Source organism: Streptomyces sp. NPDC006733 (assembly GCF_040636125.1).
GTDB lineage: Bacteria > Actinomycetota > Actinomycetes > Streptomycetales > Streptomycetaceae > Actinacidiphila.
Genome location: NZ_JBEYJD010000044.1, coordinates 1 through 57,671 on the forward strand (window position 1 = coordinate 1; position 57,671 = coordinate 57,671).

47 protein-coding genes and 2 pseudogenes are annotated in these 57,671 nt (G+C 70.7%); 24 read left to right on the forward strand and 25 right to left on the reverse strand.

Annotated features, from left to right (window positions below; all coding sequences use genetic code 11):
* Window positions 1-128 precede the first annotated feature (128 nt).
* Window positions 129-1,055: a hypothetical protein gene (locus ABZ721_RS31620; protein WP_358792194.1), complete on the forward strand. Its 927-nt coding sequence runs from the start codon at window positions 129-131 to the stop codon at window positions 1,053-1,055.
* Between the two features lie 344 nt (window positions 1,056-1,399).
* On the opposite strand, the gene ABZ721_RS31625 is transcribed toward ABZ721_RS31620, so the two are convergent.
* Window positions 1,400-1,768, reverse strand: a complete 369-nt coding sequence (locus ABZ721_RS31625; RefSeq protein WP_358792195.1) for a DUF4440 domain-containing protein — start codon at window positions 1,766-1,768, stop codon at window positions 1,400-1,402.
* Between the two features lie 487 nt (window positions 1,769-2,255).
* Between ABZ721_RS31625 and ABZ721_RS31630 the strand changes: the two genes are divergently transcribed.
* Window positions 2,256-3,827 (forward strand): alpha/beta hydrolase, encoded by a 1,572-nt coding sequence (locus tag ABZ721_RS31630; protein ID WP_358792196.1) that lies wholly within the window; start codon window positions 2,256-2,258, stop codon window positions 3,825-3,827.
* A gap of 1,121 nt (window positions 3,828-4,948) precedes the next feature.
* On the opposite strand, the gene ABZ721_RS31635 is transcribed toward ABZ721_RS31630, so the two are convergent.
* Window positions 4,949-5,653 carry a GAF domain-containing protein gene (locus tag ABZ721_RS31635; RefSeq protein ID WP_358792197.1) on the reverse strand — a complete coding sequence of 235 codons (705 nt, stop codon included), beginning with the start codon at window positions 5,651-5,653 and terminating at the stop codon, window positions 4,949-4,951.
* Between the two features lie 702 nt (window positions 5,654-6,355).
* Window positions 6,356-6,787, reverse strand: coding sequence for an Hsp20/alpha crystallin family protein (locus ABZ721_RS31640; protein ID WP_358792198.1), 432 nt, complete (start codon window positions 6,785-6,787; stop codon window positions 6,356-6,358).
* 354 nt (window positions 6,788-7,141) lie between these two features.
* On the opposite strand from ABZ721_RS31640, the gene ABZ721_RS31645 reads away from it, so the two are divergent.
* The 7 genes from ABZ721_RS31645 (at window position 7,142) to ABZ721_RS31675 (ending at window position 15,003) form a co-directional block, all read left to right on the forward strand.
* Entirely contained in the window at window positions 7,142-7,453 is a 312-nt protein-coding gene (locus tag ABZ721_RS31645; RefSeq protein ID WP_358792199.1) for a hypothetical protein, read from the forward strand.
* 132 nt (window positions 7,454-7,585) lie between these two features.
* A complete protein-coding gene (locus ABZ721_RS31650; RefSeq protein WP_358792200.1) occupies window positions 7,586-8,641 on the forward strand; it encodes a hypothetical protein in 1,056 nt (351 codons plus the stop codon).
* Window positions 8,642-10,653: 2,012 nt separating this feature from the next.
* Entirely contained in the window at window positions 10,654-11,847 is a 1,194-nt protein-coding gene (locus ABZ721_RS31655) for a PQQ-binding-like beta-propeller repeat protein (RefSeq protein WP_358792201.1), read from the forward strand.
* Window positions 11,848-12,806: 959 nt separating this feature from the next.
* A complete protein-coding gene (locus ABZ721_RS31660) occupies window positions 12,807-13,247 on the forward strand; it encodes a hypothetical protein (RefSeq protein WP_358792202.1) in 441 nt (146 codons plus the stop codon).
* The gene (locus tag ABZ721_RS31665; protein ID WP_358792203.1) at window positions 13,244-13,498 is read left to right on the forward strand and encodes a hypothetical protein; all 255 of its coding nucleotides are present in this window, start codon (window positions 13,244-13,246) and stop codon (window positions 13,496-13,498) included. Before ABZ721_RS31660 ends, ABZ721_RS31665 begins: the two co-directional genes overlap by 4 nt.
* Window positions 13,499-13,608: 110 nt before the next feature.
* A complete protein-coding gene (locus ABZ721_RS31670) occupies window positions 13,609-14,028 on the forward strand; it encodes a hypothetical protein (RefSeq protein WP_358792204.1) in 420 nt (139 codons plus the stop codon).
* 99 nt (window positions 14,029-14,127) lie between these two features.
* Complete coding sequence (locus ABZ721_RS31675) at window positions 14,128-15,003, forward strand: DUF3592 domain-containing protein (protein ID WP_358792205.1); 876 nt, start codon at window positions 14,128-14,130, stop codon at window positions 15,001-15,003.
* On the opposite strand, the gene ABZ721_RS31680 is transcribed toward ABZ721_RS31675, so the two are convergent.
* From ABZ721_RS31680 to ABZ721_RS31695, 4 genes are read right to left on the reverse strand one after another with little or no spacing between them, the layout of a single operon-like run.
* Window positions 14,996-16,258, reverse strand: a complete 1,263-nt coding sequence (locus tag ABZ721_RS31680) for a CHAT domain-containing protein (RefSeq protein WP_358792206.1) — start codon at window positions 16,256-16,258, stop codon at window positions 14,996-14,998. The genes ABZ721_RS31675 and ABZ721_RS31680 overlap by 8 nt on opposite strands.
* An 11-nt stretch (window positions 16,259-16,269) precedes the next feature.
* A complete protein-coding gene (locus tag ABZ721_RS31685; RefSeq protein ID WP_358792207.1) occupies window positions 16,270-17,883 on the reverse strand; it encodes a hypothetical protein in 1,614 nt (537 codons plus the stop codon).
* A 3-nt stretch (window positions 17,884-17,886) separates the two neighbouring features.
* On the reverse strand, window positions 17,887-19,209 hold the full coding sequence (locus ABZ721_RS31690; protein ID WP_358792208.1) for a hypothetical protein: 1,323 nt from the start codon (window positions 19,207-19,209) through the stop codon (window positions 17,887-17,889).
* Window positions 19,209-20,585: a hypothetical protein gene (locus tag ABZ721_RS31695; RefSeq protein ID WP_358792209.1), complete on the reverse strand. Its 1,377-nt coding sequence runs from the start codon at window positions 20,583-20,585 to the stop codon at window positions 19,209-19,211. The genes ABZ721_RS31690 and ABZ721_RS31695 overlap by 1 nt, the downstream gene beginning before the upstream one ends.
* A 640-nt stretch (window positions 20,586-21,225) precedes the next feature.
* On the opposite strand from ABZ721_RS31695, the gene ABZ721_RS31700 reads away from it, so the two are divergent.
* Window positions 21,226-21,837 (forward strand): TetR/AcrR family transcriptional regulator, encoded by a 612-nt coding sequence (locus ABZ721_RS31700; protein ID WP_358792210.1) that lies wholly within the window; start codon window positions 21,226-21,228, stop codon window positions 21,835-21,837.
* Window positions 21,830-22,180: a nuclear transport factor 2 family protein gene (locus ABZ721_RS31705; RefSeq protein WP_358792211.1), complete on the forward strand. Its 351-nt coding sequence runs from the start codon at window positions 21,830-21,832 to the stop codon at window positions 22,178-22,180. The genes ABZ721_RS31700 and ABZ721_RS31705 overlap by 8 nt, the downstream gene beginning before the upstream one ends.
* Before the next feature lie 449 nt (window positions 22,181-22,629).
* Here the strand turns inward: ABZ721_RS31705 and ABZ721_RS31710 are convergent, their stop codons facing one another.
* Both ABZ721_RS31710 and ABZ721_RS31715 read right to left on the reverse strand, forming a co-directional pair.
* Window positions 22,630-23,241: a hypothetical protein gene (locus ABZ721_RS31710; RefSeq protein WP_358792212.1), complete on the reverse strand. Its 612-nt coding sequence runs from the start codon at window positions 23,239-23,241 to the stop codon at window positions 22,630-22,632.
* 919 nt (window positions 23,242-24,160) lie between these two features.
* Window positions 24,161-24,727 (reverse strand): dihydrofolate reductase family protein, encoded by a 567-nt coding sequence (locus ABZ721_RS31715; RefSeq protein ID WP_358792213.1) that lies wholly within the window; start codon window positions 24,725-24,727, stop codon window positions 24,161-24,163.
* A 390-nt stretch (window positions 24,728-25,117) separates the two neighbouring features.
* Between ABZ721_RS31715 and lanKC the strand changes: the two genes are divergently transcribed.
* Both lanKC and ABZ721_RS31725 read left to right on the forward strand, forming a co-directional pair.
* On the forward strand, window positions 25,118-27,715 hold the full coding sequence (gene lanKC, locus ABZ721_RS31720) for a class III lanthionine synthetase LanKC (protein ID WP_358792214.1): 2,598 nt from the start codon (window positions 25,118-25,120) through the stop codon (window positions 27,713-27,715).
* Window positions 27,716-27,727: 12 nt separating this feature from the next.
* The gene (locus ABZ721_RS31725; RefSeq protein WP_358792215.1) at window positions 27,728-27,853 is read left to right on the forward strand and encodes a hypothetical protein; all 126 of its coding nucleotides are present in this window, start codon (window positions 27,728-27,730) and stop codon (window positions 27,851-27,853) included.
* Between the two features lie 75 nt (window positions 27,854-27,928).
* On the opposite strand, the gene ABZ721_RS31730 is transcribed toward ABZ721_RS31725, so the two are convergent.
* From ABZ721_RS31730 to ABZ721_RS31740, 3 genes and pseudogenes are all read right to left on the reverse strand, one after another.
* The gene (locus ABZ721_RS31730; protein ID WP_358792216.1) at window positions 27,929-28,243 is read right to left on the reverse strand and encodes a hypothetical protein; all 315 of its coding nucleotides are present in this window, start codon (window positions 28,241-28,243) and stop codon (window positions 27,929-27,931) included.
* Between the two features lie 9 nt (window positions 28,244-28,252).
* Window positions 28,253-28,582 (reverse strand): annotated as a pseudogene (locus ABZ721_RS31735) (transposase); the annotation flags it as partial.
* A gap of 182 nt (window positions 28,583-28,764) precedes the next feature.
* Window positions 28,765-29,178, reverse strand: coding sequence for a VOC family protein (locus ABZ721_RS31740; RefSeq protein ID WP_358792217.1), 414 nt, complete (start codon window positions 29,176-29,178; stop codon window positions 28,765-28,767).
* Window positions 29,179-29,935: 757 nt separating this feature from the next.
* Here ABZ721_RS31740 and ABZ721_RS31745 point away from each other — a divergent pair.
* A pseudogene (locus ABZ721_RS31745) lies at window positions 29,936-30,724 on the forward strand (glycoside hydrolase family 44 protein); the annotation flags it as partial.
* 784 nt (window positions 30,725-31,508) lie between these two features.
* Window positions 31,509-32,135, forward strand: coding sequence for a cellulose binding domain-containing protein (locus tag ABZ721_RS31750; RefSeq protein WP_358792253.1), 627 nt, complete (start codon window positions 31,509-31,511; stop codon window positions 32,133-32,135).
* 238 nt (window positions 32,136-32,373) lie between these two features.
* On the opposite strand, the gene ABZ721_RS31755 is transcribed toward ABZ721_RS31750, so the two are convergent.
* Window positions 32,374-33,663, reverse strand: a complete 1,290-nt coding sequence (locus ABZ721_RS31755) for an FAD-dependent monooxygenase (protein ID WP_358792218.1) — start codon at window positions 33,661-33,663, stop codon at window positions 32,374-32,376.
* A gap of 268 nt (window positions 33,664-33,931) precedes the next feature.
* On the opposite strand from ABZ721_RS31755, the gene ABZ721_RS31760 reads away from it, so the two are divergent.
* Both ABZ721_RS31760 and ABZ721_RS31765 read left to right on the forward strand, forming a co-directional pair.
* Complete coding sequence (locus ABZ721_RS31760; RefSeq protein WP_358792219.1) at window positions 33,932-34,135, forward strand: hypothetical protein; 204 nt, start codon at window positions 33,932-33,934, stop codon at window positions 34,133-34,135.
* The gene (locus ABZ721_RS31765; RefSeq protein WP_358792220.1) at window positions 34,132-34,512 is read left to right on the forward strand and encodes a hypothetical protein; all 381 of its coding nucleotides are present in this window, start codon (window positions 34,132-34,134) and stop codon (window positions 34,510-34,512) included. Before ABZ721_RS31760 ends, ABZ721_RS31765 begins: the two co-directional genes overlap by 4 nt.
* Before the next feature lie 123 nt (window positions 34,513-34,635).
* Here the strand turns inward: ABZ721_RS31765 and ABZ721_RS31770 are convergent, their stop codons facing one another.
* Both ABZ721_RS31770 and ABZ721_RS31775 read right to left on the reverse strand, forming a co-directional pair.
* The gene (locus tag ABZ721_RS31770) at window positions 34,636-35,574 is read right to left on the reverse strand and encodes a MerR family transcriptional regulator (protein WP_358792221.1); all 939 of its coding nucleotides are present in this window, start codon (window positions 35,572-35,574) and stop codon (window positions 34,636-34,638) included.
* A 445-nt stretch (window positions 35,575-36,019) separates the two neighbouring features.
* On the reverse strand, window positions 36,020-36,589 hold the full coding sequence (locus ABZ721_RS31775; RefSeq protein ID WP_358792222.1) for a TetR family transcriptional regulator: 570 nt from the start codon (window positions 36,587-36,589) through the stop codon (window positions 36,020-36,022).
* A gap of 117 nt (window positions 36,590-36,706) precedes the next feature.
* Here ABZ721_RS31775 and ABZ721_RS31780 point away from each other — a divergent pair, with 117 nt between their 5' ends.
* The gene (locus tag ABZ721_RS31780) at window positions 36,707-37,399 is read left to right on the forward strand and encodes an SDR family oxidoreductase (RefSeq protein ID WP_358792223.1); all 693 of its coding nucleotides are present in this window, start codon (window positions 36,707-36,709) and stop codon (window positions 37,397-37,399) included.
* A 472-nt stretch (window positions 37,400-37,871) separates the two neighbouring features.
* Here ABZ721_RS31780 and ABZ721_RS31785 read toward each other — a convergent pair whose 3' ends face one another.
* The 3 genes from ABZ721_RS31785 to ABZ721_RS31795 form a co-directional block, all read right to left on the reverse strand.
* Window positions 37,872-38,723 (reverse strand): DUF4190 domain-containing protein, encoded by an 852-nt coding sequence (locus ABZ721_RS31785; protein WP_358792254.1) that lies wholly within the window; start codon window positions 38,721-38,723, stop codon window positions 37,872-37,874.
* Window positions 38,724-39,116: 393 nt separating this feature from the next.
* Window positions 39,117-39,677, reverse strand: coding sequence for a dihydrofolate reductase family protein (locus ABZ721_RS31790; RefSeq protein WP_358792224.1), 561 nt, complete (start codon window positions 39,675-39,677; stop codon window positions 39,117-39,119).
* A gap of 508 nt (window positions 39,678-40,185) precedes the next feature.
* Entirely contained in the window at window positions 40,186-40,659 is a 474-nt protein-coding gene (locus ABZ721_RS31795; protein WP_358792225.1) for a MarR family winged helix-turn-helix transcriptional regulator, read from the reverse strand.
* A gap of 84 nt (window positions 40,660-40,743) precedes the next feature.
* Between ABZ721_RS31795 and ABZ721_RS31800 the strand changes: the two genes are divergently transcribed.
* The gene (locus tag ABZ721_RS31800) at window positions 40,744-41,949 is read left to right on the forward strand and encodes an NAD(P)H-dependent oxidoreductase (RefSeq protein ID WP_358792226.1); all 1,206 of its coding nucleotides are present in this window, start codon (window positions 40,744-40,746) and stop codon (window positions 41,947-41,949) included.
* A 227-nt stretch (window positions 41,950-42,176) separates the two neighbouring features.
* Entirely contained in the window at window positions 42,177-42,791 is a 615-nt protein-coding gene (locus ABZ721_RS31805) for an isochorismatase family cysteine hydrolase (protein ID WP_358792227.1), read from the forward strand.
* Window positions 42,792-43,246: 455 nt separating this feature from the next.
* On the opposite strand, the gene ABZ721_RS31810 is transcribed toward ABZ721_RS31805, so the two are convergent.
* The 3 genes from ABZ721_RS31810 to ABZ721_RS31820 all read right to left on the reverse strand — a co-directional run bounded on the left by ABZ721_RS31810 (window position 43,247) and on the right by ABZ721_RS31820 (window position 47,148).
* Entirely contained in the window at window positions 43,247-44,074 is an 828-nt protein-coding gene (locus ABZ721_RS31810) for a MarR family transcriptional regulator (protein ID WP_358792228.1), read from the reverse strand.
* Window positions 44,075-44,382: 308 nt separating this feature from the next.
* Window positions 44,383-45,576: a glycoside hydrolase family 75 protein gene (locus ABZ721_RS31815; RefSeq protein WP_358792229.1), complete on the reverse strand. Its 1,194-nt coding sequence runs from the start codon at window positions 45,574-45,576 to the stop codon at window positions 44,383-44,385.
* Between the two features lie 213 nt (window positions 45,577-45,789).
* Window positions 45,790-47,148, reverse strand: coding sequence for a CBM35 domain-containing protein (locus ABZ721_RS31820; protein WP_358792230.1), 1,359 nt, complete (start codon window positions 47,146-47,148; stop codon window positions 45,790-45,792).
* Window positions 47,149-48,133: 985 nt separating this feature from the next.
* Between ABZ721_RS31820 and ABZ721_RS31825 the strand changes: the two genes are divergently transcribed.
* Window positions 48,134-50,572, forward strand: a complete 2,439-nt coding sequence (locus ABZ721_RS31825; protein WP_358792231.1) for a CBM35 domain-containing protein — start codon at window positions 48,134-48,136, stop codon at window positions 50,570-50,572.
* A 1,066-nt stretch (window positions 50,573-51,638) separates the two neighbouring features.
* On the opposite strand, the gene ABZ721_RS31830 is transcribed toward ABZ721_RS31825, so the two are convergent.
* From ABZ721_RS31830 to ABZ721_RS31845, 4 genes are all read right to left on the reverse strand, one after another.
* Entirely contained in the window at window positions 51,639-52,673 is a 1,035-nt protein-coding gene (locus tag ABZ721_RS31830; protein WP_358792232.1) for an alpha/beta hydrolase, read from the reverse strand.
* 99 nt (window positions 52,674-52,772) lie between these two features.
* Window positions 52,773-53,315: a hypothetical protein gene (locus tag ABZ721_RS31835; RefSeq protein ID WP_358792233.1), complete on the reverse strand. Its 543-nt coding sequence runs from the start codon at window positions 53,313-53,315 to the stop codon at window positions 52,773-52,775.
* Window positions 53,316-53,388: 73 nt separating this feature from the next.
* A complete protein-coding gene (locus ABZ721_RS31840; RefSeq protein WP_358792234.1) occupies window positions 53,389-53,952 on the reverse strand; it encodes a helix-turn-helix transcriptional regulator in 564 nt (187 codons plus the stop codon).
* A complete protein-coding gene (locus tag ABZ721_RS31845) occupies window positions 53,949-54,626 on the reverse strand; it encodes a DUF6368 family protein (protein WP_358792235.1) in 678 nt (225 codons plus the stop codon). Before ABZ721_RS31845 ends, ABZ721_RS31840 begins: the two co-directional genes overlap by 4 nt.
* Window positions 54,627-54,898: 272 nt before the next feature.
* Here ABZ721_RS31845 and ABZ721_RS31850 point away from each other — a divergent pair, with 272 nt between their 5' ends.
* From ABZ721_RS31850 to ABZ721_RS31860, 3 genes are all read left to right on the forward strand, one after another.
* Window positions 54,899-55,732 carry a hypothetical protein gene (locus ABZ721_RS31850; RefSeq protein ID WP_358792236.1) on the forward strand — a complete coding sequence of 278 codons (834 nt, stop codon included), beginning with the start codon at window positions 54,899-54,901 and terminating at the stop codon, window positions 55,730-55,732.
* A 270-nt stretch (window positions 55,733-56,002) separates the two neighbouring features.
* Window positions 56,003-56,506 (forward strand): hypothetical protein, encoded by a 504-nt coding sequence (locus ABZ721_RS31855; protein WP_358792237.1) that lies wholly within the window; start codon window positions 56,003-56,005, stop codon window positions 56,504-56,506.
* A gap of 324 nt (window positions 56,507-56,830) precedes the next feature.
* Window positions 56,831-57,664 carry a hypothetical protein gene (locus tag ABZ721_RS31860; RefSeq protein WP_358792238.1) on the forward strand — a complete coding sequence of 278 codons (834 nt, stop codon included), beginning with the start codon at window positions 56,831-56,833 and terminating at the stop codon, window positions 57,662-57,664.
* The last annotated feature ends 7 nt before the right edge of the window (window positions 57,665-57,671 follow it).

Sequence of the window (57,671 nt, forward strand, 5' to 3'; positions counted from 1 at the left end):
TTCTCGGACGGTCGCACGGCATGCGGCGCGGAAAAACGTTCGAGGAAAATTTATCCTTTTCAGGTGTCGTGCCAGCCTGATTTCGCGCCTCGGATTGACCCTTGCTTCACCCGAACTAGAGGAACACCGTGAACAGGAAACAGACCACCGCTCTCCTCGCCCTCCCGACCCTCTTCGCCGGCGCGGCACTCTTCTTCGGCACCCCTGCCGGGGCTTCTGCCCTGGCCTGCACCGCAGGCACTGCGGGCATTGCGGGCGCCAACGGCACCGCCGCCCACCCCGCAGGCTTCCCCGGCACTGCGGGCGGTGCTGCGACCGGAACGGGCAACTGTGCGGGCGGTGCCGGCGGCCCCGGCGGCAACGGCTTCGCCACCGGGGTCGGCGGTGCTGGCGGCAACGGCGGAATCGGCGTCGGCAGCGGATCCGGCGGCGCAGGTGCCACCGGTGGCACGGGAGGCTCCAGCGGCGCGGCGGGCGGTAACGGTGGCACCGGTGCCACCGGCGGCCTCAACGGCGCAGGTGGCGCCGGCGGTGCGGGTGGTGCGGGCACCAACGCCAGTGCGGGCGGCGTCGGAGGTACCGGCGGGAACTCCGGCGCCAGCGCCGGAGCCGGCGGCCAAGGCGGCCTGGGCGGCGTCGGTGGATCGACGGGCGGCGCGGGCGGCAACGCCGGCAACGGAGGCATCGGCCACGGCGGCGGCACGGGCGGCAACGGGGGCGCTGGTGGCAGCAACACCTTCGGCAACGGAGGGAAGGGCGGTAATGCCGGAACGGGCGGCAACGGCAGCTCCGGCGGGGCCTACCCTGGTGGTGCCGCGGGCATCGGTGGGGCCGGTGGGGTGAGTTCGGGAGGGATGGCCAACTCAGGTGGTAACGGCGGCACGGGCGGCAACGGCGGTGTGAAGTCGGGTGCCAGCGTTGATGGCACCTGCGGTATCGGCGGCGCCGGCGGCAACGCCACGGGCGGCACGCTCTTCCACGGTGGGACCGGTGGAGCTGGCGGAACGTTCGGCGCGGGCAGCCCCTGCGCGAGCGGAGCCAACGGAACACCGTGACCTTGCCCTGCCAGGTGCCCGCCCCGTCACCCCGCCAGGCCACATGGCGCGGTCTCCTAATGTGACGGTTGCACCCTGACACCGCCACTGAGAGTCGACCGACTGACTCCCAGTGGCGGTGTGCACCAACACTGGCATCCGCACGGCGACGTCGCCCGGCCCAGTGGCCGGTCAGGTCGCGACATGGGGCCGGGTGCAGCGTCGGGCTGTGGCGACAAAGCGGGGTCTCCTCACCTGAGCCGCGACCACGTTGATGACCCGCCGCATCGTCCGGGACCGCACGAGTCTGGGCCTCACCCCACCGAAGCCACCGACAGGCTGCCCCAGGGAACGGGCTCGGTTGCTCATGTCATCGCGGCACGGCTGGTGACACAGTCGACGATCTGCTCCATGCGCACGCGGCCCGCCGACGCCGGCGAAATCGCGCGCCCCGCGTGCCTCCAGTCCCTGCCGGAGGCCTTGTTGCGCGCGGTGTAGCGGGCCAGCACCAGGACGCGTTGGCCGTCCGCAACGCAGGTGTCGTCGTGGGTGGCCCAGTTGTCCCAGCCCTGGGCGAGCCTGGTGAACATCCCCTCGATCGTGCCGCCCGGGGTGCGATAGGTGCCGGCCGGCGGAAAGCACGCCGACTCGGCCCATTCCAGGTCTTCGGCCACCGCCGAGCGCCACAGGTCCATCACGCCGGTTGCAGAGCCCACGGACTGCACGCGCATCATCTCCGCAAGGGTGCGGCTTTCCGGCGCCGACCATCAGAACATGCCGCTGGGGTTGGCGAACTGCTTGGGAACGTCCCGGATGACCTCCCAGTGCTCAACGACCTGGCTGCCCTCCGGGCGGAAGTGGTCCGCCCGCGCCCGACCGGTGTTGTCCGGGTTGGCCGGCCCAGGTCGAGGTGGGAGCGGACGGCACCAGGTCTCCCTCAGCGATCGCGCGCCTGATGGCCAGCTTCCGGTTCGAGCCCCCCGCGCAGTCGGCGCACGAAACCACTGAACGCCTCCGGCCCATCCTGGGCATCCGGATCGTGCTGGACGTGGCAGGACCTGAAGTGGTCCCGGAGGAGGAGAACGGTCCGGGACGCAGGTCCCGGACCGGGCGTGGCCAGGACCGGGGTCCTCGTGCCCTCGAGTGATGTGCCGTACCAGGGCGGGTTCCTAGCCTCGGGGCATGCGATCACACGAAGCAGACGATACTCAAGCAGACCCCGTGGCCACTGTCAGCCCCGCCACACGCCGCGCCTGGGCCGTGAGCCTCGCCCTCGCTGCCTGCCTCACGGCTTCCCCAGTCCTGGCCACGGCCGCCGAGGCCCCCGCCCAGGACAGCTCCGAAGCCGGGCTGAACAGGTATTACCACCAGCACCTCGGTTGGGGCAGTTGCATCAAGGGCGCCGACGACATCATGGGCCGTGATCTGGACCGGGCGGGCGTGCAGTGCGCTGCCGTGACCGTTCCTTTGGACTACGCCGATCCCCGGGGGCGCACGATCACCGTGGCGATGTCCCGGCTCAAGGCCACCGACACCCGGCATCGCATCGGCGCGATCCTCCTCAACAACGGCGGTCCGGGCGGTCCCGCGCTCCAATCCCCGCCGCAGGCCCGTGCGTCGATGAAGGAGGTCGGAGCGCGCTACGACATCGTCGGCTTCGACCCGCGCTTCATCGGGCGCAGCACCGCGCTGGACTGCGGCTTGCCCGTCGGCATGACCTGGCTGTCCGCCGGCACCGGGCGGGCGGGCTTCGACCGCCAGGTCGCCCTGCAAAAGAGCCTCGCCGACACGTGCCGGGCCAAGTACGCCGAGGTGCTCCCGCACATCACCACCCGCAACACAGCCCGCGACATGGACGTCATCCGCGGCACGCTCGGCGAGCGGAAGATATCCTTCCTGGGCTACTCGTACGGCACCTACCTGGGCACGGTCTACACGCAGATGTTCCCCGGCCACCACGACCGGATGGTGCTGGACGGGGCGATCAACCCCAGCGACTACCGCCCCCGGCTGCTGAAAGGCACCGAGCGCGAGAACGAGAAGGCGCTGTCCGACTGGGCCGCCTGGGCCGCGGAGCACCACGCCACCTACGGCCTCGGCCGCAGCCGTGCCGAGGTGCTCGCCACCGTCGACCGCATCGTTGCGGCGGCCGCGCGCGGTCCGCTGACCCTCGGCGCCGGCGCCGGGGCCTTCCGGATCGACGACAGCCAGGTGCCGCTCCTCCTCTTCTCGGGCATCGCGGACGACACCGCAGCGGCGCGGGCGTCGTTCGGAGAGTTGGTCTCCGCACTGGCCACAGCCGCGCAGGGCCGACCGGCGACCGTGCCGCCGCTGCTAGTGCCGGAGCTCCGGTACGTGTTGCGCGGTGAGGGCGAGCCCACCGGCGCGCAGTCCGCCGTCCTCTGCGGGGACGTGGCCGCCGCGCGTGATCCCGAGCTCTACTGGCGGGACATCGAGCGAAACCGCATCGCGCACCCGTTGTTCGGCGCTCTGACCAACAACATCAACCCGTGCGCCTTCTGGGACTCGCCGCGCGAAAAGCCCACCCAGGTGCGGCGCGACGTCCCCGCACTGATCGTCGCCGCCACCGGGGACCCGCGAACGACGTACAAGGGAAGCGTCGAGCTGCACAAGCAGCTGCCGAGCTCCAGGCTGCTCACCCTCGAGGGCGCCAACCGGCACGCCCTCTTCGGGAGGTACGCCAACGCGTGCGTGGACGACCAGGTCAACCGGTACCTGGCCACCGGCAAATTGCCGGTGAGGGACCGGACCTGCGCCAAGCAGGCAGGGTAGCGGCTCGCGGTTCACGGCCCGATTGCGCGAACCAGCAGCATTCGGCGGCTGTTCGTCGCGGTCTGGAGTCAGCGAGGGACGGCGCGGACATCGTCGTAGCGGGTGACCGGCCAGCCCTGCGGGCCGTCGGGAAACGCCAGCGGCGCCACGGGCAGCTCCCCTCGCATGCGGCTGAGTCAGTCAGCGGCTCGAACGAGGGGGCTGATCAAGGGGTAGGAGTCCTGGTGTGCGGGTGGCGGCCGAGCGATGCGGCCCACCGGCGTTGCCCGACCGCCGTCTCTCGCCGCTGTCACTGCAGGTCAGGGCCAGGAGGATTCAGATGTCGGTGAGGACCGGCGCGTCGAACAGCAGGGGTGGGGTGGGACCTGATCCGGCAGCGCGCTGAACGTTCCGTCGGGTCCCTGCCGGGACAGCCGATGGGCCAGGCCGGCCCCCCGCACGACGCAGTCCTCCTGCGGGGGCCGGCCCGTGGCGGCCAGGGCGAGCAGCGAGTAGCACGTCCTGGTGGTGTCACTGGCGTCGTCGGGCGTAGACCGGAACCAGGTCACGGCGTACACCCCGGAAGATCGAATGGCGATAAACGAACTATTTCACCGAAATTTTGGCCGTCAGTGCGCCGTCAGTGGCAGCTGCCGCGACACCGGATGCACCGCAGGAAAGCTACTGGGTCCCGGTTCCATCAGGCACCTGAGTGCAGCAGCCTGACGGGCCTATCGCCGAAGCCCTGTCCGGGGCGACCGGGCTGGATGAGCGGCAGCATCAACGGCGCCATGGCATGGGAACGGAACCGTGCCCGGCCCATGCAGCACTCCAGGCAACGCCCGCGATTGCCCGAGACCGGTGACGGTCCTTTTTGCCCGCAAAGATAGGCGGGGTCCGGTTCCCGCCGGGTGCATCTCGGCTCGCCGCACTCCGCGCGGCAAGCCGACAACCCTACGAAACCGCCGTAATCCACAGCGCCGCGCCCCTGCTACGGGGCCGGGGGCTCCGCAGCCAGGGGCCCACCGCCGGCGGCACGAGGGCGCTGTTTCGGGTGACTGCCAAATCGGTCAGGTCGAGCAGCCAAGCGACACCAATGCTTCACGACATGCCTTCCGGTCGGGTGGGGGCTGACGCCGTGGTCAGCGGGCAGGGGGCAGGGCGCGGTGGGCCACGACATAGGCGGCCACCCACTCCAGGGGCCGGTGATGACGGCGCGCCCAGGTATGCAGCACGCGCACCGCATCAGCCACGGCAATCTGGTCCACGCTGGCCAGAACGCCTGCGGCCTGCTGGAGCATGACTCGGCGCTGCAGATCCCCTCGCAGGTGGGTATTAGTGTCGATGTGCTCACGCAGGGTACGGCGGGCCGCCAGGCCCAGCGCCGCAGCATCGGCCAGCGCTCGCGCCAGGGACAGCGCCGGGTCCGGAAAGGATTCGGTGCTCGCCCCCAGCAGGACACTGCCCAGCACACCGTCGCGGTGGCGCAGCGGCACCGCAGCCGCCGCACGGTACCCGGCCGCGTGGGCGAGCACGATGAACGCTGGCCAGGGCCCGGCCAGATCGGTCAGCAGGGCCGGACGGACGGGACGAGCCGAGCGGTACGCGTCCACCGCGGGGCTGTCGCCGCACACCGCCTCCAGCAACTCTGCCGACGGCTGCGGCATGGGCGTCACCGGGTGCAGGCGCTGATCCGGCCCGGCCCACACCGCCACGGCCAACTCCACCTGCAGCACCTTGGTGTACGTGGTCGCCACTCGCCGCAGGTAGTCGGCCTCGGTCCTGTCCTCCAGGTTGGCGGACAGGGCCGCGAACGCCTGCGCCAGTGCCAACTCCCGCTCAGTCACGACGATCCCTCCTCCGCCACGGAGGCGGCCTCATCCGGCCCATCGTTACCCCGCGCCTACCCCGGCCTGCCGGGTATTCCGGGCATCAACCGCTGGGGGCTCCCCCCGTCCGGTGCTCCACAACCGTCCCCACCGGCACGATGTCGCCAGTGGCGAAGGGCCGCCGGCAGGCTCGCAGTCCCTGCCGGGCCCGCTGGGGCGGTCCGATACTCGATGGCGCTGACCGAGGCCCCACTCACTCCCTCACCGTCCGGGCGCCTGCGAGAGGTGGGGAGAATGCGCCGGGGGCGGCGGCTGGGTGGGTCACCCGCCGCAAGCCCGCCCATCAATTCCCGCATCGCGATCGGGCGGTCCCTTTGCGGCGCTGCAGCCCTCCTGGATGGCTGCTCTGGCGGCATCGAGCATCACGACGAGGCCCCAGGGCGCAGATCGCACAGATGGTGATACGGAAGGCCGGATCCTGTGCCCGGGCGCGCTATCGGCCCAGGTGTGCACCCTCCCGTGCCAGTAGCCCGCGGGGACGTGATCGGCTCCCTGGCGCCTGGCGTATCTGCCGCGCTCGTAGAGGCGGTCCAGGACGGTATCGAGCCGCAGGCCTGTCGCGATCTTCTGCGTCCGGTGGGGGTGGCCCCAGCGGAGGACGGGAACGCGGGAGAGGGGCACCCCGTCCTCCGCAGTCGATCGGGCCACCGGGCGGGCGGCTCAGCTGTCGATCTGCCGGCGGTCCTCGGCGCTGCCGATGCTCACCTTGCGGGGCTTGGCCCGCTCGGCGATCGGGATGCGCAAGGTCAGCACGCCGGCCTCGTAGTCGGCCTGGATGTGTTCGGTGTCCAGGGAGTCGGCGAGCATCACCTGCCGGGAGAACACTCCCAGCGGCCGTTCGGCCAGTTCGACCTGCACATCGTTCTTCTCGACCGGTCGGCGTTCGGCCTTGACGGTCAGCATGTTGCGCTCGACGTCGATATCCAGCGCCTCGGTGCTGACACCGGGCAGGTCGAAGGCGATGACGTACTCGTCGTCGTCGCGGTAGGCGTCCATCGGCATGACGGACGGCTTCGACCAGGTCCCGGACGTTCCCGTCAACTGCTGGACGATCCGGTCCATCTCGCGGAACGGGTCCGTGCGCATCAACATCGCGAAACACCTCCCACTGACTCCGGCAGGAACTGCCCCTGCCTGGCACGGTGCTTCCGTTATAGCGCGTCGTCCAAACGATGACAACCGATGTGTCGTCAAAAAGGTGACCCAGGGAAGAGGTCCGCTCCACCCCGCGCCGATGCACCCCACCGGCCCCGCGACGCCAATTCCCTCCACGCCACCACGATCTCCGGAGCACGATCCACGATGCTGCCGCGCTCTCACCGCCCGGACCCTCCTGCACGAATTCCGCGAGCGACGCTTCTGCCGCCTGGCACGCCGGGACTCTCGGCGAAACAGGCGCACGAGCAGAGGTGGGCCGGGCGAGGCCGACCCCACTGCGGAGGAAGCGTGATGGTGCGCGAGCCAAAAACGGCACTGGCGCAGGCATTCGTTGCCGTCACCGCCGGGCAGGACGACACGACCGAGGCCGGCTATCTGCGGCGGGTGGCGGCCGCGTGTGCCGGGGTGCTGCAGGCCGAGCCCGTCGCGGCAGTGTGGGCCGGGCCGGATCGGCGCCAGCACCCCGTGGCGCCAGCCACCGCAGCCGACGGACAAGTTGTGGAGGTGGTGTGCGGCGACAACCCCACGGTGGAGACCTACCGCACGACTCGCTCCGTCCGCCCGGCCCTGCTGACCGACCTGCCCGGACCCTGGCCATAATTGACCGCATTCTCCCACGCCGCTGGGTACAGCACAGCGGCCGCGGCATCGTTGCATCAGGAGTAGCTACCCAACTCAGGTCTACACCGCCCCGGCTTCCCAGGTTCCTGAACTGGACGTTAGCCTCAGCGGATGAATCCTGAGCTGCCGCCGAAGGTCATCACGCGTCACCGCGACGGACGGATCCACGCCTACGTCGCGGGCGCCGGCGCCTTCGGGACGCTGCAGCCCGCAGCGACTTTCCAGCCGCGGTCCGGCGATGAGGTCGTGGCGTCGGTGGTCCGACAGGATTTGGAGCAGGTCGTCTATACGACGCTGAACGGAGTCGTCTGCCTCACGCGCGCCGGCGCCCTCATGTGGGCCTCGGACTTCGTACCTCACTCTGACGTGCGCCATGGCCACCGGCCTGGCTGTGCGCTGTCTTTGGACGGCCGGACGGTGTGGGTGTACCGGCCGGACGCGATGGCGGGACGCGGGGGCGGGGACCAGTGGGTCGTGTACGACGCCGACCGCGGTGTGGTTGTTGCCCGCCGGGAGCTGGAGACGGTCGGGCACGGCGCCTTCCACCACCTGCATCCCGTGGACGGCAGCGTCTACCTCGACATCGGCGAGGGCCAAGACGGCTCCGTCATTCTTCGGGGTACGGGCGGGGCGGACAGCGAGCCGGAGTTCAAGACGTACCCGTGGCAGGACCGCTGCCTGATCGACCTGGCTCCGTCCGGGCGCCAGTTCATGACCGTGGACCACGGGCAGGCGGACGTCGCCTTCCACGAACACCCCACCGGGGATGTGCTCTTCGCCCTCCCCGTCGAAGCCTTCGGGTACGACCCGCAAGGGTCCTTCGTGGAATGGGGCGGCGGCTACCTGACCGAGGACACGGCCATCGTCGTCACTCTGGGCGGCGAGAGCCACGACGGGGAGGAGTGGTTCCGCTACCACCTGGTCGACGTATACACGGGCACCCTCGGCGGCGAGCTCACCGTTGAGGCGAGCACCCCGTATGAGCTGGTACCCCTGGGCGACGGTTCCTGGCTCACCGGCGCCCCCGGCCGCGACCCCATCCGTTGGTCCAGCGCTCCGCAGCCATCGGCACCGCCGCACCCGGCCGTACCAATCGCTCCATACGATGCGAGGACCGGCTCACCCCGACCACCAATGGAACGTCAACAAGCCAGGACCGACCGTTGAATGGACACATCCGCCCCAGGCTGCGAGGGTGTCGAAGTCTCGGCCCACAGCAGATCGCAGAGTGCTCAGAGGATGCCCTTGGCCGGGAAACGGTCCTGATCTCACAGAAACGGAGTACTCCTATGTCCCTTCTCAGGAAGAGCCGCCGTGGTGCGGCGATCGTTGGCAGCGTGTTCGCGCTGGGTCTGGGCGGTGCGGTGTTCGCCGCTCCGGCATCGGCCTCCTCGGCCACCTGCAGCGTGTGGAGCGACACCCAGACGGTCGGCTTCTCCTGTCGGGGGGAGGGCTCGTTCTACACGTGGGCTCGATGCCAAAACGGTGCGTGGCGGTACGGACCGACGGTGGGCATGAACACCGGCGCGGTGTCCTACGCCTACTGCTCCGGAGACGGCGGGCTCGGGTCCTTCGGTTACCAGGTGGTATCAGGGGGTTAGGGGCGGTTCCCAGGCAGAGGAACGCCAGCGCCGCTCGAACCTGCGCCTGCATCAGACTTTCGCGCTGTTCGATCATCTCAGGTCAACGAACCAGCAGGAGGCCCTGGTGACCCGCTGCGGCGGGTCCGCCCCATCTGCGTCCGCGCCGCGCCTCGTTTGGAGAGCCGCGAGCGGCAACCGCCGGTGCCGACAGTACGCCGAGCAGATCGCGCTTGAAGCATGCGCCTTCCGGATGCTCTCCGCCCGCGAGCACCTGCGTGCTCAGCGGCGGCTACACCGTGCTGGGCAATGGAGGGAAGAAGAACAGGTAGGCCAAGAACCCGGTGCCCAGCACCGTCGCCCTGTGGCACGCCGAGCTTCTGGTGGAGGTGCTGCGATGGCGCGCCGACCGACCGGACCAGCGATGAACGGCGGGCTGCAGCTGAACCCGACCGCCGGACTGGAGCCGAAAAGCGCCGACCGCCGGCGGCGGCGCGGGGCAGTGCCTGCGGACATCAGCGGCCCACCGATGAAACGGCGCCCTGGACAAGCACCAGGCGGATCGCAGCGCCCGCAGGTACTGCCCCGGCAGCGGCCAACGTGGCGAGAAGACGTCGTAAAGCTTTCCCCGTCAACTATCAGCTGGGCAGCAGCGCGGCCCTCCAGGTCGACCACACCCCCACCCACGGGGGCGGCTCTCAGCGGCCGCGCGATGCACGACTCCGTGCTCACCGGGCAGTCAAGCCGCCACCAAACACGCGGGGCTCCTCATGCCGCCAGCAGCGAGCAGGCTCGCGGCACCCTGGTCCAGCCCGAGGCCGCCCGCACCGTCTCCGGCCCGACCGGCCCCTGCGCATCAGACGGAACCGACAGCTTTAGGTGCCGACCCTGCTCGACCCCCGCACGGTGTCCGGTCGGCCAAGAGGGGAAACTACCGCTGACAGGGCGTGCAACCGAGCAGCGCCATCAGCCGCGGCATGCGTGTCGTGCCGGCAGACAGCCGATGCTCGTGCTGGTACGACGGACCAGCGGAATGCGGTTGCCTTACCCCCGTGCCGCACTGCGCTGCGCTGGCAGCACCGACGCCTGCCCGGACCCTCGGGGCGGCGGATCACTCGCCCGTACCAGGAACACACGGCCCAAGAATCGTTCGCACCCACATATGCGGCACAACGGCGGGTATGGGCCGAGCGCGTTGCCCGGGACCGTGAACGACGGCACGCGTACCAACCGCACTACGGCTTGGGCGAACGGACCCGGGCAACGTCCGTTCGAACCCTCACCCTAGACACTGCCTGCCGCGACGGCCCAGCACTGGAAAGTTGGCGTTGACTGGTGGCTATGGTCGGCCCTGCGCGTGCACCAGCACAAAAGCACCAGAATCCAGCGGCCCCCTCCCTGTGCCACGCAACCGGGCCGTCGGCCGGGACAACACGGCAGTCCCCGCACCGCCAGGTTCGCGTGCATGGGATATCTCCCCCGGGGTAGAGGAGGCCTGGCCATCCGCAGCCGGGTGGCGGCCGATCAGGGGGTATCTCGTTGCCAGCCACAACACGCCTTTTCCGCACCAGACTTGGTGTCGTCTGCGCCGCCTCCGCGGTGCTGCTGACCTTCACCGGTACGCCGCACGCGGCCGCGCCCGTACCGGGCAGCACTGCCACGGCGGCCGAGCTGACAGATGCGACGCTCGGCTATCGCTCCGACCACCAGGCGGACAGCCATGTCACCGGGGCCACCGCGGCCCCGCCATACCAGCAGCTGTGGTCCCGCGACTTCGGGACTGTCGTCTCGGCTCCGGTCGCGATCGGCGACAAGGTGTACGCCGTCGTCAACGCGGACGACGGCACCGAGGGCGGCCCGCGCATGATGCTCATCGGCGTGCAGGCGGCCACCGGAAAGGATCTGTGGCCCGCCGTCTCCCTGGAGCAGAACGAGCCCCAAGCCAGCGTGTCGTACGGTGGCGGGCTGCTGTACACGCAGACCGCTCGCGGCACAATCGCCGCCTGGGATCCGGTCACCGGACGGCAGAAGTGGTCGCACACCGTGGGCTCGGCGTCCATGCAGTACCCGCCGGTCTGGTACGACGGCCTGCTCTACCTGCAGGACGGTCGCGGCACGGCGCTGGCGCTGCGCGCGGACACCGGCGCTGCGGTGTGGACAGCCCCCCTGTCGGAGTACTCCTGGGCACCGACCGTCGTCGACACCTCCGGCGTGTGGATCGGATTCGACAACATCGCGTGGCACCACTTCGACCTCAAGACCGGCAAGGAACTGCAGCGCTTCGAGGTGCCCAATGTCTCGGGCGCGTACGGGAATCCGGTCGTGCTGGGCGCGGGGGCGGCCTGGCTGCGCAGTAGCGACAGCCGGGATGAGACGGTCACCGCCTACCACCTGAAGACCGGTGCGGCCCTACGGAAACTGCCCGCGGACGCGACGCCGGCCTTCGGCCCCGGCCGCGTCTATGTCGCCTATCACGGTGCGGTGCGGGCCCTGAGCACCACCACCTATCAGGCCGCATGGACCTATCGCAGCGCGGTGAACGCGGCCACCGTGCGCCTGGTCGCAGGCGGCTACGTCTATGTGGACGACTGCGACGGACGCCTCGTCGTGCTCGACCAGCGGACCGGGAAAGTCGCATGGTCCTATCGGCGCTTCCCCACCCCTCCGCCCATGTCGAACATCATCGCCGAGGAAGACTGGCGCGGGTTCGTCGTCCCTGGCATCGCCACCTCCCAAGGCCGTCTGTTCGTGCCCAGCGCAGAGGGCACCTTGATCGCCTTCGGCAAGAAGTAGCGTTCACTCCGCCCACGGCGCGGCCCGGCACCGTCAGAAGCCGGGCCGCGCTGGGCCGGAGCGTCCGCGCGGCGAGGGACGCCCCGCCCCGGGCCTGTGCGGCCGCGCAGCGGCTGCCGGAGGGCAACGGTCGGTGCCGGACGATCGGCGCGCCGGTTGCCTCTCTCGCGTGCGATGCCGCCTCATGCGGTGCAGGTCATCGAGCGATAGGGGCTGGGTGCGAGCCGCTGTTGGTGCCACCTCTCACCGGCGGCCAGAGCACGCACCTCCCCACAGGTGTCGTCGCGGCCAGTGCGCACGGTGCGGCCACGCACCCTGACTCCGTGCTGATCGCCCGAAGCTCCGGGTGCCCGGTGCTGCGCCGGCGTTTCACGGTCCCCGCATCGGCATGCGGTGCGCGCCCGGTCCGCTGAGCGGAACAGACATCGACAGACCGCTCCTGGCATCCCACGCTGTCATCTGCGGTTCGGCGCCATCCGGGGAACGGAAGGCGAACCGGAATGCACCGGACCCCGTGGGGCGGTAGTGGATTCCCCGGGCCGAGCGCGCTCTGCCGCAGATCCGGGCCGAGCGCGACACCGGTGACCTGCGGCTCGACCGGGCGACGAACTCCTCACGCCGGAAACTTCCAGGTGGCGGGATCGCTCCGGGATTGATGATCCGGGGATGGGGAGTGGCGCGGCCGACACCATGGGATGTCGGTGACGAGCGGGGAGCGGTGATCGAACTACGGTCGGGGCGCAGCACCTCCTCCCCGACACGCCGACCCGCCCGGACAGCGCCAGCCGCATGCCACGTCGTCACACCGATGCCCCCGCGGTGACGCCGGGCATGACTGCGGGGCCGGGCCGGGGGTACAACCTCCGTCGCGGCGCGCCATGACCTGTCGTCGCGTCAGGACGGCCGATACACAACGGGAGGCTTCTTCCCACGCCGTCGATGTACGGGAGGATGGGGGCATGACGGTGGTTGACGCGGTGAGCGGCGGGGTGGTCGTGCTGGGCGTGATCGCGGCGGTCGTGAGCTACGGCCGTTCCGCGCGGCGGCGCCGGGATGCGGAGCGGCAGCGGTTGGCCGCCAGTTGGGAGGCGCTGATCCGGGAGCGTGACGTGGCCCGGGCCAGCGGTGTCTATCTGGTGCAGGCGCTCAACGTCTACCAACGCGCGCGGCGCGGATGCAAAGCGGTCATCCGCTGGTGCGACTCGGGAGCCACTCAGGATGCCTGGTTCTGGGACCGGCATATCGCGCCCGGCTCCTACCTTCTGGTGCGCGGCGCGGTCGGTTTCGGCCCGCACAACAGCAATCCCAACGTGCTGTATGTACAACCTCAGCAAGTGCACCGGATCCTTCCCGCCCAGGCCCCCGCCGCCTGGCAGGCGCAGAAGCAGGCGGATCTGTGACGAGCCGCGGCCTGCACCTGGTGAACGACGTGGTGCCCGATCTCACCCGGACGCTGGGGCCGGACGGTCCGGCCGCTCTCGTCGGCCGGATCAATCTCACCTACTGGACCGGGCGTGAGGGCGATGCCGACGAGGGCCTCCGCCTGTCCACCGCCGCCGCGGGTGACATGACGCACCTACTGCGTCCGCGCCACCGCATAGCCCTCGCCCCGTGCCTGCCGGCCCCGGGGGCACGAACCTGGGATCGGTAGGCGCGAGGGCGGGCCTACCGTCCACACCGTCAGGACGTACACGGCAGCTTCGCGCGGGTCGCGATGCGCCTTCGGGGGTCCGCAGTCCACGGTGCAAAGGAGAGTACGTCATGGGAGTCTTCGGCAGGCGTCGTCGCAGCCGCGAGGAGAAGGCCGCGGAGATCGCCGATCAGATGGCCAGTGGCAAGGGCTTCTACGGTCGGACCACGCGCGCGTTCATGGGCAGTGAGAACTTCGCACAAGTCCAGCAGTCCCTCGGGGCGCACAAGTCCGTCGCCTACGTGCAGCAGTTGCTCGCCGCTGGGGTGCCGACCGTTCCGGCTGTCGTCGTGGCGATCAGCGACACGGGCCAGCTGGTCAACTTCGACCCGGTGGTGAACCTGGTGGTCCATCCGTCCGGTCCGGCGGGCGGCGAGATCACCGTGCAGACGCTGGTGTCGAAGCTGCAGATCCCCCGGGTCGGCGACCAGGTGCTGCTGCTGGCCGATCCCGCGCAGCCCGGCGGCTACCTCTACGCCGGGCTGTCCTGACCGACGCCGGGTGCCGGCCGGCCGTAATCCGGCGACGGCCCGCGACAGCCTGTCCGCGCGGCGGCGGGAACAGCACACCGACGAAGGCGGGAGACCCTGATGGACGGCCAGGCGCTGCTCGGCCTGTGGTGGACCGTGCCCGCGGGGCTGGCGGTGCTCGGGTACGGGTGCTCGCTGGCCGGGATGACGCGGGCGCAGCGGGCAGTGTGGGTGACGGCCCGGGTGGTGGAGGTGCATCAGCCGGCCCATGGGGACTCCAAGGAGCCCGGGATCCCGGTGACGGTCGCGTTCCAGGACCCCGGCACGGGGCGGGAGTTCCGGCTGCGGCATGCGGGAAAGCGCGGTGAGGTGGTGCACGCGGCGTGGTTGGGCCGGGAGTTCGCGGTGCGGTATCCGCGGGGGCGGCCGGACCGGTTCCGCCTGATGGTGGACCTGTGGGGGGAGCGGCGGGGGCTGAACGGGCCGAATTGCCTGGTTCTTGTGCTGCTGGTGGGGCTGACCGTCCAGGCGTTCTTCCTTTGGGGTTGGCCGCAGGGCCTGATCTGCTTCGGCGGCCTGCTGTTCGTCAATGCCGCGATCAGCCGGGACGTTCACCTCGCCCGCACCCGCGCGGCGCTGCTCGCCGACTGCGTCGCTGTCCCGGGCCGTGTCGTGGCCGTCACCAAGGACGTCTACCCCGGCGGGGAGGGCGGCGACGTCGCCAATCACGCGCCTGTCATCGCCTTCACCACGCGGGAAGGAGTCGCTGTCACCGCTCTGTGCCGTGAGGGCATCCCGGACCCCGGCCGGTCCCGCGGCCGCGAGCTCACGATCCACTACGCCCCGGCCGACCTCTCCGTGCACACCCCGGACCTCGAGCACGACCGCCGTGAACGAGCGGCGGGCGTCCGGTTCGTCGTGTACCTGGTGCTCGGCGGCCTGGCGGCGGTCGCGACGGGCATGATCGCCCTGCGCCAGGTCTGGCCCTTCACCTGACGATGCAGGTCAGGGCCGCCCACAGCAGGGGCGAGTGCTCGATCCGGCCGCCGGCGCGCCACCGGTCGGCCTGCTGCCGCTGCCAGCTGCCGAGGTGTCGCACGGGGTCGGGGTGCTCGTGGGCGGCGTCCACCGCGATGACGGCCTCGGTGAGCGGGCGGACCGACTGCGGCACACCGGCCAGGTGGTGGAAGGCGAGGCTGGTGGGCAGCACCCACCGGGTGGCGGTGACCAGGTCGGCACCGTTGTGGATCATCGCGGACGCCAGACCGAACGATTCCGCGAACCGCAGATCGCCCCCGCTCTCGCAGGCGATCAGAGCCACGCGCGCGGGAGCCGGCCACACCTGGGCCCCGCAGGCGCCGTCGGCCCGGAGCGGGAGGGTGCCCAGCAGGAGGTCCTTGGCCGACAACGGCCGGTGGGTGCGGATCGTCTGCGTCAGCCCCTCGGTTCCCGGGCCGCAGCACAGATGCAGCGTGCCGTCCTCGCTCTGGCCGCTGGCCACGGGGGCGCCGCTGACATGCCCGACGTACAGCAGTCGGCGTGCGCCCGTGCGCAGCACGCCGCTGAGCCAGTCGCGGTCCAGGTCGGTGCGGCGGAAGGCCTCGGCGGGGGTGGCCACGGACGGCACGGCGGTGCCCGTGGCGAGCCGGTCCCGTACGAGCGAGAGCAACGCCGGGTCCGATGCGGGCCGGCCCAGCACCGAGCCGAGCGGGGAGTCGGCCCGGAATCCGGGCACCTTGGGGTCCAGGACGAGCACGACGGCTTCGGCGTCCGGCGCCGGACGCGGGGCGGTGCCGGTGCGCCGCAGCGACGCCGGCGCCGTGGTCACGACATCTGCGAGGTCGATGAGCCGCACATCACCAGCGCTCTCCCCCGCGCCGCCCTCCCCCACCGCGAGCAGCTCCCACGGCACCTGGGCGACCCGGGGCGACGGCTGGATCCGTACCAGCGGGCGGCCCGCGCGCTTGGCCACGTGGCGGATCTGCTCGGTGAGGCCGGGCGGCCACAACGCCTCGCCCAGGACGCGGGCGAGCCGGCGCTCGGCGTCGTATCCGGCCAGCGCCCCGGAGGTGAGGGCGCGCCGCATCCCTTCCGCGCCCTCGCCCGCGCCGGGCAGGGCGGCGGTCAGCGCGCGGACGGCCTGGTCGACCTCCTCGACGGGCGCGTGCCCGGTGCCGAACCCTTGGGCCCCGCGCGTCCACGTCCACGTCAGGTACAGGTCGCCGGCGTCGGCCAGCCGGATCTGGACCACCGGGCGGGTCGTCAGCTCGTCGGTGACCAGAACAGCACCTCTTCCTCACTCACGATCCGCCGGTGGTAGCGGAATTCGGCTGCCTGGATGTACTGCTCCAGGGCGATGCGGCCCGTCTCGGGGGACATCACCACCTTCGGCGGCGGCGCGACGCGCAGGCCGACGGAGGCGGCGGCCTCGGCCGCTGCCCCGCCCAGCGTCAGCGGACCGATGGCGGGTGCGTAGGTCTTCATGGCGGCCTGTGGGAAGAGCGTCGTTGCATCGGGGACGGCCGACACGGAACGCTCCGGGCGCCCCAGCACCAGCGAGGCGCCCGCGCAGCGGTGCTCGACCAGTTCGAACAGCAGCCCCTGATCGCCGCTGCGCTGGACGAGTCGGAAGGCCAGTTCCATGGCGTCAGCCGCCACCTGCAGCCACTGGCTGCGCGCGTGGGCGGTGGCGAAGTCGTAGCGTGCCGCCTCCAGCGCCAGCGCGGCGGGCAGCGCGAGGGAGATCGCGGTGGTGAGTGCCTCCCGCGCCGGGGCGCCGGGGTCCGCCCGGTGCGCGGTGTCCTCCAGCGCGGTCGCGAGCAGGAGGTCCACCTGGGCGCACCGCTCGTGCAGGCCGCGTTCCTGGTACACGTCGCGCGCGCTCTGTGCGAGCCGCGCCATCTCCGGGGTGTCGCCGTGTTCGTACGCGTGCCGGGCGCCCAGCAGCATGGTGTCCGCGGCGGCGATCGCGGCCCCCAGCCGTTGGAAGTGGGCCAGGCTCGACTCCGTCAGGCCCTTCGCTCCGGCGGCGTCGCCGCGCTGGCCGGCGAGGGCGGCCCGGGCCTGTTCGCAGGCCGCCAGATCCTCGAACTGGCCCTGCCGTTCGAAGATCGCGGATGCCTCGGCGTACAGCCGCTCGGCGTGCACCAGGTCACCGGCGCGCAGCGCGGCGTACGCCCGGTGCGCGAGCAGCTGCTGCCGTCCGGCGGTGTGTCCCCGTCGCAGGAAGCCGCGCTCCGCGCGGGTGAAATAGTCCTCCGCCGGCTCGAAGCGCCCGGTCGAGGCGCAGATGACCCCCAAGCAGTCCAGCACCTGGGGCTCGACGGCGGGTGCGGTGGCCAGCAGCGCCGATGCCAGGTCCTCGGCCGCGCCCCACTCCGCGCGGTCCAGGAGCAGGTGCACCTGGGACAGGCGGATCTCGGCGGTGCGCAGCCCCTCGGGGTCATCGAACTCCGCCAGCAGCTGCGCGGCCTCGTCGGCCGACGCCTGCGCCTCGTCCAGCCGGCCGGTCCTGCGCAGCACTTCGGTTCTGGCCTGCACTGTCTTCAGCATCACTTCCAGCCACAGCTGGCGGCCGCGCGGCCCCATCGGCGCGGACGCCACACCCCGCGCCAGAGCGAGCGCGTGCTCGACGGAGCGAGCCGCTCCGGGCAGGTCCGTCGCCATGAGCCGCACCGCTGCGACGTCGGACAGCAGGTGCGCCCGCAGGAACCGCACGTCGGCAGAGTCCTCCAGCGACGCGGCGACGGCGAGCAGTTCCTCGTACACGGCCTGTGCGGCGGTCGGATCCGGGGTCAGCTGATGGCGCTCGGCTCGCGCGAAGCCGCTGTCGAACGGTTCGCCGTAGAGCGCCATGGCCGTCTCGTCCGTGGGCATCGGCTAGAAGTCCTCCGCGGTCGTGGCGATGATCTCGGCGAGGAACGGGGCCGCAGGGGTGGCGTGCGGGGCGTGCGGGGCGGTCGTCCCGACCGTGTCGTACGGCGATGGCCGGGCCGCCGTCGCCAGCCGTTGGCGGACCAGGGCGCGGACCGTGGCGCGGTGGGCGGCGTCCCCCGGGTCGCCGGGGCCCGGGTCGAAGCCGGGGAGCAGGACGTCGACCTCGATGCGCGGCGGCTTTCCGGCCGCCGTCAGGTCCCACCCCGCGGGACGCTCCGGATCCGCAGCAGCACCGAGGTCCCCGTCGAGGTCCAGGTCCACGCGCCCGGTCCACCGGTCGTCGCGCCGGGCGAGAGGCACCCGGGCCGCCACCCGGCCGCCGTCCACGCGGACCTCGGCCACCAGCAGCACCCCGGCGGCGGGGGCGGCAGCGTCCGCTATGACGTCGACCTCGATCTGCCGCCGCGCGCCGAACGCCCGGCCGGTCCAGGACACGGCGTTCTCCGCCGCGTCGACGAGGCCGGGTGGGTAACGGTGCCAGGCATTGGTCCCCGGCCCCCGGGCGATCACCCGCCCGCCCCCGGCGAGCGGTTCCCCGGCCGCGAGGGCGTACCCCCGCTCCCGCGCGAAGAGGGCGCCGACATCGGCCGCCGCACCGATCGCAGGGCGCTGCTCCAAGGACGCCCGCAGGTGACGCAGTGCGGGGCCGTCCAGTCCGGCGAGGTCGCCCGCATCGTGGATCAGCCGCAGGATCCGGTCCAGATGGCGCACCGTCCCGGTCGGCTGTGCTGCCGCCCGCCACCACCGGACCAGCGCGTCGAGCGCCGCCTGATGCTCCGCGATCAGGTCGGCCGCACCCTCCTCTGCCGGGCCGGCGGACTCGCTGTCGCTGTCGGCGTCGAACAGTTGCTGGCACTGGTGGGTGAGCGCCGCCAACTCCAGGCCGAGCAGATCCTGTTCGAGTGCCGATATGCCGTCCAGGTACGACGCCGGCCACCAGCGGGCCGCCCAGTGCCCGAAGGCGAGCCGAGCGGCTGCGCCCGCCAACGTGCTCATCTGGGCCGTGACCGTCACGTCGGCCGCGCCGTGGTGCACGGCTTCCGCGACGCGTGCACCGTACAGCGCCCACAGCCACTGCTGCGCCTGCCCCACGTCGTGGACCTGCGCCGCCGGTAGGCCCGGAGCGCCGGAAACGGGCCACGTCAGGACCGCGCCCGCAACGTCGAGGACGGCCCGGCGGAAGGCCGGTCCCGCCGGGTCCGCGCCGATCCGTACGGTGCCGTCCTCCGCGCGCGCGACCCGCACGTCCCCACCGGTCTCGGGCATCACGCGCTCCTCGACTCGCCGGCGGAGGCGGGTGCGGGGCCCGCAGCCAGGGTGCGCAGCGCCGCGCGGACCCTGGCGCGGTGGTCCATCATCACCGAGCGGGCGACACCGTCGAGCAGCGTCCACACGGCGGCCAGGTCGTCCAGGGACGCGTCGCGGACATCCCGGCCGTGCAGCCTCACCCACAGCCGCCGCATGTAGGCGATCCAGGGGGTGCGCAAGTCCCGGGCGAGCGCGTCCAGCACGCCGCCGTCCGGGTCGGGGAGCGCAGACACGGTCATCCGGCGGGCGCGCAGGACCGAAGCCTCCCGTCGCCAGGCGCTGTTGACCGCGCGGTGGGCCGCCGTCGGCCCCGGCGCGGACGGCCCGCTGCCCAACGGGTCCAGACCGACCGCGAGCCGGCCGCCGAGGACCACGGCCACCCGCAGGCTCTCGTCGCCCAGGCCCAGCGGAGCGCAACTGCGGCCGACCTCCCGGCGCACAAGCTCGGGCACCGCCGGCAACCCCTCACGCCGCACCGACGACTGCAACACGGTGAACAGCCGCTCGAAGAGGGTGCGGTCCAACGGCGGCGGCAGGGTGGCGGTCGAGGCGCCCCGGCCCACCTCCGGTCGCGGTGGCACCCCCCGCTCGGTCAGGTGCAGATGGGCCGGCAGGTCGTCGCGTCCCCACACCCCGCTCGCCCGCGCCCACAAGGAGCGGCCGAGCAGGCTGCCGTAACCCTCCTCGACCATGCCCGCGAACGAGCGTGATCCGCCCGTCGAACCCGGCGTCCCCCAGGCGTCGAGCACCGCGTCCGCCGCGCGGGCCGCCGCGCCGGCACCACCGCTCGGGGCTGTCCGACGGCGCTGCCAGGCGGTGGCCAGCTCTGCGTCGAGCTGACGGCGCCGCGCCGCGTCGGTCAGATGCTCCTTCAGCGCCTGCACCGTGCGCCCGCCGGCAGCGTGTCCCACGCCCTGCACCGCGGCTCTGGCCACGTCTTCCGCACCGGCTGAGGGTTCGCCGTGCTCCGTTGCCAGCTCGAAGCAGAGCTGGAAGTACAGGTCCTGGGGGTTGCCCGCCACGATGCCCAGCGCCCGGCGGGTCTTCTTGAGCAGCGCGAACCACTGCGCTGTCGCAGCCAGACAGGCACCCGCCTCCTGGATCAACGCCTCGAGACGCGCCGCGTGCGGCGCGTCGAGAAAGTCGGCCGCGAATTCCGGTCGCAGCGACGGCCTGACCACCAGCGGCAGCACGATGAGCTTGACCGACCGCGTCAACGGCGCACCACCGGGGCCGCTCAAGGAATCCAGCCCCGGGCCGAGACCGCGCCACGCCTGGTCGATGACCATGGCGCGCGAACGACGCTCGCTGGTCGGCTGGCTCGTGAGCGGCATGGCACGAGGTTACGGCGTCCACGAACACGCGGGCGAACGCGGGTTCGGACGGGGCCGCCCGTGGTGGGGGTCAGCGCGGCGGCGTGCGCGATCACCGACGCACGTCGACGGCGGCCCTCCACGCCTGCGGCGCGTGGCAGGCGACCCTGGCGGGGGCCGACGGCGTCGGGCGGGCCTTGCGGACGGAGGTCAGCCGCACCGAGCCGGGGGTGGTGGCACGGAAGGTGTCGGCGGAGACCTCCGCCGGCCCGGCACCGGACGCGGTCGCCGCACTCCAGCCGGCACCCCGTCCACCGCCGGTGATCCGGTCGCCGAGGGCTGGTTCGCCCCCACGCCCTGGCTGAAGACGCTCACCAGGCGGCTGATGCCGTCGAGGCCCAGGCAACAGCGACCATGCTCGGTGAGGACCGGCGGCGCGAACGGCCGCGTCCGTTACCTGGGGGCAAGCCGAGTTCTCGCCCGACGACCAGGCACGGGCCGCGGGACCATCGCGGATGCAGCACCCGGGCGACCGCGGCCTCAGAAGCGGCCACACCCCGGGGCAGGAGCCGACCGCCGCCCAAGGCCGCGCCCCATGTGCCACGGCACCGGCATCCGGCCGTGCTATTTTGTGAGCGATCGTTCAACTATGGAGGCCGTCATGGGGCGCAAACAGCTGTGGGATCGGGACGCGGTGCTGGCCTCGGCCGTGCAGCTCTTCCGCCGCCGCGGGTATCTCGGCGCCTCGCTGCGCGACATCGAGGAGGCCACCGGACTGCACCCGGGCAGCTTGTACCGCACCTTCCAGAGCAAGGACGGGCTGTTCCACGCCGCCTTGGACACCTACAACGAGCGGGTCGTGCAGGGCCGGGTCCGACTGCACCTGCTGGAACCGGCCGACCCGCTGGCCGGCATCCGCTCGTTCTTCACCTCGGCGATCGAGACCGGCGCCGAGCCCGACCCGGGCTGCCTGCTGACCAACACCGCCATCGAGTCCTTCACCCTCCCCCAGACCGCAGCCGGCGTGCACCACGGCCTGGCTGCGATCGAAGGCGGTCTCGCCGACGCACTGGACCGTGCCCGGCGCCGCGGCGACACGCCGCAGGACCTCGACATCCAGGCCACCGCCGCCCACCTGCTCGCGCTCTACCAGGGGCTGCTGGTCCTCGTCCGGGCCGGCCTGCCCCGCACCACCCTGCACAGCGTCACCGACGGCGCGATGGCGTCGATCGGCTCCCTGAGGACCTCACGAAAGCAGAACGACCATGAGTGACACCCAGCAGCTCTGGAACGACTACGCCGCCTGCTGGTCGGCCGAGCCCGCCCACCGCGTCGTCGCCCTCGGCGCGGTCGCGGTGGACGAGGTCGCCTACCGCGACCCCGGCACCGAGGTCGCCACCCTGACCGAACTCGCCGCCTACATGGCCGGCTTCGCCGGAGCCTTCCCCGGCCACCGGTTCCGCATCGACGAGGTGCGGGAGCACCACGACCGCTCCCTCGCACACTGGAGCCAGCTCGATGAGCAGGGCGCGACGGCCTCCACCGGCATCAGCACCGCCCGCCACCACACCGACGGGCGCCTGACCGACATCACCGGCTTCTTCCTCCCCGCCTGACCGCCACCAACACGAGGGTGCCACCCGGTAACCACCTACCCGACCCGGGCACCCCCGTGTTGCCCCGACACGGCCACCGACACCAGCCCCACGACGCCGGCCGCTGGCCCGACGCAGCCGAGCGCCCGGTCGCCGTCGTGCCGGCCGCCACGACCGGGAGGGGAACCGGGCGAGGTGCCGCCGGACCCTGCGCCCGATGACCTCCCCGCAGGGCGCGCCAGAACGACAACGCGGCCGAGCTGGAGCAGCGCACAGGGTCGCGGTACGGCGGTCGGCGGCTCCGCCGGCAGGTAAGGCGTGCGTCGATCGGACGGCTCTCGGCCGCCCTGCACACGTCGGCGATCTGCCGCCCGGGGGCACCCCCGCACCTCCCCTCCCCCACGGCCTCAGCGGGGCGCGCTTTCGCTACGGGGTGGTGCAGGCGCGTGGCGTCGGCCCACGCCGCGGCTTCACCCGGGCGGCGTGGGCCGGTCCAACGCCTCGCGTCCGGCGCGGATGAACAGCCGCAGCACGCGCTGCGCGTCGTCGAAGTGAGCCGTGATCTGCTCATCCATCTCTACGACATCAACACTGCTCAGCGGGCCCGCTGTCGCCCTCGCCTCGTGCTGCTCGGCGCAGGTCAGCAGGTCCCGGAGGCTGGCGATGCACTCATCCACCCGCACGGCCACCTCGTCGGGACCTTGCAACTCCACCGCGTAGGAGGTCTGCAAGGCCTCCCGGTAGGCCAGCCTGCCGCGCTGCCGGATCTCTTCTCGCTGCGCGGCCTCCGCAGCGCCGGGCAGGCAGCACCGGTGGTAGTCCAGAGCCGCGATCCGGGCCGTCTGCGAGGTCAGGGCGAACTGCTCGTAGATCGCCTTGCGGTGCTCCCGACGCCACCGGTGGTGCTCCAGCCGCAGATCCAGTTCCTGCAGTCTCTCCCGTTCGCGAGACCGGCGCTCCTGCTGCCGGTCCAGGGCCTGTTGGTTAGCACGCTCCGACCGCAGAGCAAGGAACCCCGTCAGACCACTACCGATCAGGGTTCCGACCATCCCCATGGACGACAGGAGCAGCGAACCGGCCATACCTACTATCTGCGCAGACCGCAACCCGATTACGCATCGGCCGTCCCGCAACCTGTCGACGCCGTCACCGAGTCCAAGTTCAGGACACCTTTGGGTCACCAGTCGTCGCGGTGTGCGCGGGTGGCGGGTGGCTGCTGGTGGTGTGCGGTATCGGTGGCCGCGTCGGTGGTCTACGCGCTTGGGCGGGCGTGGCACGGGGCTGGAGCCGGCGGATGTAGTGGCAGTGCTGGGATTCCCCCTGGCCCTGACGCACCAGCCCACACCGCCCCCTTCGCCGTACTCCTGCCAGGTCCCGCACCGCAGGCATGATCCGTACTGCGCCCGGAGGGCGAGCGGTCGCCTCCGAGCCATCCCCCGGCCCTAGGCTCAGCATCTGCGCATCCACCACGGCTGCGAGGGATCGGCAAAGGAGTCCATGATCGTGCGGGAGCAGTAGACCTCGTCCAGTGCACGCACCCGCCGCCCCAACTCCCGCGACGCGCGCGCCGACACCCCGTGCAGAGCCTGCTCCAGCACCTCGCGCGGATGCGCATCAACGGGACAACACGCTTCCACCCCGCACCCACGGTCCGGTCGATCCGTCAACCCACGAGCGGGCCCGTGAACGATGCCGACCCATCGCGCCATCGCATCAGCGACGGCTCCGGGCCACCACCGGGAATCTTCGAACGCAGCAATCCCCCTGTGCGTGCGCGCCGACACCCCAGGAACGATCTTCCTGCCGTGCTCCGGGCGGATCCTGTGCGGCAGCTGGGCGCGCACCTGCCCTGGCCGTCTACGCGCCATGGGCCTTTCGTCGGTTCGTCATGGACGGCATCCTCTCAAAGACCGCCGCCGCGATCAACGCTTGCTCCGCCCGCCCGGCCCGTCCACCACCCAGGAGGCTGCGCCGTCCGACCGGCGCGCGGGTGCCTGCCGCTCAGCGTCTGACGGTGTACCGGGTCAGGACCACCCCGCCGGGAAACGTCCGCGTCTGCACCAGGTCCACCGTCACCCACCCGTCGAGCGCGGCGAAGAAGGGGGTGCCGCCGCCGATCAGGACCGGATGGGTGACGATCACGTACTCATCGATCAGCCCGGCGCGCAGCGCCGCCCCGGCCAGCGTCGCACCACCGATCGTCATCGGCCCGCCGTCCTGGGCCTTGAGCCGGGCGATCTCCTCAACCGCATCACCGGTGACCAGGCGGGAGTTCCACCCGACCTCGTCGAGCGTCGAGGAGAACACCACCTTCGGCGTCTCCCGCCAGTTGCGCGCGAACGCGACCTGCGCCGGTGTGGCGCCCGGCTGCTCATCCCCGGTCGGCCAGTAGGAACTCATCGCCTCCCACAACTTGCGCCCGTACAGCGACAGACCGATGGCCTGCTCGTACTCCAGCCACCACCCGAACAACTCCTCGCTCGGCGGCCCACTCCACCCCAGGTCGTCACCGACCGCCGCGACGTAGCCGTCCAGGGTCAGATTCATGCCGTAGATCAACTTCCGCACAGCTCAGCCTTCCGATCGCCGGTCTCCGCAATCCAGACCCGCACCACGCCACAAACTCATCGGTGCACGACCCGCCGGCAGGTGATGCATCCGGGCCGGCCCCCATCGCATCACGAGCTGCTGGCGATGGCGGCAGGAGAAGCCCTAGCAACGCCGGCGCCCGGCAGGGCCGTCCGTCCTGCTGGCGATCGCCCCTCTCTGCACGTCGTCCGGCCGATGTATCTGGTGCCGTCCGATCCGCGACCTGGCATCGAGCCGGTGACGTCACACTCTCGACACGGGTGCTTCCGCCGGGGGCGCCATGCCGCCGCACGCCCTACTGCCGCTCCCCACGGTCCTTCCTGGCCGCCGTCCAGCCCAGCGTCGTTCTACCCTCAGGAGAATCCGTTGATGGACGCCGTCGGTATGGCGCTGGCGCATCAGGAGTTCTACGCCCCGCTGTCAGCCCTCAGCGACCCCGGGCAACGCTTCGCCCCGGCGTACGTGCCCGACGGCTGGCTGAGCACCGACAAGGACATCTGGACGGCGTGGAGCCATCCTGGTCTCCGACGGGTCGCCCAGGGCTGGAAGATCCACGTGTCCGCGCGGCTGGACCGCACGCAGCATGTCCTCGATGCCGTAGCGCGTATCTGCTTCGCCGAGCAGGTGCCGTTCAAGCACGTCCGCGCCCGGAGGTTCTTCCTGGCACTGCACCACAAGCACGCGGACCGCGCGCAGGCCGGCAAGTTCTGCGCCCTGTACCCGCACGACACCGAGACGGCCCACCGGCTCCTGGCTGCCCTGTCGGCCGCACTGGAGGGCGAGGAGGGCCCGTACATCCTGTCCGACCGCCGCTACCGCGATTCCCGCACCGTCCACTACCGCTACGGGGCGTTCAGCCCCCGCAGCCGGCTGCTCCTGGACGGCAGCAGGGAACCCGTCATCCGGGACGGATGCGGCCAGGACGTGCCGGACCAGCGCCGGCCCGCGTTCGTCCTCCCCGAGGGCGTCACCGATCCCTTCATCGCCGAGGAGCCCACGCCGCACGTCGGGCCGATCGTCATCCGCCACTACGAGATCGCCAAGGTCCTGCAGCCCAGCAACGCCGGAGGAGCCTATCGGGCGGTGGACAACCGCACCGGGCGGGTCGTCTTCATCAAGGAAGCACGCGCCCACAACGGCTACTCCTGGGACGGCGTCAGCGCCAGGCAGCGACTGCGCCGCGAATACGATGTCCTCACCACCCTCCACGCGGCGGTGCCCGGACTCGGCCCGCAGCCGCTGGAGCATTTCACCGAGTGGGAACACGATTTCCTGGTCACGGAGTTCATCGACGGCACGTCGCTGCACCACTGGGTGGGTCGCAACTCACCCACCACCAAGGCCGACTGGCCCAACCGCGACTCCGCGAGCTACTTCGCGGCCTGCCGCACTGTCCTGCGCGGTCTGGACGAAGCCCTGTCCCACCTGCACGACCAGGGCTACCGGTTCGGCGACCTGAGTCCGTCCAACGTATTGATCACCGCCGACCTGCAGGCCAGACTCATCGACTTCGAGGCCGCCACACCGCTGACGCAACCACCGGCCGCCCTGGGCACCCCCGGATTCGCCCTCCCCCCAACTCGCGCCGACCCCGACGCGGACCCGCTCCTCCAGGACCGCTACGCCCTGGCCGCGCTCACGCTGTCCCTCTTCGCTCCGCCCGTCCAAGGAGCAACCGAACGCACCTCCTCCCAACTGGCGCTGCTGCACCGCGACCTGACGGCCACCGCCGCGCCTCCCGCGGACCTGTGGGCTCGGGCGACCGCCTTCCAGCGGAGGGACCACGGCAGCTCTGCGGCCTTGCCGGACCCGTCCGGCGTCGATCAGGACCCCGAAGGCTGCCTCGCCGACCTCGCCGCGCGGGTGGCCACCGGGCTGCTCGACGCGGCCGACACCCGTCGATCCGACTGGGTCTTCCCACCCTCGCCCCAGGCATTCCACACCAACACCGTCTGCGTGGCCTATGGGACCGCCGGAGTGGTCCACGCCCTGCACCGGGCGGGCGTGCCCGTCCCGGAGGAGATCGGCAAACGACTGCTGGTCGACTCCTGGGCGCTGCGCGACCAACTGCCACCCGGTCTGAACGCGGGAATGGCGGGCATCGCCCGGGTCCTGGCCCAACTCGGCCGACTGGACGAGGCGACCGACCTGCTGCAGAGTGCCCACAACCATCCTCTCACCCGGACCTGCACCACCCTGGCCGACGGCCGGGCCGGCGTGGGCCTGAGCTGGTTGGCCCTGCACCGGCGGACGCGTGACAGCCGGCACCTGGAGCTGGCCGCGGCAGCCGGCGACGCGATCGTCCGGTCGTGCGACCTCGCACCGACCCTCGGCGACCACGACGCCCGAGGCCTGTTCCACGGCCGCTCCGGCCTTGCTCTGTTCCTGCACCAACTGGCCGACGCAACCGGTCAGACGACCTACCTCCGCGCAGGCCTTGCCCTGATCCACGAGGAACTCGACCGCGCGCTCCAGTTACCCGACGGCGGCCTGTCGTTCGCCGACAACGCCGTGATGCGGCGCGCCATGCCCTACCTGTCCATCGGCTCGGCAGGCGTGGCCACCGTCCTGAGCCGCCATGTGGCGACCGTGCCGGACGAGCGCTGCATCGCGGCACTCCCGCTGCTCATCGCCGACGCCCGGAAGACCTGCGCCATGGAACCGGGCTGGTCGACAGGGCTCGCCGGGCTGGCCTACTTTCTCGCCGAACACGCAGAACGGACCGGCCGCTCGGCCGACCGCCATGCCGCGGTGCGGGTCGCCACCGGGCTGCTGAAACACGCCCAGCCCCACGGGCAGGGTGTCCGCTACCTCGGCGCGGGCGGCATGCGCTGCACCGCCGACCTGACTTGGGGCGCCGCAGGGGTGCTTCTGGCCCTGCAACGTGTCTTGCACGGCCCCGAGGACGAGTTGTTCACCTATGACCGCAGGCATCCCATCCGCCCTGAGGTCCCCAACCGAAAGTGAAGGTACACCGCGATGAACCAGATTCTCGCTCTGCAGGAACTCACCGTCGAGGTCGATCCGGACGAGGAAGGGGCCTTCTTCCCCTGCTTCAGCATCCACGCCAGCATGTGGACCGAACCGACCACGACGACCATGTGATCGGTGGCGGACTGCCGGCGCGCCCGGCGGTCCGCCCTCCGTCTTCGATCGGAAGCCCACCGGCAGCAGGCACGGTCACCGGGCACTGCGGATCCCTGTCAGTGCAGGTCCCGCCCGTTCGGTGACGGTCCACTCGGACCGGGAGTGCTTGCGCTCCACTGCCCAACGTCGCGGGAGTACCACAAAGCCTTTCATGTCATCGGTGCGCTTGACCACCTCAACAGTCACGCCCAGGACCGCCTTCGCCCAGGTCACCCGGCGTCCTGCACATCCTCCGCCGGCCCGGCCCAGTGTGATCGTGCTGCCCGCGGAGCGTAGCGAGGTCAGCAATCGCAAGCCCGCGTCCCGGTCCTGGATGCCGGCCATCGTGACGACGACGGCGAGCAGCACGCCGCCCGTTTAAACCGCTATACGCCATTTGCGCCCGTTGACCCGCTTACCACCGTCGTATCCGTGACGGTTGGCTGGGGCCGTGTCGGCTCCACGCACCGACTTGCAGTCGATCACCGCTGTGACGGGCAGGGGCTTGCGACCCTGACGTACACGCACCTGATCGCGCAGAGCGTCGTGGAGGCGCTGCCACGATCCGTCGCGCATCCAGTGCCGGCAGATCCCGTACACCGTCACCGGTGGCGGGAACTCGCGCGGCGACTGCCGCCACGGAATGCCGCCGCGCACGACGTAGAAGATCGCGTCGAGCACCAACCGGCGCGGATGCTTCTCCGGCCGGCCGCCTCTGCCGCGTAGACACCTCCTCCCCTATCAGGGGCTCTTCGTCGTATTGGACATTCACGCAGAACATCCCCCCAGCCCAGCCGCTCGCCGAGCGCGGCGAGGACCGACCGCCTCGCGTCGGGCCCCGGACCTCGAGACGGGGGGCTCGTCGCAGGCGAACCCCACTGCTCCATCTCTTACGCCGGTGCGCTACCCGCCTGCTCGCGCAGCCCCAGCCACTCCTGAAGCTCCAACAGATTCCCTTCCGGGTCCTCCAGGTACGCGACCCGTATCCGGTCGCCCATCGGACCCGGCTCCCGGGTGAACTCCGCCCCCCGCGAGACGAGCTCGGCGTGGGCGGCGTCCAGGTCGTCCACCCGCAGCACCACCAGCGAGCGGCATCCCTCCGGCTCCGCCCCCAACCTCCCCAGCACGCCGGCCATCTGCGCCCGATCCTGCAGCGCGATCGCGGCGTGTCCGGTAGGGGGACTGAGCTTGGCGTACGGGCCGCTCTCGGCCTCGAACTGCGGCTTGAGTCCGAGCACGTCCCGGTAGAAGCGGTAGGCGGCGGGGAAGTCGGACACCAACAGGCGTATCTGGGTGAGTTCCATGCCGCTCTTTCTAGCCCAGTTCCGACTCCGATTCCCGCTCGATCGCGATCTTTGAGAGAGCCCCGCCGGAATCCAGCGACGCACCCTCAGTTCCGCCGGGGCCGCCGACCGACCAGCTGCATCCGCCGCGGCCGGGCGGCCCCGACGGCCCGCGGGGTGCGGTGGGACTCCCACTGGCGGCCACCGGAGTGGACAGCTGGCCGGGGAGAGCTGCCTCCGCTCGCAGACAGCCGGCCTGGAAGGCGCTCGCCGCCGGGGCACAGGGCGCGCCATGTCGATTGCTGTGCATACGTGTTGACACTCCGGTTCGGGCGTCCCAGACTCTGCATGGGAGCGCTCCCACACCTTGTCGGCCGCACCATGCCACAAGTTGAGGAGGCGCGCCGTCGGCCGAGTAGCGCCATCGCCGGCCGCGGCGTCCTGCCTCGCCCGCCCACCGGCCGGCGGGAGCCGGATTCCCACTGCGCGGTCGTTTCCATCCCCCACCCATGGCCGTGGCGCTGCTGCCGGTACGTGTCGCTCGCCCGCGGGCGGTGCGGGCCTGCCGCCCGCGCCGCCGGCAGCTGAGAAGGAGACCATGCGTACGACACACAAAGCGGCCGCCCTGGCGGCCTGCGCGGTGTTGCTGACCGGCACCGCAGCGGCCCAGGCCGCCGGAACCGGACAGCCGGCGCGAACGGCCGGGGCTACCGCGGGTCCGGCGATCACCGTGGACGCCAGCAGCGCGCGGCACACGATCGACCCCCACATCTACGGCATGAACTTCCCCGACGAGGCGCTGGCCAAGGAACTGCGTCTGCCAACGGGCCGCTGGGGCGGCAACGCCACCAGCCGCTACAACTACCAGCTCGACGCCTACAACGCCGGCTCCGACTGGTACTTCGAGAACCTGCACTACAGCAACGACCCCGCGGCGCTGCCCGCCGGATCGCAGGCCGACAAGTTCATCGAGCAGAACCGCAGGACCGGCACCGATACGCTGATGACCGTACCGATGACCGGCTGGACGGCGGCCGGCCGCGACGACGGTTGCGGGTTCAGCGTCACCAAGTACGGTCCTCAGCAGGACACCGACGCGCAGTGGCGGCCCGACTGCGGCAACGGCAGGAAGCCCGACGGCACCCCGATCACGGGCAACGATCCGGCCGAAACCAGCACACCTGCGACGCCCGGCTTCGTCAAGGGCTGGGTGCAGTACCTCGACAGCACCTACGGCACCGCGAGCAGCGGCGGAGTGCGCTTCTACGACCTGGACAACGAACCGGACCTGTGGTTCGGCACGCACCGCGACGTCCACCCGGCCGGACCGGGCTACGACGAGATACGCGACCGCACCTACGCCACCGCCGCGGCGGTCAAGGACGCCGACCCGGCCGCGCAGACCCTCGGACCGGTCGGCTGGGGCTTCAACTCCCTGATCTACTCGGGCCGGGACCAGCAGATCTGCGGTGAGCAAGGAGGCAGCTGCTGGTCGAACCCGCCGGACACCGCCGCGCACGGCGGCGTGCAGTTCGCCCCCTGGTACCTGCAGCAGATGAAGGCCTACGAGACGGCGCACGGGCGCCGGATTCTGGACTACTTCGACGAGCACATCTACCCGCAACAGTCCGGCGTGTCCGGCAGTGCGGACGACGCGGCGACGCAGGCCCTGCGACTGCGCTCCACACGGCAGTTGTGGGACCCCTCCTACACCGACGAGAGTTGGATCAACCAGCCGATCCAGTTCATCCCCCGGCTGCGCGCACTGGTCGACCAGAACTACCCGGGGACGAAGACGGCCGTCTCGGAGTACAACTGGGGCGCGCTGGACCACATCGACGGCGGGCTGGCCGAGGCCGATGTGCTGGGGATCTTCGGGCGTGAGGGGTTGGACCTGGCCACCTTGTGGTCACCGCCGCAGGCCACCGACCCGGGAGCGTACGCCTTCCGCATGTTCCTCAACTACGACGGCCGGGGCGGCACCTTCGGCGACACCTCCGTGCGGGCCGCGAGCGCCGACCAGGACAAGCTGTCGGTGTACGCGGCCGAGCGCAGCAGCGACCATGCCACCACGGTCATGGTGATCAACAAGAGCACGGACGATCTGACCGCCCCGGTCTCCCTGACCGGCCGCACCGCGCTTCCGGCAGCAGCGCAGCTCTACCGCTACGGCCAGGCAGCCCCCACCACGATCCAGCACCCCGCGGACCAGGCGTTGAACGGCGGCTCGTTCACCGCGACCTTCCCGGCGTACTCCATCACCGAGTACGTGATCCCCGCCGGTTCCCCCCCAGACCACCCCGCCCTCGGCACCCGGCACCCCCACGGCCTCGGCCATCGGCCCCGACCGCGTGACGCTCACCTGGTCGGCCGCCACCCCTGGGACCTCTCCCGTGGCGGACTACCGCGTGTACGCCGGCGACCCGGCCGGCACGGCGCCGCTGGCCACCGTCCCGGCGTCGACGACCACCGCCACCGTCACCGGCCTGAGTGCGGCCACTGCCTACACGTTCCAAGTCGTGGCCACCGATACCGAGGGCGGCAGCTCACCGCCGTCGGCCCCGCTGCACATCACCACCGGCCCGGCCCCGACGAGCGGCTGCACGGTCGCCTACCGGATCAGCAGCGACTGGGGCGCCGGATTCACGGCGAACGTGACGATCACCAACCGGGCCGCCCCGGTCAGCGGCTGGAGTCTCGGATTCGCCTTCGCCGGCAACCAGAAGGTCACCCAGGGGTGGAGCGGCACCTGGTCGCAGACCGGCACCGCGGTCACCGTGATGGACGCCGGATGGAACGCCTCGCTGCCGACGGGTGGCTCCACCACGATCGGCTTCAACGGCGCCTACTCCGGGGCCAACGCCGCGCCCGCCACCTTCACCCTCAACGGCACGACCTGCACCCTCGCAGGGACCGCGGCAGCGGCCGCTCCCCTGCCTGCCATCGGCCGCGCACCCGCCAACGACGCACCACGCTGACCCGTCCCGCACCCGTTCGGCCGACCCCGCACCGCCCGGGGCCGGCCGAACGGCACCACGGATTCACCCCCGTGCGTCTGCGGCCGGGTGCATCCTGCGCGTTCCTTGCCGCATGGCGGCAACGCCCCGCGAGGACGCCATCGCCGTAGCCGGGCGCGGCCGCCGAACGCCGCTCCACCGCGCACTATGCGACGGTGTCCGACCGAATCTTGACCCCTCTCGACACGTCAGGCGGCACCTACGGCTCGACCGACGAGGTGATCGGCGATCCGGCCGGGGCTGCGGCGTCCGGCACCCCCGCGTAGTCGGGCAGCTCGACGCCGTTGATCGCGCGCCCGACCAGCTCGGTGAACCATTCGCCGGCGAAGTCGGGGAGCGGCTCGGCGTCTGGCCCGGGGACCTGGCGGGCGCGGGCGTTCAACCGGCCGATCTCCTGGTTGGCCTCGACGAACGAGCGCATCCGCGCCTCGTAGCGGGCGAACCCGGCATCGGGGTCCCATCCGGCAGCGGCCAGCTCTCCGGCCAGCACGTAGGCGCCGACCAGGGCCAGGCCGGTGCCTTGGCCGGACATCGGCGACGAGCTGAACGCCGCGTCGCCGAGCAGCCCCACCCGCCCTCGGGACCAGCGGTCCATCACCACCTGGGCGACCTGGTCGAGGTAGAAGTCTGGAGTGTCGTCCAGGTGCGCGAGGATTTCTGGAGTCAACCAGCCAAGGCCCGCCATCCGCTCGCGCAGCAGGACCTTCTGGGCGGCGACGTCACGGTGGTTGACGTCGAAGTCGGCCGCGGCGAAGTAGAACATGGCCATCGCCCGGGTAGCGTCCTGGATGGGCCGCAGGAGCGCGGAGCGCCCGGACGCCTGATCCTGGTACTCCAGCAGCCAGCGGTCCAGCCCGAACTGGTTGGGCACACTGTAGAAGGCCAGTACCTGCCCGAGGTGGCGGAGGAACCGCTCATGCTGCCCGAAGACCATCGCGCGCAGCTCCGAGTGCAGCCCGTCGGCCCCGACCACCAGGTCGAAGCGCCGGCGGCTGCCGCCCGCGAAGACCACGTCGACCCCGTCCGCGTCCTGGGCCAGCTCGGCGATGCGGTCGCCGAAGACGTACTCGACGCCGTCACGGGTGTCGTCGTAGAGCACCTGGGACAGGTCCCCGCGCAGGATCTCGATGTCCGCGATGAACCCGTCGCCCCCGTCGTCGTCGGCACGGAAGGACTCCAACACCTGCCCGTCCGCGTCCACGGTGTGCGCGCCCGCGGTGTCGGTGCACGCCGCGCGCACCGCCGCGTCCAACCCCATGCGCCCGATGACTTCCCTGGCGACCCCGCGTGCGTCCACCGCCTGCCCGCCGGGACGCAGCTCGGCAGCCCGCTCCACCACGGTCACCTCGGCCCCCCGCCGGCGCAGCCAGTGGGCCAGCGCGGGTCCCGCGATGCTCGCCCCCGTCACCAACACCCTGGGACCGCTCACCCGCGCCCCTGGCTCGCCGGTCCGGATGGTGCGGTCCTGCTCGGAGTCGTCGACGCTCATCACAGCCTCCATCTGTTTCCTCCCGCACTGGAACGTCCCCAGCACAGGCCCACCGCTGTCGGTGTATCCAGCCGTATCGACCACGGATCCGCACCAAACTCATCGGTCATGGGCGGCATGGACGAGAAACACCACCTCCGATGCACATGACATCAACCCAGACCGGCGCAAAACAGGTGGAGGGGTTCGGCGCAGGGATCCGTGGGCTTGCGCCGCTTGCCTCCATGACTGCCTCCATAGGTGGAGGCACACGCGCTACGGTGGGAGCATGCCGAAAATCTCCGTGGATCTGAGCGACGAGGAACTGGACCGGGTGAACAAGCACGCCAAGAGCCTGGGCATATCCACCCGTGCTCTCGCCAAGCAGCTGCTGATCAACGACGCCGACAGGGCGCGATTCCTCAGTGCCGCGCGCATCGCCCTGCCCACTGCCCTCGATGCAGTGAAGGACGCGCCAGAGGGTCTGCGGTGAGCCCGATCGTCTACGTCGACCCCGGGTGGCTGCTCGCCATCCAGGAGGAGGCGGCGCCCCGTAACGTGGGCATCGCCGACTGGGGCGCTCTGCACTGGACCGGCAGCGCGCACCGCTATGAGCAGATCGCCGGCCAGCCCTACTACGCGGATGCCGTATCCCGAGCGGCGACATTCTTGCACCATGCACTGATCCTGCGCCCCTTCGAGGACTACAACCTGGTCGTCGGCTATGCGGCCGCCGACGCCTACCTCCAGATGTCCGGGCAGAAGGTGGCAGCCAAGCCGGAAGCCCTCTGGAGCCTGGCCGGGGCAGTGCGCGCCGGAGAAGAGGACCTGCGCGGGGTCGCCCGGGCGCTGCGGTCCTGGGCGATTTGACCGCCGGGGCCCCGCTACCCGACGGTGACCGCGGTGCGGCCCTGCTTCGGGCTCCCAACCGCCATCCGTCGTTGAGCTGCGTGGGCGCCCGCACACGTGGGCACGCCCGGCCGGCTGCGACCTCTAGGCGGCGCGGTCCTGACGCAGGGCCTGGATGAGCCAGGGGTAGATCGGCAGCAGGTTCGGTACGATCTGCCAGCCGTTGACGATCCACACCAGCCGCCAGTAGCGGTCCACCATGGAGTCATGTGCCTGTTCGAACTGCTCGGCCATCCAGTCCCGCAGGTGCGGGTCGGGGGTGCGGGCCAACACCGCGGCGAAGCGGTCCACGAGGGTGTCGATGACCGGTGCGGCCCGGTCACTGAGCGGGTCGATTCCCGCCTGCCGGGCTTCCATCACCGCCTGACGGGTGAAGGCCATCAACTCCTCGCCGGCAGCACGCTCGATCTCCAGCGGGCTCTGCGCGACTTGGCGCATGGCCGCCTGGCGCATGCGGGCACGGAAATCCTCGTCGCCGACCAGCTTGGCGATCTCCACCCACGCGGCAACCTGCTCGCCGGTCGCATCCTCGGGTAGGTCAGGAGTGGCAGCACGCACCAGCGCCACCGCGGCCGGATCGGCATCCACCGCACCGAACGTGCCCTCCACGAAATCGTCGAACAACCGCCGGCGTCCCGCGTCGGACAACTGCGTGAGTTGATGCATGAGCTTGGTCTCCTCGGGATTGGATCCGCGGCCGGCCACGACTCTCAGCACGCTCCGCCGCAGGGTCAGCATCCGGATCTGGACGTCCACGGCATCGGCGTGCGCCGCGGCGACGTCCGCCACCGACAGCTCACGGTCCAACACCCGCCTGATCGTGGCGAGGTCCATCCCCAGCTCGCGCAGGGTGCGCACAAGTTCCAGACGCAGCAGTGCGTCGAGGTCGTAGAGCCGGTAACCGGCGGGACTACGGGTAGTGGGTGTCACCACCCCCTCATCGGAATAGAACCGGATCGTCCGCACCGACAAACCGGTCCGCCGGGCCAGCTCCCCGATCGCATAGAGGGTCGTCACATCCATGCCCCCACTGTGCAGTCTCCAGTGACTGGAGACTCAAGGACTTTTTCCCACCAGGCGCCCGGGTGTGAGATCACGATGCGCAGGACGACACCCGCCCCCCGGTGATGTCAGCATCCGGTGTGGTCCACCGGCCCCGCGCACCATCGCCCAGGGCGCCGGCCACCCCGGCATTCCCGCGGCCACCGACAGCTTCTACGGTGGCAGGAGCGCCCCTCGCCCAGCGCATCCGCGCGATCGAGCACGGGCCGGCTGCCGCATCATCGGCCGGGACACCCGCCCCCTCGCGCCGACGCCGCGCGGGCGGGACTCCCTCGGAGAAACACCGCAGATCCCGCGCATCGCAGACGACCCCGGACCCGTCCGGCACGATCCACAGCGAGCGCAGGGCAAGGTGCCGCAAGCGGTGTCGGCCCGGCCCCGTGGTCGCTGGACCTTCCCGCATCACCTACTCGACCGCCGTGCCCCTGATCAGGGCTGCTTGCGCGGCGGCAAGGATCTCCTCCGAGAGCGGGGAGCCCTTGGTGGCCCGGGACAGGACCAGCGCACCGAACAGGGTGCAGAGGCGGACGATGCCGTCGTGGTCGTCACCGCCGAGCAGGTCGGCGAAGTCGGCCACCCCCTCGGTGTAGACGCGTCGGGCCTCGCGATCCTCGCCTTCGCGGGCGATGTCGGTGGCGAGGGCTGCGATCGGGCAGCCGTCCGCCGGGTCGTCGCGGTGGTCGACGGAGAGGTAGGCGTCGATCAGCGCCCGCTGGGCGGCGCCGCGCTGCCCTTCATACCTTGTGAGCCCTGCGGTATGGCTCCGGGCGAGCTCGTCGAAGGCGTGGGCGGTGGCCTCGTCGACGAGTGCCTCTTTGGAGGCGAACTGCTTGTAGAAGGCACCGTGGGTCAGGCCGGCCGCCTTCATCAGGTCGGCGACGCTGACCTGGGTGCCCTGCTCCCGGAACAGCCGCGAGGCGGTGTCCACCACGCGTCTGCGGTTCTCCTCCGCCTGCGCCTGCGATACGCGGCCCATGATCACCCTCTCGTTTGGATGTCGACTGGCATCTATCGTAGCCCCATGCTTAGATTGGCTGCATAATCTAAACCGTGCGGGAGGCTCGACGGCACCCGCCGAAGACCAGGAGCAGACATGGAACTGAACAACGCGGTCGCGGTCGTCACCGGCGCCAACCGAGGCCTGGGGCGGCACCTCGCCGCCCAGCTCGTCGAGCGCGGCGCGAAGGTGTACGCGGCGGCCCGCCGCCCCGAGACCATCGACGTGCCGGGCGTCATCCCCCTGCGCCTGGACGTGACGGACGAGGCCTCGATTCGAGAGGCCGCCCGCATCGCGTCGGACGCGACCCTGCTGATCAACAACGCGGGCATCTCCACCGGCGCGACGCTGATCGCAGGCGACACCGATGAGGTGCGCCGGGAGATGGAGACCAACTTCTACGGCCCGCTCGCCACGACCCGCGCCTTCGCCCCCGTCATCGAGGGCAACGGCGGCGGCAGCGTACTCAACGTGCTGTCCGTCCTGTCCTGGGTGCATCCGGCAGGCCTCGGCTCCTACGCCGCGTCCAAGGCCGCCGCCTGGGCACTGACCGGCGCGACCCGCGACGAGCTGGCGCCGCGGGGCATCGCCGTCTCGGCGCTGCACGTCGGCTACATGGACACCGACATGGCCGCCGGCATCCCCGCCGAGCAGAAGACCGCCGCCGCCGACGTCGCAGCCCAGGCCCTGGACGGCCTCGAGACGGGCCTGCCCGAGATCCTCGCCGACGAGACCAGCCGGTACGTCAAGCAGAGCCTGGCCGCCGCGCCGCAGCTGAACGCGGCCTGAGCCTCCCCCGTCCGCCGCAGCCCAGCCCAATCCTTATCCCCTTACGTGAGGATTCCTGATGCGTTAGACGACCTTCGGACACCGGACCGACCTGCGTATGTCCGCGTACGCGCTCGGCACGGCGAACTTCGGCACCGCTGGGGTGCCGGCGCCGAGCCGGACGCGGCACGCCGCAGGTTCGACCGGTTCGCCGAGGCGGGCGGCACCGTCCTCGACAGCGCGGACGGCCATCAGTTCGGGGGGGCCGAGGAGCTGACCGGAAAGCTGGTCTCCGCCGATCGTGATCACCTCGTCCTGGGCACCGCGTTCTGCCTCAAAGCCGCGCGCCAGCCGGACGTCTCCCGAACGGGCGACAGCCGCAGGACCGTGGTCGCCTCGGCGGAGGCCGCCTCAAGCGCTGGGGCGCCGGCTGCGTCGACCTGCTGTGGGTGCACGTGCGCGACAAGGAGCCGGTGCGCGTCGCGGCGGGGTCCTACGACCCGGTGGGGCCGGACCAGTCGGCGAACGGGAATCGCTTGATGATCGGGGAGAACCGGACCTTCATCCGGTCGGCCGCCTCCGGTGGCAGCGAGAAGCCGTACTTTCCCACGACCTGCTGGCCGGGCAGGACGTAGTCGCTGACGACCTTCTGCCGTCCGCTGCCGTCGACCATCCACTGCGCCGGAGCCCCGGTGGCGTCGTCGACATAGGGCATCGACTCGACCGCTACCCGCTGGGTCCCGGTGTTGACGACGGTGATGGTGATTTCGAAGGCCTTGTTGCCCTTGGCGTGACCGAAGACGGCCTCGGAGGGGACGAACGGCTGCGGTGTGGCCACCGTGACCTTCAGCCCGTCCCGGAAGGTGTAGCTCTGCCCGAACGCCATGTGCCGGGCCTTCTCCGCCGCGTCGGCATCGGCCTGGTCCTGCTCCGCCTGCTCGCGGACGTCGTGGGCGATGTCGCGCACCTTCGTGATGGCGAACGCTCCCCCGCCGACCGCGATCAGCAGGCCCACCCCGCCCAGGATCACACCGGCGACCGCCATGGCCCGGTTGGTCGCCCGACCCTGACGGACCCGGCTCATCGCGACCAGGCCGAGGATCACGGCCAGCAGCGCCGGCAGCCAGGAGATCCAGAACAGGATGATGGCCAAGCCGAGCAGGACACCGGCCACGCCGAGCACCAAGGACGCGATGCCCAGGGCATTGCGCGGCTGCTGGGGCGGCAGCGGATACGGAGGCAGCGGCCAGGGTGCGGCGGCCGGTCCCGCGGGCGGGGGGCTCCAGGGGTTGTGCCCGGCCGGCACCGGATCCGTGGATTCCTGACTGCCGGGCGGGACATGCATCGTCACGAAAAGTCCTTCAGCTACAACACAGGTTCGAGCGTATGAAATTACCAGCTCCCTATACTTTGTCCTTACCTTTTCCGGTGCCCGCCCGGCCACGCGAGGCCGTCCGCCGGGCCCGCGACAGCGGAGCGCCGCAGGGCCCGGTCGGGCGCCCGCCCTTGGGGGTGAACGCCGACCAGCCCCGTGCGTATCGGGATCTGCGGGGGGGCCGAACGTGGCCGCGGCGCAGCGACGGTGGGGCAGCGCGGCCCGATCCGTATCCCCCGCCGCACCCGTTGACTCTTGGGCCTGTCTACGACCGCGTCCCGGCCCCCGCTCGGGCCCGGCCGTCACATCCGGGCACCTCCCGCGGGCGGCGCCGGCCGTTCGTGGGACCGCCGGATCGGTGGATCACTGACCGGCTGGGCCGTACACGGTGTGCAGCACGCCGGTGGTGAACGTGGTGCTGCTCAGGAGTCTCAGCAAGAGGGGCTCGGTGCTCGCTCCGAACAGGCGCAGGCCCTTGCCGACCGCGATCGGGTGGACGAACAGGTGCAGCTCGTCGATGAGCCCGGCGGCCAGCAAAGCGCGCACCACCGAGATCGACCCGGACATGCCGATCGGGCCGCCGTTCTCCTGCTTCAGTGCGGTGACGCCTTCGAGCAGGTCGCCCTGCAACTGCTCGGAGTTGCGCCAGGTGAACGTCAACGCCGAGCGCGAGACGACGATCTTGCGCGCGTCGCCGAGCGCCTTGGCCATCGGGGCGTCCTCGCCGCCGGCCGTCTCCCGGCCCGGCCAGGCGTCGGCGAACACGTCGTAGGTGACACGGCCGAGCAGCACGGTATCGGCCGAGCCGAGCTGTGCGCCAACAGCCGCGCCCATCTCATCGTTGAAGTACGGGAAATGCCACTGGTCCGGGCTTTCCACCACGCCGTCGGCGGCGATGAACAATCCGGCACTGATCTTTCGCATGAGGGGTTCCTCGGGCTCGTCGGGTCTCGGGTGCTCTCACCAGATCAGACGAAGCACCCGGGCCGAAGTCATCGCACTTCGGCGCGGACGTTTCCCCGATTTCCGCGCCGGGCTTGCCGGGCGCCGTGCCGTCGGCCGCGTCCCCCGGGGCCGGACACCGGAATCGTCCGGGAGGAGCTGCCACGGGAGCGTCGGCTTCGGCGCGGGCACGTCGTGCTGGCGCCGCCGGTCCGAGTGGACCGAGGCCGGGGCGCGGCCCCCGGTTCCATGACGTTCTCCTTGCCGAACTCCGTCATGACAACGCCCTGGACTTCTCCTGGGCGGCGGTCGACAGATCGCATATCCGCGCGGTGGAAGGAGCAGCTCGCCAGGGGAAGCCCCGCGTATCAGGGGTCTTGTCAGGCGCGGTTGCTGACGCAGTCGGAGCAGGGGCGCGCGGATATCCTCGTGGCGTCCCAGTGGCGCTGGACGCACCAGCGGGTGCTGAGCGCCGTGGGGCCGGCCGGCGTCATTGCCCGCCTTGCGGGTCGGTGAGCTGGTCCACGACGCGTTCTCCGATGGAGGCGAACGCATCGATCTGGTCGGGGTCCAGCAGATCGATGAAGTGTCTGCGCACGGACCGCACGTGCAACGGCGCTGCCGCGTTCAGTGTCCGAAGCCCTTCCTCGGTCAACGCGACGATCGCTCCGCGGCCGTCGGTGTCGCATTCCTCGCGCACCACCAGACCGCGCTTCTGCATCCGCGCCAGGTGGTGCGAGAGGCGACTGCGCGACCAGAGCATGTGGTCGGCGAGGTCACTGATCCGCCGCCGATGCCGGGGGCTGCCGCCGAGGGAGGACAACACGTCGTAGTCGGGCTCCGAAAGGCCGCTGTCCTGGCCCAGGTCGCGGGCGAGCTGGGCGTTGAGCAGGAGAAACATTCTGCGGTATGCCTGCCACGCACGCTGTTCGCGATCGGTCAGCCAGCGGGGTTCCTCGGTCATGGCCCCAGCCTACCCGCAGATGATTGACACGTCACGTACCTGTCTCTACGGTTATAGATGACACGTCAACCACATGGAGGCGCCATGGCCCGCCTGGTCAAACTGCTCTCGGGTCTGGTCCTGTTCGGCATCAGCATCGCGCTGATGGTCGCCGCCGATCTCGGCGTCCCCGCCTGGGACGTCCTGCACCAGGGCCTTTCCCGCTGGACCGGCCTGTCGTTCGGCTGGGTGGTCAACCTCGTCGGCGCCCTGGTCCTGCTGGCCTGGATTCCCCTGCGGGTCCGCCCCGGCATCGGCACGCTCTGCAACATCCTGCTCGTCGGGATGGTCGCCGACACCGCGTTGCGCGTCCTGCCCCACATCGACGGCACCACCCCGCGCCTGGGCGTGCTGCTCGCCGCGATCGCGCTCAACGCCCTCGCCACCGGCCTCTACATCGGCGCCGATCTCGGCCCGGGACCGCGCGACGGGCTGATGACGGGACTCGCCGCACGCGGCGTCTCGCTGCGCACCGCCCGCACGGCGATCGAGGTCGCCGTCCTCGCCGCCGGCTGGCTGCTCGGCGGCACGGTGGGCATCGGCACGCTGGTGTACTCCGCCGTCATCGGCCCTCTGGCGCAACCCGCCATCCGTCACTTCACCCGCGCCGCCCCCGCCCTCCCGCAAGCGGCGCCGCCCCCACCAACCGTCCGACCCTGCCACGAAAGAGCCAGCATGATGCGCCTGCACATCATCTCCTGCAGCACCCGCACCACGTCCGCGGGCCGCCCCCTCGCCCGCTGGATCGCCGAACTCGCCGCCGCCCAGCACGCGTTCGAACCGACCCTGATCGACTTGGGCGAGGTCGCTCTGCCGTTCCTGGACGAGCCCGGCCTTCCGTCCGACGGCCACTACGTGCACCAGCAGACCAAGGACTGGAGCGCCCTCATCGACGGCGCCGATGCCTTCGTCTTCGTCATGCCGATGTACAACGGCGGCTTCACCGCACCCCTGAAGAACGCCATCGACACCCTCTACCGGGAATGGCAGGACAAACCCGTAGGACTCATCAGCTACAGCACCGGATCCTCCGGCGGCGCCCCGGCTGTCGAGATGATCCGACCGGTCCTCGCCCGCGTGGGCCTGCGCCCCGCCGCACACACCCTCTCGATCCCGGCCATCGAGGACCACCTCGACGAAGCCGGACGCCTGCGAGCCACCGCCGGCCTCGCCGACCAGGTGCAGGCGGTGCTCGCCGGGATCGCACGACCCGCCGCCGTCCCGCCGGAACGGGAGCCCGCCGGGGCGTGAGCGACCCCCCGCGCCGGGCGGCCCGCTCCACCCCGCTGCGACCACGCGGATCCTGCGCGCCGCCCGCACCGGTCCTGGCCGCGGCGGCCGATCGGTCCCTGTCCGGCGCCGTCAGCCGTTTCCTCCCGGGGTACGGAACGAATGGTGCGGATAGCCCTGTCCGGTCGCCCCGCGTCAGGCAAGCTGGTCCTGTCGCTGATGAGTACCCCGCTCACCAAGGAGCCGTCATGCCCGAGTCCTTCCGCCTCGATCCGGCGAAGACCGCACTGGTCCTGATCGAATACCAGAACGACTTCACCAGCGAAGGCGGGGCGCTCCACAACGCGGTGTCCGGCGTCATGGAGAAGACCGGAATGCTGGCGAACACCGTGGCCCTCACCGAAGCTGCTCGCGGCGCGGGCGTCACCATCATGCACGCGCCCATCACCTTCGCCGCCGGTTACGGCGAACTGTCCGCCCACCCGTACGGGATCCTCAAAGGCGTCGTGGAGGGCTCGGCCTTCGTCAAGAACACCTGGGGTGCCGCCATCGTGGAGGACCTCGTCCCGGCCGAAGGCGACATCGTGATCGAGGGCAAGCGCGGCCTCGACACCTTCGCCAGCACGAACCTCGATTTCATCCTCCGGAACAAGGCCATCGACACGATCATTCTCGGCGGCTTCCTCACCAACTGCTGTGTCGAGTCCACGATGCGCACCGGGTACGAGAACGGCTTCCGCGTCATCACCGTGACGGACTGTGTCGCCGCGACGTCGCAGGAGGAGCACGAGAACGCGATCGCCTACGACTACCCCATGTTCTCGCTTCCCATGACGTCGGCGGAAGTCATCGCCAGTCTCTGAGGACGTTCAGGACCGCTCCGCGCCTTCCTCCGCCGCCACGTTCCGGCCTGGGCGGCATGGGACTGCGGCGTGGGCCCGCGCAAGGCCACGGTCGCGACTGCGGCGACGCCCTCGTCTGGGCCGTTGACCGCGTCCCGGTCGTCGTACACACCGCGTCGGTCCCCCAGCCATCACCGCCTCACCTCTCCTGTAGGACCCCACGGCGGCGCGGTCGGCGGCGCCATCGCAGCGACGGGGCACCCCTGTTGGCTGCCGGAACTGGGCTTGCCTATCGGTCGGTGGACGCCCGGGACGGTGCCCCCCGCAGAGCCGGAGCCGGCTCCGCGTGGCGGCCCGCAGACGCACGCCGGCCCGGCGTTGCGTAGGCCCGGGATCGGGTACCTCGGGCTGCGGCCGCCGGGCGGAGAACCCGTCGTCGACGACGGCGGGTTCTTCGTGTTGCCGGGTGCGGCTTGTCACTGGGAGCCTGCCGCCACCACCTTGGCGGTGAGGGGTTCGAGCGCGGCAACCAGCTCCTCCAGTTCCGCGGGTGACAGGGCGGCGAACGGCGGGGCAGCGAGTTCGTCGGTCAGGGTTTCGATGCGCTGCCTGGTCTGACGGCCGGCGTCGGTGAACCGGCCGTCGGCGTCGACGAGCTCGCGCTCGCGCAGGCCGTTCATGACCGCGGCCAGCCGTTCCTTCGGCAGGTGATGGACGCGCCCGAACGACTCCGGCGGGTGGATGCCCTGCTCCAGCGCGGAGAGCACGTGGGCCTCGGTCCCTCCGATGCCCGCGCCGACGAGTGCTGCGATGTGCCCGTCGCCGCGGTGCTCGCGCAGCATGGTCGCGGAGTGCCACAGTCGGGCGACCGGGTCGCTCGGCACCGGAAGGGTGCGCATGCCGGCGTACATCACGCGACCTTCTGTGGGCGCGCTCGTTGCGGCTCGGGTGGTCAGGTCGGCGGCGCGCACCAGGCCCGGGGACGTGGCCAGCTCGTCGCCGAGGATCCGTCGCAGGGAGGCGGCGCTGCCCCGCTCGCGGGCGGCGAGCGACGCCTCGGGTGGGATCGTCTCCCACGCGCTCGGGATGTGCCGTGCGGCCTCTCCGTCGGCGAAGTTGTAGAAGGCCGCGTGCACGACCTGCGCCGGCACCCGCCCCAAGGGCGCGGCGCGGCTGGCAAAGTAGCCGTCCCAGTAGGTGCGGTGGCCGAGTGCGGCCAGTTCCTCGTTGCATTCGTCGGCCATGAAGGTGACCAGGCAGATCGGCTCCAAGAGCTCGAACATCCGGCGGGCGGTGTGCGTCATGGCCCACATCATGCCTGCGTTCCCGCCGCACGCGGAGCAGAACCGAACACCGGATCGCCTCCGCCGACTCGACCTGTTCGGGAGCGGGCGGCGAGGCGGCTGAGCAGCGCCCGCCTCGCCGACGTGATGCCGGACTCGGCGACCGGCAGTCGGCCCATGGAGGGTGGGTCAGGATCTGGTGCGCACCGCCCCGCGGTCGTGGACTTCGCGCGGGGGTGGCGTTCGCTGTCGACGCTCTCGGCGCCTTGACGGTGACGGTCATGACCGGCGGCCCCCACGGCCACCGGTCATGACCTGGCGATGGGTCCTCAGACCACGATGCGGTCGAGGTTGGGGGCTCCGGCCGAGGGGTTGGAGAACTTGATGGTGTTGTTTCCGGCCTTGAGCTGCACGGTGACGTCCTTGGTGACCACCGTGTTGTAGTCGGGGGTCGCGGGGAAGCTGACGGTCTGGTCGACACCGTTGACGGTGACGACCGCGGTCCGGGACTGGCCGACACTCATGAAGGAGATCCTCATGGTGTAGCTGCCCGCAGCCGCCTCGGTGACGTTGTTGAACGTCGCGGTGCCACCGCTGCCCAGGTAGCTCAGCTTCTTCCCGCCCGAGCAGTGCGCACAGCTGGTGATCGTCGTGCCACCGGCCAACGACGACGCCTCCGCCTCGTACGACTTGTTCCCACCCGACGGCGGGGTGGTCGGCGGTGTGGTGGGCGGGTCGGTCGGCGGGGTTCCGCCGTTCATGCTGGCGCCGAGGGTGTCCAGGGCCTTTTGGACCAGGGCCTGAGCGTTGGCGTTGAGGTTGGAGTTGGTGCCGTTGACGACCCAGGACGGACCCGAGAACATCGCCACGGTCACGCCGTTGTCGACGCCACCGGTGGTGCCGCTGCTGGGTATGCCGAGCAGCTGGGCTGCCTTGACGGACGCCTCGCCGAGTTCGCGGGAGTCGTTGTCGGAGGTGTTCTGGTCGTTGGCGGTCTGGGTGTCGCCGAAGATCGCTCCGATGACCTTGCCGTTGTAGAACATCAGCGCGAACTGGCGCCCTGACATGCCACGTTCCTGGTAGAAGAAGTGCGGACAGGGGGACTTGCGGTCCCAGCAATCGTCGCCGAGGACATAGAAGGGGACCCGGTGGGCGCCCAGCGCCTGGCCGTTGCTGTCCTCCCAGGTCGTCGAGCCCTGGTGGTCGGGGTCGGGGTCGGGGTCGCTGCCGTCGGTGTCGATGGCCATGCCGGAGCTGTAGGTGTAGACACCCGCAGCGACCTGGTAGACGTTCACGTCGGCGTGGGTCATGGTGTTGATGTGGGGCTTGGTGTTGACCTTGTTGGCCGCCGTCGAGTTCTGCTGGATGCCGGCCAGCACCTGGGCGGCGGTGTAGGAGGTCGCGGCCGGGGCCGCCGCCGGTGCGGATGTCGTGGCGGCGTCGGCATGGCCGACGACGAGAGGAATGGTGAGCGCGGTGGCTGCGGCGGCTGCCACCGCGAGGCGCGTACGGATCGATGACATGAGAGTGGGGGACCTCCATTGTGTGTCGGGAGAACCTCTTGACGAGTCGCAGCGGGCGCGACTCTCGTCGCGTCGTGGCCCCGCCTCATCAATCGGCCTGCCAGATCGGTACTTCCGGGGGACAACCGACTCGCCATCGTGAGCGGAGGCGGTCCTCGTGTGGGTCCTGCGCCGGCCGCGCTGGTGGTCCTGGCTCCGGCACCCGCCCGGCTGTCAGACCACGATGCGGTCGAGGTTGGGGGCTCCGGCCGAGGGGTTGGAGAACTTGATGGTGTTGTTTCCGGCCTTGAGCTGCACGGTGACGTCCTTGGTGACCACCGTGTTGTAGTCGGGGGTCGCGGGGAAGCTGACGGTCTGGTCGACACCGTTGACGGTGACGACCGCGGTCCGGGACTGGCCGACACTCATGAAGGAGATCCTCATGGTGTAGCTGCCCGCAGCCGCCTCGGTGACGTTGTTGAACGTCGCGGTGCCACCGCTGCCCAGATAGCTCAGCTTCTTCCCGCCCGAGCAGTGCGCACAACTGGTGATCGTCGTGCCACCGGCCAACGACGACGCCTCCGCCTCGTACGACTTGTTCCCACCCGACGGCGGGGTGGTCGGCGGATCGGTCGGCGGGGTGGTGCCACCGGTGATCTTGTTGAAGATCCGGGAGTAGGCGTAGCCGGTCGCCTTGTCGTAGCTGTCGACTTCCCAGAAGGACAGTTCCTGGACGCCGTTGGTCGCAGCGAAGGCTTCCAGCGTGGCGGCGTCGGCCTGGGTGAAGTTCTCGTCGTCGTCGTTCTTGCCGGCGATGGGGGTGAGGCCCATGCGTCCGTAGGCCTGTGCGGTGGTGATGCCGTAGAGACCGGCGAGTTGTGCGGCGGTGCCCTTGGCCGCGGACAGGGCGTCGTCCAGGGCGTTCTCGCCGTCGCCGAAGTCCATGGTCATGATGTTGACGAGGTTGACCTTGACGCCCTTGCTCTTGGCGTCCTTGAGGAGGTTGAGGGTGTCGGATTCCAGGCCGGAGGGATCCACGGCCAGGGTGTAGTCGACCTCGATGTCGGGGTTTTGGGCCTGGAGGGCGGCCAGGGCCTGGTTGCGGCGGGTATTGACCGCGGTGTTGCCCAGGGTGCTGCCTTCGATGTCGAAGTCGAGCCGGGTGATGCCGTAGGTGCTGGCGACATTGGCGTAGGCGGCGGTCAGTGCGGAGACCGAGGTGCAGGTCTGCGCGAGCTCCCCGCCCTCGGCGCCGCCGAAGGAGATGATGACGTTGCCGCCGGCGGCCTTGAGGGCGTTGACCTGGGGGGTGAAGGCGTTCAGTGCGCTGTTGCCGGCCTCCCACTGCGGAGTGCACCCGGACTTGGGGATCAGGAAGGCCAGGGTGTAGTTCTTGAGCCCGGTGGCCTTCATGTCAGCCGCCATGTCGCCGGCCGTGTCGCCGGAGAGCTCCAGGTACGGCGCGGCGTAGTGGGCCGGGAACGTGCTCGTCACCCCGGGGCTGGCGCTGGCGGTCGCGTTGATGCTCATCGCCACCGCTGCCACCGGTAGCGCGGAGGCGAGCAGCCCCTTGGTGAGTGGTGACCATGTCACGGATGTCCTCCAGGTGATCGGACGGGGGCGAACCCCAGGGGGCCGGCTTCCCCGCCCGGTGTCGCGGGACCGGAACGCGTGCCGTGCGGATGCGGTGCGGTGCGGTGCGGAAGCTTCGACAGAGCCGACGGAGAGCGGTGTTCCGGCGAGGGGAGCTGCGGTATCCGGTGCCTTGACGGAACCGCCTGGCATGCGGACGGAGTTCGGGAACGCACTGTGCACTGGGTCGAGCTGACGAGTGGGGGAAGCGGCGCCGGGCCGGGTGGTAAGGAGTTGACCCCGCGGCGCGCAGTCAATCCCTCCCGGGTAGTGCCCGTCAAGAAGTCCGGAAGGAAAGTTTCCTAATAATTGACCGCCGCCGCGTTCCACGCTCGACCTCCCACGTTCCGAACCGCGGTGGCCACCCGGCCTTTCACCGTGGCAACGCCGACGGCATCCGCATCACGGCAAGGGCCGCACCTACGGCGGGAGCGCGTTCAGATAGATGAAATGTGTTCAACCTCTTGACTAGCACAGGGACCCGGGAAGACTCTGGGCGACACGCCCGATAGGAAAGTTTCCTTACTATCCCTCGGGTCCACTCGCCCGGAGCACGTGCGAGCCCACCACACGATCTCCCACTCCGAGGAGGTGCCGCCGAGCTCATGCCCAGACCAAGGACGTTGCCTCCCCGATCGAACGCACACCCCCCGCCGGGAGCCGGGACGGCGGCCGAGGACACGCTCCCGCTCCCGCGAGCAGGGGTGGTCTCCCGGACCAGCGGGTCGCACAAGCAGTTTCCGTCCGTTGCGGCTTCCCGTGCTGCCTGGACAACCGGGACCTGGCACGGGCGCCTCCCTCCCGGCCCCAGCCACCGGAACACGGCGCGCCTCACCTCGACCCGCCGATGGCGCCGCTGTCGAAACGGGCCGCCCGCGCGTCCAGCACCGCGTCCAGCCCTGCAGTCCCCGACCCCTGCCTCCGCCCCCTCGCGTTGGGACACCCCATGCCATCGAACAGCAAACGCCGACTAGCGTTCGGCGGAACCCTGGCCCTGTTGGCCGCCGGCGTCGCGGCGGCCGGCTGGACCGGCGTCACCGCCGGCACCGCCGGTGCGTCCGCCGTGCCCCCCGGCGTCACTCCCGTGCCCGTGCAGCGGGCCCTCGACCTGTCGGCGGCCAACCGCCGTGCCCCACTGCCGGGCCTGCCCGACTGGAGCAAGGCCGGCTACCGCGGCGGCCAGGCACTGCCCGGCGCCTCCGAGATCAACCCGTCGACGTCCTGCCAGATCACACCGTCCCAACTGGCCTCCACCTACGGTGTGGTGCCCAGCGACGGCAAGGATGATACGAACGGCATCCAGGCCGCGATCGACAAGCTGAAAAGCGCGTGCTCGCCGACGGGCTCGTATACCAAGCTGTCGCTGCTCTCCTTCCCGGCCGGTGTTCTCAACGTCTCCCACGAGATCGCGGTGGACGCCAACTACACGATCCTGCGGGGCGCCGGCAGCGATCCGACGACCGGTACGTCCTTCGAGTACCGCCCGGACGCCAACACGCTGTACGACACCCTGACCCCGGACGGTACTGACTCCGACGGGGACAACATGACCTCGGGCAGCGGCAAGATGGGCTGGGCGTGGCCCGGCACCGGCCTGTTCCGGGTCAGTTCTCGTACGGTCGACCCGTCCTACCAGGCGGACTACAACGCCGCGCCGGCGAACCGCAAGGAGATCTTCCTCGGCTCGATCAACCAGCATTGGAAGGCCGGCGTCAAGCTGCGGGCCAAGCCGGGCGAGACCACGTTCGCCGCGCGGCAGAACGACACGGTCGTCTACCTGGCGAACAACGCCAAGATGACCAGTCTCAAGGTCGGCGGCTTCGTGAACATGATGGCCGCCAACTCGCAGAAGTTCTACCAGTCGATGGACGCGGTCAGCGCGACGTTCCCCGAAGCGAACCTGCACATGCGGCAGCAGATCTTCACGATCAGCGCGGTCGACGCCACCAACCACACCGTCACGGTCGACAAGCCGCTCGAGTACGACATGCCGATCGACTCCACCTCCGACGGCTCGGCGCCGATCGACGGCACGGTCTACGCCAGCAAGGCCTCACCGCTGGTCGAGCCGGTCGTCGGCGTCGGCCTGGAGAACTTCTACCTGACCCAGCCGATGGCGAACCTCAACCAGGGCGCCTCGGTCCAGAACTACGGCAACATGGACCCGCACGCCGAGATGAACGGCATCGTGCTCAAGTGGGCCGTGAACGACTGGGTCCAGGGCGTCCGGACGTACATGACCGGCTCGCACCCAATCGTCACCGAACAGGCCAAGAACGTGCAGATCCAGGACAACTTCCTGGACGGTTCCTGGAACAAGGGCGCCGGCGGCCGGGGCTACTTCCGCGGCTCGCGGGTCTGGGACTCGCTCTACGCCAACAACGTCACCCGCAACCTGCGGCACTTCACCTTCCAGTGGTCGGCGTCGGACAACGTGGCGATCGGCAACGACATCGACTCCGACTTCAACCTGCACGGCGGGTACGAGCGCCGGAACCTGATCGAGCTCAACACGCAGGCCGTTCCCTACGACCACCGCGCCGGCAACTGCCGGTCCAACTGCGGTGACGACGGCGGCGCCGGCACGACACCCGACACCTCGAACTGGTACCCGATCTACTGGACCGCAGGTCAGAAGGGCATCAAGTGGTCGGGCGCGGCCGGACCGCAGAACGTCTTCTTCGACAACACGATGACCAAGCAGCTGTCCACCGGCGGCCCGTATCAGCCGTACTACCCGCTGAAGAACACGATCTACCAGTTCGGCGTGGCCGGCCCGTCCGGCGGCGCCTACCACCCGCTCGACGTGGGCGGCACGCCGATCGCCGACTGGGCGAAGAACGAGCAGAAGGACTACACCGGAGGGCACGGCGTCGACGCGTCCCGGACCGACAGCGGTCCGTCGCTCTTCCTCAAGACGGTGGGCCCGGTGACCACACCGACGGGCACGCCCACCCCCACGCCGACGGGCACGCCCACCCCGACGGACACGCCGACCACGACGCCGACCACCTCTCCGCCCACGTCCCCCGGTAAGTCCTACGAGGCGGAGAAGGCGACCCTGGGCACCGGCACCACGGTCACCAGCTGTGCGCACTGCTCCGGCGGCAAGAAGATCAGCTTCCTGGGCAGCACCACCTACTCGGTGACCGCACCCGCCGCCGGCACTTACCCGATGACCATCTACTTCATGAGCGTCGGCAGCGTCCACCAAGCGACCGTGACCGTCAACGGCGCCACCCAGACGGTGAACTTCCCGGCGACGCCGGACTACAACACCGTCGTCACCCTGAAGGTCCAGGTATCCCTGCAGGCCGGCACCAACTCCCTTGTCATCGCCAACACGGCGGGCACCGGCCCCAACCTCGACCGCATCGTCATCTGATCCGGCGACACCCCAGGGCCACCCGCGCCCTGGGGCCGCCTCCTACCCATGTCGTTGCCCCGTCTGCGGTTCCCGACCCCGGGCCTGGCAGGACGGCCCCCTGATGCAGACGGGGCCCGGGGAAGGCTGAGTTCGTGCACTCCGGCAGGGCCGCGGCGAGGGACCGGTAGTTTCCGGGGGCCGTGACAGCAGCGACGGCGGGTGCGCGTGCCGACATCGCCATGGGGGGCTGTGCGGCCTGATCACAGCGCCGCCTCTCCCCCGGCCTCAGCCGGCTTCTGCTCCCGCGCCTCGTCTGCGCCGCACCCGGCCGGGCTGTGCCCCGTCCGGGGTACCGGTCACTGTGCGGGGCCACGATGCGGGCCGGGAGGTTGATACACGCCTCGGTGACACCGTTCGAGCCCAGCTCGACGCGCAGCACCAGGTCCTGGCCCGCGAAGCTGGGATGGACGATGATGGGGTGGATCGCCATGCAGGCCACCCCGGGCTGCGGGATCCGGCCGACGTCACCGCGCACGAGCGGGAACGTGCCCCGGGCGGTCACCGCGGTCACCGTCATCTGGATCGGGTCGTGCGCGGCAACGGGCAGGTAGTCCACCTCCAGGTGGAACGCCTGTCCGGCGACCACATCCACCGGCGGGGTGCCGTAGTTGTCGCTGACCCGCACCTGGAGCACCCGCCCCGCCCCGGCGCACTCCTCCACCAAGCCGATCATCCCCACGACGAGCTCCCTCCACAGCCTCGCCAGAGGAACCCCAGGGAACGACCAGCAGGCTAACCACCGTCACCAGAACGGCTGCCCGCCGCGCCGGCCCGCAACCGGAGAACGCTTCCCTGGCCCTCGTGAACGGCCTGGAGAAATCGACGTCTGCGCCCCGGGCGGAGCCGTGGCCGTGGGCTGGCTGGTCCGGTGGGCGACCCGCATCGGGGGGCCGTGGTCTCCATGGGCCGCCCTTCCCGAATGGCCTGGTCAGCGAGGGCTCAGTGGGGGCACGTCGCCGCGACCACCAGCGGCCGTCTCCGCGCGTTCCTCGCCTCACCGGCCGTCGCCGTCCGCCGTGGGCTGTTATTCGATGCCTGACGCCTTGGTGAACTGGGTCACCAGGGAGACGAACCGGCCGGAGTCCTGGACGAGCATCGCGTGTCCGGCGTCGGGGAACAGGACCAACTTGGCGTGCTGGGCCCGCTGCGTGATGATGCGCGCATTTCCGGGCGGAGTGATCTTGTCGAGGGAGCCGTTGGTGATCAGCATCGGGATGGTGCTGTCGGGCAGTCTGTCCCAGGTGCCCTCGAAGGACGCGTACGCCTGTCCGGCCTGGTATTGGCGTAGCAGCGTCTGGTTACTCACCTTCTCCGGCGGGATCAGGCCGAGCTGCTCGATGTACGCGGTCCGCGCGGCCGTGGCGGCAGCGGGGAAGAGCAGGTCCAGCATCTGCGGCCCCGTCGTCTGGGGGCTGTTGAGCGCCCGGGCCACGGCGGGCGGCGTGTTGATGGCCTGGCTGCCGCCGAGGTCCCCGCCGGTGCTCACGAGCACCCTGATCGCACCCGGGTGGAGCGCGGCGACGGTCAGGCCGATCTCGCCGCCCATCGACCAGCCGAGCAGTGTGGGGTGTTGCAGGCCCAGCGCCTTGATCAGGGCGACGGTGTCGTCCGCCATGAGAGCGATGGTGTCGGGGATCGAAGTGTCGTCGGTCGTGTAGCCGACACCCCGGTTGTCGAAGATCGTGACGTGGTAGTGCCGTCCGAGCCGGCTCAGCAGGTCGACCGTCCAGTCGCTCATGGTGCCGGTGTCGCCCATGACCATGATGAGGTCGGGGCCGGAGCCGAACTGGCGGTAGCCGATCGTGATGCCGTTGACCGGGATCTGGCGCACCGGCCCGAGGAACGCACCGGGCCCGCTCGGAGCGGAGTGCGGGACGGTGGTCGACGCGGCCGCGGTGGCGGTCACGGTCGCGGCCCGCGTGTTGGACTGGCTGCTCGAAGCGCTGGTCACGTTCCCGCTGCCGGACGAACAGGCGGCTGCTCCAAAGGCCACCGTGGCGACGGCCACGGTCAGCCACCTCCGGGTGCGGGCACGCGGCGTGCGGGGAGATGCGGACATGGGGGACCTCCGGGAGTCTGTCGGGGTGGGGTGTTGCGCAGGGATGAGCTGGGGGTTCGGTGCGGGGGTCGAGGCCCGTGCTGCGGGTTGTTCCGCGGCTCAGACGTAGGCGCCCGGGCGCTGGGCCGGCTGGTCCGCCGGGGAGTCGGCCCGTGCCTGCAGCAGCCGGCCGCGGACGACGATCGTGCCCAGACGGACGATGACCTCGCCGACCGCCATCAGGAGCAGGGCGACGACCCAGGCCTGACCGCTGGTGATGCTGTGTGCGGCGGAGAAGCGGGTCAGGTGCGCGGCGCCGGAAGGATGCGTGGACCACACCGCGAAGCCCAGGCGGAAGCCCATGCTGATGATCCACAGGGCGGCCGCGCTGCGGGAGGCCTTGATCAGCACGTGCCCGTCGGCGTGCCGGGCGCGGGTGAGCAGACCTCCGGCGAGGCCGAGGACGACTCCGGTGGCCGCGAAGAGCACGGCCAGCGGCACGTCGTTGCCGGCGGTCGGGATGTCGGTCAGGTAGCTGCCGGCGGCCCAGGCGATCATGCCGAGCGGGAGCAGGACCGTGCGGGTGGTCAGCCGCTCCTCGTGCAGCTGGCGGAGGACGATGAGCAGGAGCGCGAGGTCGATGAACCAGTCGGTCGTTGTCATGTCTTCGAGCATCCGCCGACGCGCCCCGGACCTCTTCAACCCACGGGTGGACCCTGGGTGGAGATCCGCGCGGCTACGGCTCGGTGTTGTCGAGCAGGCCGCAGCGCCAGGCCCAGGCGATCAGCGACCCGCGGGCGCCCCGTGCGAGCTTGGCCAGGACGTGGTTGAGGTGCGTTTTCACGGTCGCTTGGCTGACAACCATTCCGCGCGCCACCTGCCGGTCGTTCAGCCCCTTTGCCAGGGGCCGGACGACATCGACCTCCCGCCTGGTCAGCCCCTCGGCCTCGGAGGGAAACACCGCCGGCGAGGACAGGGCGCGGCGGCAAGCCCCCTGGGCTCCGTCACGACGAGCTGCGCAGCCGGGTCCGAGACGGCCCCTCCGGCCGCTACCGGCCTGAACGCTCTCCCCCTTTCCTCGAACAGTGCTGGTACCAGAAACTTCTCGCTCCACTCCAGGTCGGCGCAGGCCCCCAAGTCCGTGCGCCGCCTCGCAGCCATCCTCCTCGTCCAGCAAGCGGTTCGCGGCTCCATGGGCGGCACCGCCGACTTCCGGGGCGTCCACCCCGCCGGAGGGCAGTTCGCGGCCACCAGGCCGGGTTGACCCATGGATCAAGGACCACGGATTGACTCGCTTCACCGTGGCTCTGCAGAATCTGGCCCCGAGATCTCGACGACGCCACGGAACCCACCGGCTAACGGCACCCTCGCCAAGAAGATCGACACCGAGGCGCTACTTGACCATATGAAGTCGGGATGTTGCAGCCAGGCCTCCGGAAACTCGACGTCTCCGACCTGTCGAAGCCACCGCCCACTGCCGCCGGTGTCATAGGAGACCTCCGCGAGCATTCCTGGGAGGGCTGACCCCAAAGCTCTCGCCCGGGCCAGGACTGCCTCGTTTCCCGTGTCGTCTCCCCCGGCGGGGCGGCTACCGAGCGGGCCATCGAAGTCGACCAGCGCATCCAGACGGCGTGCGAGAGCGAGCGTCAGACGGCCAAGCAGCATGTGGTTCACCGGGCCCGAACAGCCGGCGCAGACGATGAGCCCCTGCACCGGTGGACGTGAGAAAGCCGAGTAGTCCTCGTCCTCGGCAGGAATCTCCTCGTCCTCGGACAGGAAGAACACGCCGACGCCGGCTGGATCGAAGGCCCGCAGGCCCAAAGCCTGGCCGTCTCGAACCCAGAAATCCACGTCGCCACCGGCATTGGTCTCCACGGGACTGCAGAGGGTTTCCAACCACGGGACCACCTCCGCCAGGATGTCTGCGAACTCGCGTAGTTCGAAGAGCCACAGTCCAACTGCCGGTCCCGGCATAGCGCTCCCCAAGCCTCGTGGCTCAGGTGCCACTGGGACCCGGTTCTACCAGCTACCGGCGACGAACGTCTGACCATTTCCGCCGCAGCCTAAACTCAAGATCGATTCCCGCACTGGAGCGTTCAGTTCCAACAACCGTGGCCAAGTGTGCCGACCGGCCCGGCTGGCGCAACCGTCGGGGATCGAGACACGTCCCACATCAGGACGCGAGGACAGCCGAGGCTGCCCGCGGAATCACTGGGGGTGTGATGGGCGGATGGGTGCCGGACCGCATGGCGGACTGGTTGCGTGGTGGGGATCGTCCGCCGGTCGGCATCAGCACGACGGGCCCGAAACCGTGGCTGCGGACCGATTCTCCTGGAGCGTGTCCCGTATCGGAGGAGCAACGGGCCTGGACCGAGCGGTGGCTGCGGTGGTGCGCCGAGGAGTTCGGGCCCGCGACTGCGCGGCGCAAGATCGCACTCCCCGGTTTCGTCCCCGCGGATTTCACCGGCACGCAGGAGCAGGCCGAGCTGCTGGTGCGGCGGGTCGGCGCGGTGATGGGCGCGGACGTGTCCGGCATCGGTGTGCTGCTGGTGGAGTCCCCGGAGAAGGTCCAGGGAAGGAAGCACCGGGTCGGTGAGTACCGCAAGGTGCTCGGCCGGGCAGTGATCGAACTGGATCGCCGCGTGGCCGCCCGGCCCGATTCGTTCGCGGGGCTCGTCGCGCACGAGCTGGCGCATGCCCGGCTGGTCGGCGAGGGGCGCGTCGCCGGGCTGAACATCGCCCACAGCGAGGAGGAGCGGCTCACCGACCTGGTGACCGTCCACCTCGGCATGGGTGTCTTGTCGGCCAACGCTGCGGACGACTACGTGAAGGCGGCCGGGTATTCGGTGATGCCGGTCGGCGAGATGACCGACCGGATGCTGACCGGCCGCAGGGACGAGCCCTTGCACCGAATGGGATACTTGAGCCCCCGGGAGTACGGCTACGCCCTCGCCTGCTGGAGCACGATGCGCGGCGAGACCGACCCGCCGTGGGCTCGGCACCTGAAGGCGAGCGTGCGGGACACCCTCATGCGGGGGCTGGCGTTCCGGGCAGCGCCATGGCAGGCCGGCCCTGGTTGATGATCAGGTGCGTCGACCACGGCTACGGCCACGGAGGGGGAATGTCCGCTGGAATTGAAGGGGCCAAACTGGTCAGCTGTTCAGAGTGAGCCTGGTAGTGGTGCGGCAGCCGTCGACCAGGTGTGAGCGGTACTGGATTGCCTGAAGCGGTGCTCGACAGCTGCGGTGCTCTGGGCGAGGTCGGCGGCGGCGAGGTTGCCGATGCCGCGTTGGACCAGCGACCCGAAGCCCTCGTACCACCTCCGCTCCGCTGTCTGGTTGGATCGGGGTATGGGCCACGGTAGTCATCAACAGTCAGGTCTCTCCAAGAGCGTCTGGAGGGACGCGGACTTCGACCTGATGGGCTGGCATGACGCCACGATCCACGGCCTGTCCGTCCAGCCGGCCAGCGACATTTTGCCGAGCCTGCTGCTCGACCTCGACTACATCGTCCGTTGGGTCCACCCGGTCCCACCCGCAACCCGCTTTGCGTTCTGGGTCTCCCCGGCGACGCTCGTCTTCGACAGTGTTTTCGACCTGGTGGGCGACCTCGACTTCACGGGCTTGACGCTGGACCTGGAGATCGACGCGGTGCACCGGATGACGTCGGGCGATACGCGCCCGAACTTCTCGCACATGCCCCGCTGGCACATCGAAGGCCACGCATTCGACCTGACGTTCCGCGCCGCCGGCTTCCGCCAGTACCTGCGGCAGGCTCCGCGACGGATTTCCCGAACGGCTCTGTCCCCTGCCGACCGCGGGGGCTGCGCCTTCACCCAGCGGGGCTTCAGCTGACGTGTGCGCCGGTTCAGCTCGCTCCGCGCGGGTCCGGGACGGGGGGTGCACAAGCGGGAGCCGCAGCCGCACACGGCGCGCCGGGAATCGGCGAGCCGTTCGACCGATGACGCCCACGCTCCGAGTCGAACCTTTGCCGGCAGCCCGTCGGCCTTCCACTGCAAGCCCGCACGAGCGGACCACAGTCATGGAGATCTCGGATCGGTACTGCGCTGGTGCTTTCAGCTCGGACCGGGCTGGCAGAGTCGTGTGCGGCACCCAGGCGCTGACGGCTCCGAACCAAATTGGTTGGCACCGAGACCTTCAGACCACCAGACTGCACGGGTGACCATCCTGCCGCCGCTGCCCGGCCCGCCCCTGCTGCCGGTACCCGACCCGCGGGGGCGCAACATCGTCCTCGACTACGCCGACATGCATGCCCTGGTGGCCGATCTCGTCCTGCCTGACGGCGCATCGATGTACGTCACCAGCGCGCTGGAAGCCTCCCGCGAACTCCTGCGTCACTCGTACTACCAGTACGAGTTCGCCACCGCCGCGGTCACGCATAGCCTATTCGCCCTCGAGCACGTCCTCGCCGAGCGTCTGGCAGTCGACGAGCCCTTGCAGCACCTGATCGAGCGTGCTGCCGACACGGGGCTCATCACATCTCGCCTCGCCACCGAACTCGACCGCAGCCGGTTGCTGCGTGACCAGCTCACCCAGGGCACCGCGTCCAGTGCCGCCCTCGGACAGGCCCAAGGCGTCGCCCTGGTGGGGGCCGTCTTCGCTGCCGTCGGCCTGCTCCTGCACTCACCGGCAGCGGCAACGGCAACGGCAACGGCAACGATGACGGCTGCCCACCGAAGCGGCGCAGCGCCTGAAGAGCGACTCGCCGCGCTGTGGCAGGACCATCGGCGTGCCCTGTACCCCGATGGCTTTCGCGGCGTGAACATCGGGAGTGTGGAGCTGATCCTCGTGGATGCCGACGCCGCCGGCCTCGTCCACCGGGAACTGCACGGTGGGCTCGACGATGACGGTATCGCCGCCCTCTGGGCGTGCATCGCCGACCTCGACAGGATCGTTCCCCTGATCACGTCGGCCTACTGCGCCGGCTACTTCGCGCAGCTTCGGACGCTCGCACGCCTCGCAGCAGCACATCACCTCCCCACCGCGATCTGACCCGCGG

What these genes read in the sequence shown, in the direction of transcription:
- ABZ721_RS31625 (WP_358792195.1), bottom strand. Translation starts at nt 1,768, where the DNA reads ATGATGCGCGTGCAGTCCGTGGGCTCTGCAACCGGCGTGATGGACCTG.
- ABZ721_RS31640 (WP_358792198.1), bottom strand. Translation starts at nt 6,787, where the DNA reads ATGTTGATGCGCACGGACCCGTTCCGCGAGATGGACCGGATCGTCCAG.
- ABZ721_RS31650 (WP_358792200.1), top strand. Translation starts at nt 7,586, where the DNA reads ATGAATCCTGAGCTGCCGCCGAAGGTCATCACGCGTCACCGCGACGGA.
- ABZ721_RS31660 (WP_358792202.1), top strand. Translation starts at nt 12,807, where the DNA reads ATGACGGTGGTTGACGCGGTGAGCGGCGGGGTGGTCGTGCTGGGCGTG.
- ABZ721_RS31670 (WP_358792204.1), top strand. Translation starts at nt 13,609, where the DNA reads ATGGGAGTCTTCGGCAGGCGTCGTCGCAGCCGCGAGGAGAAGGCCGCG.
- ABZ721_RS31675 (WP_358792205.1), top strand. Translation starts at nt 14,128, where the DNA reads ATGGACGGCCAGGCGCTGCTCGGCCTGTGGTGGACCGTGCCCGCGGGG.
- ABZ721_RS31685 (WP_358792207.1), bottom strand. Translation starts at nt 17,883, where the DNA reads ATGCCCACGGACGAGACGGCCATGGCGCTCTACGGCGAACCGTTCGAC.
- ABZ721_RS31690 (WP_358792208.1), bottom strand. Translation starts at nt 19,209, where the DNA reads ATGCCCGAGACCGGTGGGGACGTGCGGGTCGCGCGCGCGGAGGACGGC.
- ABZ721_RS31695 (WP_358792209.1), bottom strand. Translation starts at nt 20,585, where the DNA reads ATGCCGCTCACGAGCCAGCCGACCAGCGAGCGTCGTTCGCGCGCCATG.
- ABZ721_RS31700 (WP_358792210.1), top strand. Translation starts at nt 21,226, where the DNA reads ATGGGGCGCAAACAGCTGTGGGATCGGGACGCGGTGCTGGCCTCGGCC.
- ABZ721_RS31705 (WP_358792211.1), top strand. Translation starts at nt 21,830, where the DNA reads ATGAGTGACACCCAGCAGCTCTGGAACGACTACGCCGCCTGCTGGTCG.
- ABZ721_RS31710 (WP_358792212.1), bottom strand. Translation starts at nt 23,241, where the DNA reads ATGGCCGGTTCGCTGCTCCTGTCGTCCATGGGGATGGTCGGAACCCTG.
- lanKC (WP_358792214.1), top strand. Translation starts at nt 25,118, where the DNA reads ATGGACGCCGTCGGTATGGCGCTGGCGCATCAGGAGTTCTACGCCCCG.
- ABZ721_RS31725 (WP_358792215.1), top strand. Translation starts at nt 27,728, where the DNA reads ATGAACCAGATTCTCGCTCTGCAGGAACTCACCGTCGAGGTCGATCCG.
- ABZ721_RS31740 (WP_358792217.1), bottom strand. Translation starts at nt 29,178, where the DNA reads ATGGAACTCACCCAGATACGCCTGTTGGTGTCCGACTTCCCCGCCGCC.
- ABZ721_RS31755 (WP_358792218.1), bottom strand. Translation starts at nt 33,663, where the DNA reads ATGAGCGTCGACGACTCCGAGCAGGACCGCACCATCCGGACCGGCGAG.
- ABZ721_RS31760 (WP_358792219.1), top strand. Translation starts at nt 33,932, where the DNA reads ATGCCGAAAATCTCCGTGGATCTGAGCGACGAGGAACTGGACCGGGTG.
- ABZ721_RS31770 (WP_358792221.1), bottom strand. Translation starts at nt 35,574, where the DNA reads ATGGATGTGACGACCCTCTATGCGATCGGGGAGCTGGCCCGGCGGACC.
- ABZ721_RS31775 (WP_358792222.1), bottom strand. Translation starts at nt 36,589, where the DNA reads ATGGGCCGCGTATCGCAGGCGCAGGCGGAGGAGAACCGCAGACGCGTG.
- ABZ721_RS31780 (WP_358792223.1), top strand. Translation starts at nt 36,707, where the DNA reads ATGGAACTGAACAACGCGGTCGCGGTCGTCACCGGCGCCAACCGAGGC.
- ABZ721_RS31785 (WP_358792254.1), bottom strand. Translation starts at nt 38,723, where the DNA reads ATGCATGTCCCGCCCGGCAGTCAGGAATCCACGGATCCGGTGCCGGCC.
- ABZ721_RS31790 (WP_358792224.1), bottom strand. Translation starts at nt 39,677, where the DNA reads ATGCGAAAGATCAGTGCCGGATTGTTCATCGCCGCCGACGGCGTGGTG.
- ABZ721_RS31795 (WP_358792225.1), bottom strand. Translation starts at nt 40,659, where the DNA reads ATGACCGAGGAACCCCGCTGGCTGACCGATCGCGAACAGCGTGCGTGG.
- ABZ721_RS31800 (WP_358792226.1), top strand. Translation starts at nt 40,744, where the DNA reads ATGGCCCGCCTGGTCAAACTGCTCTCGGGTCTGGTCCTGTTCGGCATC.
- ABZ721_RS31805 (WP_358792227.1), top strand. Translation starts at nt 42,177, where the DNA reads ATGCCCGAGTCCTTCCGCCTCGATCCGGCGAAGACCGCACTGGTCCTG.
- ABZ721_RS31810 (WP_358792228.1), bottom strand. Translation starts at nt 44,074, where the DNA reads ATGACGCACACCGCCCGCCGGATGTTCGAGCTCTTGGAGCCGATCTGC.
- ABZ721_RS31815 (WP_358792229.1), bottom strand. Translation starts at nt 45,576, where the DNA reads ATGTCATCGATCCGTACGCGCCTCGCGGTGGCAGCCGCCGCAGCCACC.
- ABZ721_RS31825 (WP_358792231.1), top strand. Translation starts at nt 48,134, where the DNA reads ATGCCATCGAACAGCAAACGCCGACTAGCGTTCGGCGGAACCCTGGCC.
- ABZ721_RS31830 (WP_358792232.1), bottom strand. Translation starts at nt 52,673, where the DNA reads ATGTCCGCATCTCCCCGCACGCCGCGTGCCCGCACCCGGAGGTGGCTG.
- ABZ721_RS31835 (WP_358792233.1), bottom strand. Translation starts at nt 53,315, where the DNA reads ATGACAACGACCGACTGGTTCATCGACCTCGCGCTCCTGCTCATCGTC.
- ABZ721_RS31845 (WP_358792235.1), bottom strand. Translation starts at nt 54,626, where the DNA reads ATGCCGGGACCGGCAGTTGGACTGTGGCTCTTCGAACTACGCGAGTTC.
- ABZ721_RS31850 (WP_358792236.1), top strand. Translation starts at nt 54,899, where the DNA reads ATGGCGGACTGGTTGCGTGGTGGGGATCGTCCGCCGGTCGGCATCAGC.
- ABZ721_RS31855 (WP_358792237.1), top strand. Translation starts at nt 56,003, where the DNA reads ATGGGCCACGGTAGTCATCAACAGTCAGGTCTCTCCAAGAGCGTCTGG.